This window comes from Streptomyces sp. NPDC101234 (assembly GCF_044767525.1).
GTDB lineage: Bacteria > Actinomycetota > Actinomycetes > Streptomycetales > Streptomycetaceae > Streptomyces > Streptomyces sasae.
The window spans coordinates 54,616-111,368 of record NZ_JBIWOA010000001.1 but is presented as its reverse complement, the minus strand read 5'-3'; the positions used below and the strand labels follow the sequence as shown (position 1 = coordinate 111,368).

48 protein-coding genes (1 of these 48 running past the window's edge) are annotated in these 56,753 nt (G+C 71.2%); 15 read left to right on the top strand and 33 right to left on the bottom strand.

The genetic code is table 11. The features are described from left to right. Positions 1-259 precede the first annotated feature (259 nt). Positions 260-1,318 carry an NlpC/P60 family protein gene (locus tag ACIRR9_RS00550; RefSeq protein ID WP_403746990.1) on the top strand — a complete coding sequence of 353 codons (1,059 nt, stop codon included), beginning with the start codon at positions 260-262 and terminating at the stop codon, positions 1,316-1,318. 76 nt (positions 1,319-1,394) lie between these two features. Here ACIRR9_RS00550 and ACIRR9_RS00545 read toward each other — a convergent pair whose 3' ends face one another. Both ACIRR9_RS00545 and ACIRR9_RS00540 read right to left on the bottom strand, forming a co-directional pair. After that, a complete protein-coding gene (locus tag ACIRR9_RS00545; protein WP_365336700.1) occupies positions 1,395-2,108 on the bottom strand; it encodes a response regulator transcription factor in 714 nt (237 codons plus the stop codon). After that, on the bottom strand, positions 2,105-3,433 hold the full coding sequence (locus tag ACIRR9_RS00540; RefSeq protein ID WP_403746045.1) for a PspC domain-containing protein: 1,329 nt from the start codon (positions 3,431-3,433) through the stop codon (positions 2,105-2,107). Before ACIRR9_RS00540 ends, ACIRR9_RS00545 begins: the two co-directional genes overlap by 4 nt. 394 nt (positions 3,434-3,827) lie before the next feature. Here ACIRR9_RS00540 and ACIRR9_RS00535 point away from each other — a divergent pair, with 394 nt between their 5' ends. Then, on the top strand, positions 3,828-5,255 hold the full coding sequence (locus ACIRR9_RS00535; protein ID WP_403746043.1) for a PspC domain-containing protein: 1,428 nt from the start codon (positions 3,828-3,830) through the stop codon (positions 5,253-5,255). Continuing rightward, the gene (locus tag ACIRR9_RS00530; RefSeq protein ID WP_365336703.1) at positions 5,242-5,451 is read left to right on the top strand and encodes a hypothetical protein; all 210 of its coding nucleotides are present in this window, start codon (positions 5,242-5,244) and stop codon (positions 5,449-5,451) included. Before ACIRR9_RS00535 ends, ACIRR9_RS00530 begins: the two co-directional genes overlap by 14 nt. Here ACIRR9_RS00530 and ACIRR9_RS00525 read toward each other — a convergent pair. After that, positions 5,448-5,987 carry a DoxX family protein gene (locus ACIRR9_RS00525; RefSeq protein WP_403746041.1) on the bottom strand — a complete coding sequence of 180 codons (540 nt, stop codon included), beginning with the start codon at positions 5,985-5,987 and terminating at the stop codon, positions 5,448-5,450. The genes ACIRR9_RS00530 and ACIRR9_RS00525 overlap by 4 nt on opposite strands. A gap of 252 nt (positions 5,988-6,239) precedes the next feature. Next, positions 6,240-7,517 carry a hypothetical protein gene (locus tag ACIRR9_RS00520; RefSeq protein WP_403746039.1) on the bottom strand — a complete coding sequence of 426 codons (1,278 nt, stop codon included), beginning with the start codon at positions 7,515-7,517 and terminating at the stop codon, positions 6,240-6,242. A gap of 191 nt (positions 7,518-7,708) precedes the next feature. Here ACIRR9_RS00520 and ACIRR9_RS00515 point away from each other — a divergent pair, with 191 nt between their 5' ends. Beyond that, positions 7,709-8,596, top strand: a complete 888-nt coding sequence (locus ACIRR9_RS00515) for a DUF4429 domain-containing protein (protein WP_403746037.1) — start codon at positions 7,709-7,711, stop codon at positions 8,594-8,596. Here ACIRR9_RS00515 and ACIRR9_RS00510 read toward each other — a convergent pair. Beyond that, positions 8,593-9,387: a class II aldolase/adducin family protein gene (locus tag ACIRR9_RS00510; RefSeq protein ID WP_365336707.1), complete on the bottom strand. Its 795-nt coding sequence runs from the start codon at positions 9,385-9,387 to the stop codon at positions 8,593-8,595. The genes ACIRR9_RS00515 and ACIRR9_RS00510 overlap by 4 nt on opposite strands. Before the next feature lie 139 nt (positions 9,388-9,526). On the opposite strand from ACIRR9_RS00510, the gene ACIRR9_RS00505 reads away from it, so the two are divergent. Continuing rightward, positions 9,527-10,033, top strand: coding sequence for a pyridoxamine 5'-phosphate oxidase family protein (locus tag ACIRR9_RS00505; RefSeq protein WP_365336708.1), 507 nt, complete (start codon positions 9,527-9,529; stop codon positions 10,031-10,033). A gap of 27 nt (positions 10,034-10,060) precedes the next feature. Here the strand turns inward: ACIRR9_RS00505 and guaA are convergent, their stop codons facing one another. Then, on the bottom strand, positions 10,061-11,641 hold the full coding sequence (gene guaA, locus ACIRR9_RS00500; RefSeq protein ID WP_403746034.1) for a glutamine-hydrolyzing GMP synthase: 1,581 nt from the start codon (positions 11,639-11,641) through the stop codon (positions 10,061-10,063). Positions 11,642-11,925: 284 nt separating this feature from the next. Here guaA and ACIRR9_RS00495 point away from each other — a divergent pair, with 284 nt between their 5' ends. Beyond that, entirely contained in the window at positions 11,926-12,207 is a 282-nt protein-coding gene (locus ACIRR9_RS00495; protein WP_123974733.1) for a chorismate mutase, read from the top strand. Between the two features lie 658 nt (positions 12,208-12,865). On the opposite strand, the gene ACIRR9_RS00490 is transcribed toward ACIRR9_RS00495, so the two are convergent. Further along, a complete protein-coding gene (locus ACIRR9_RS00490) occupies positions 12,866-14,035 on the bottom strand; it encodes a hypothetical protein (RefSeq protein WP_403746032.1) in 1,170 nt (389 codons plus the stop codon). 228 nt (positions 14,036-14,263) lie between these two features. On the opposite strand from ACIRR9_RS00490, the gene ACIRR9_RS00485 reads away from it, so the two are divergent. Continuing rightward, on the top strand, positions 14,264-15,289 hold the full coding sequence (locus ACIRR9_RS00485) for an LAETG motif-containing sortase-dependent surface protein (protein ID WP_403746030.1): 1,026 nt from the start codon (positions 14,264-14,266) through the stop codon (positions 15,287-15,289). Between the two features lie 121 nt (positions 15,290-15,410). On the opposite strand, the gene ACIRR9_RS00480 is transcribed toward ACIRR9_RS00485, so the two are convergent. The 8 genes from ACIRR9_RS00480 to ACIRR9_RS00445 form a co-directional block, all read right to left on the bottom strand. Next, complete coding sequence (locus ACIRR9_RS00480) at positions 15,411-17,195, bottom strand: GMC family oxidoreductase N-terminal domain-containing protein (RefSeq protein WP_403746027.1); 1,785 nt, start codon at positions 17,193-17,195, stop codon at positions 15,411-15,413. An 82-nt stretch (positions 17,196-17,277) separates the two neighbouring features. Then, complete coding sequence (locus ACIRR9_RS00475; RefSeq protein ID WP_365336713.1) at positions 17,278-18,906, bottom strand: succinic semialdehyde dehydrogenase; 1,629 nt, start codon at positions 18,904-18,906, stop codon at positions 17,278-17,280. A 126-nt stretch (positions 18,907-19,032) separates the two neighbouring features. Continuing rightward, entirely contained in the window at positions 19,033-19,914 is an 882-nt protein-coding gene (locus tag ACIRR9_RS00470) for a serine/threonine-protein kinase (RefSeq protein WP_403746024.1), read from the bottom strand. Positions 19,915-20,052: 138 nt separating this feature from the next. Continuing rightward, a complete protein-coding gene (locus tag ACIRR9_RS00465) occupies positions 20,053-20,610 on the bottom strand; it encodes a hypothetical protein (protein WP_403746021.1) in 558 nt (185 codons plus the stop codon). A gap of 6 nt (positions 20,611-20,616) precedes the next feature. Next, positions 20,617-21,543, bottom strand: a complete 927-nt coding sequence (locus tag ACIRR9_RS00460; protein WP_403746018.1) for a DNRLRE domain-containing protein — start codon at positions 21,541-21,543, stop codon at positions 20,617-20,619. Continuing rightward, positions 21,519-22,376 (bottom strand): hypothetical protein, encoded by an 858-nt coding sequence (locus ACIRR9_RS00455; RefSeq protein ID WP_403746015.1) that lies wholly within the window; start codon positions 22,374-22,376, stop codon positions 21,519-21,521. The genes ACIRR9_RS00460 and ACIRR9_RS00455 overlap by 25 nt, the downstream gene beginning before the upstream one ends. A gap of 32 nt (positions 22,377-22,408) precedes the next feature. Then, positions 22,409-22,900 (bottom strand): hypothetical protein, encoded by a 492-nt coding sequence (locus ACIRR9_RS00450; protein WP_403746013.1) that lies wholly within the window; start codon positions 22,898-22,900, stop codon positions 22,409-22,411. Positions 22,901-22,929: 29 nt separating this feature from the next. Then, positions 22,930-23,532, bottom strand: a complete 603-nt coding sequence (locus tag ACIRR9_RS00445; protein WP_403746011.1) for an FG-GAP and VCBS repeat-containing protein — start codon at positions 23,530-23,532, stop codon at positions 22,930-22,932. 463 nt (positions 23,533-23,995) lie between these two features. Between ACIRR9_RS00445 and ACIRR9_RS00440 the strand changes: the two genes are divergently transcribed. Continuing rightward, positions 23,996-25,894 carry a glycosyltransferase family 2 protein gene (locus tag ACIRR9_RS00440; RefSeq protein ID WP_403746010.1) on the top strand — a complete coding sequence of 633 codons (1,899 nt, stop codon included), beginning with the start codon at positions 23,996-23,998 and terminating at the stop codon, positions 25,892-25,894. A gap of 28 nt (positions 25,895-25,922) precedes the next feature. Here ACIRR9_RS00440 and ACIRR9_RS00435 read toward each other — a convergent pair whose 3' ends face one another. The 4 genes from ACIRR9_RS00435 to ACIRR9_RS00420 form a co-directional block, all read right to left on the bottom strand. Next, a complete protein-coding gene (locus ACIRR9_RS00435; protein ID WP_403746008.1) occupies positions 25,923-27,539 on the bottom strand; it encodes a serine/threonine-protein kinase in 1,617 nt (538 codons plus the stop codon). Positions 27,540-27,698: 159 nt separating this feature from the next. Beyond that, positions 27,699-29,462, bottom strand: a complete 1,764-nt coding sequence (locus tag ACIRR9_RS00430) for a serine/threonine-protein kinase (protein ID WP_403746007.1) — start codon at positions 29,460-29,462, stop codon at positions 27,699-27,701. Positions 29,463-29,700: 238 nt separating this feature from the next. Further along, positions 29,701-32,313: a protein kinase gene (locus tag ACIRR9_RS00425; RefSeq protein ID WP_403746005.1), complete on the bottom strand. Its 2,613-nt coding sequence runs from the start codon at positions 32,311-32,313 to the stop codon at positions 29,701-29,703. Between the two features lie 137 nt (positions 32,314-32,450). After that, entirely contained in the window at positions 32,451-34,538 is a 2,088-nt protein-coding gene (locus ACIRR9_RS00420; RefSeq protein WP_403746002.1) for a serine/threonine-protein kinase, read from the bottom strand. A 169-nt stretch (positions 34,539-34,707) separates the two neighbouring features. On the opposite strand from ACIRR9_RS00420, the gene ACIRR9_RS00415 reads away from it, so the two are divergent. Further along, entirely contained in the window at positions 34,708-35,757 is a 1,050-nt protein-coding gene (locus tag ACIRR9_RS00415; protein ID WP_403745999.1) for a serine hydrolase domain-containing protein, read from the top strand. A gap of 100 nt (positions 35,758-35,857) precedes the next feature. Here the strand turns inward: ACIRR9_RS00415 and ACIRR9_RS00410 are convergent, their stop codons facing one another. Beyond that, entirely contained in the window at positions 35,858-37,564 is a 1,707-nt protein-coding gene (locus tag ACIRR9_RS00410) for a glycerol-3-phosphate dehydrogenase/oxidase (RefSeq protein WP_403745996.1), read from the bottom strand. A gap of 289 nt (positions 37,565-37,853) precedes the next feature. Between ACIRR9_RS00410 and ACIRR9_RS00405 the strand changes: the two genes are divergently transcribed. Further along, positions 37,854-39,062, top strand: a complete 1,209-nt coding sequence (locus ACIRR9_RS00405; RefSeq protein ID WP_403745993.1) for a nucleotide sugar dehydrogenase — start codon at positions 37,854-37,856, stop codon at positions 39,060-39,062. Between the two features lie 96 nt (positions 39,063-39,158). Here the strand turns inward: ACIRR9_RS00405 and ACIRR9_RS00400 are convergent, their stop codons facing one another. The 4 genes from ACIRR9_RS00400 to ACIRR9_RS00385 form a co-directional block, all read right to left on the bottom strand. Beyond that, positions 39,159-40,283: a GuaB3 family IMP dehydrogenase-related protein gene (locus ACIRR9_RS00400; RefSeq protein ID WP_123974749.1), complete on the bottom strand. Its 1,125-nt coding sequence runs from the start codon at positions 40,281-40,283 to the stop codon at positions 39,159-39,161. A 115-nt stretch (positions 40,284-40,398) separates the two neighbouring features. Then, a complete protein-coding gene (gene guaB, locus ACIRR9_RS00395) occupies positions 40,399-41,904 on the bottom strand; it encodes an IMP dehydrogenase (RefSeq protein ID WP_403745990.1) in 1,506 nt (501 codons plus the stop codon). A gap of 211 nt (positions 41,905-42,115) precedes the next feature. Then, positions 42,116-42,703: a sigma-70 family RNA polymerase sigma factor gene (locus ACIRR9_RS00390; protein WP_123974751.1), complete on the bottom strand. Its 588-nt coding sequence runs from the start codon at positions 42,701-42,703 to the stop codon at positions 42,116-42,118. 277 nt (positions 42,704-42,980) lie between these two features. Beyond that, positions 42,981-43,592 carry a response regulator transcription factor gene (locus tag ACIRR9_RS00385; RefSeq protein WP_003948568.1) on the bottom strand — a complete coding sequence of 204 codons (612 nt, stop codon included), beginning with the start codon at positions 43,590-43,592 and terminating at the stop codon, positions 42,981-42,983. A 381-nt stretch (positions 43,593-43,973) separates the two neighbouring features. Between ACIRR9_RS00385 and ACIRR9_RS00380 the strand changes: the two genes are divergently transcribed. Next, complete coding sequence (locus tag ACIRR9_RS00380) at positions 43,974-44,303, top strand: WhiB family transcriptional regulator (protein ID WP_123974752.1); 330 nt, start codon at positions 43,974-43,976, stop codon at positions 44,301-44,303. Positions 44,304-44,414: 111 nt separating this feature from the next. Here the strand turns inward: ACIRR9_RS00380 and ACIRR9_RS00375 are convergent, their stop codons facing one another. Continuing rightward, positions 44,415-45,314 (bottom strand): LysR family transcriptional regulator, encoded by a 900-nt coding sequence (locus tag ACIRR9_RS00375; protein WP_365341422.1) that lies wholly within the window; start codon positions 45,312-45,314, stop codon positions 44,415-44,417. A 79-nt stretch (positions 45,315-45,393) separates the two neighbouring features. Between ACIRR9_RS00375 and ACIRR9_RS00370 the strand changes: the two genes are divergently transcribed. From ACIRR9_RS00370 to ACIRR9_RS00360, 3 genes are all read left to right on the top strand, one after another. Beyond that, complete coding sequence (locus ACIRR9_RS00370; protein WP_403745985.1) at positions 45,394-46,062, top strand: MOSC domain-containing protein; 669 nt, start codon at positions 45,394-45,396, stop codon at positions 46,060-46,062. A gap of 97 nt (positions 46,063-46,159) precedes the next feature. Continuing rightward, positions 46,160-46,933, top strand: coding sequence for an SDR family oxidoreductase (locus tag ACIRR9_RS00365; RefSeq protein ID WP_365341426.1), 774 nt, complete (start codon positions 46,160-46,162; stop codon positions 46,931-46,933). Positions 46,934-47,018: 85 nt separating this feature from the next. Further along, the gene (locus ACIRR9_RS00360) at positions 47,019-47,726 is read left to right on the top strand and encodes an ester cyclase (protein WP_403745982.1); all 708 of its coding nucleotides are present in this window, start codon (positions 47,019-47,021) and stop codon (positions 47,724-47,726) included. Positions 47,727-47,874: 148 nt separating this feature from the next. On the opposite strand, the gene groL is transcribed toward ACIRR9_RS00360, so the two are convergent. The 5 genes from groL to ACIRR9_RS00335 all read right to left on the bottom strand — a co-directional run bounded on the left by groL (position 47,875) and on the right by ACIRR9_RS00335 (position 52,600). After that, entirely contained in the window at positions 47,875-49,500 is a 1,626-nt protein-coding gene (gene groL, locus ACIRR9_RS00355; RefSeq protein WP_365341430.1) for a chaperonin GroEL, read from the bottom strand. 118 nt (positions 49,501-49,618) lie between these two features. Beyond that, on the bottom strand, positions 49,619-49,927 hold the full coding sequence (groES, locus tag ACIRR9_RS00350) for a co-chaperone GroES (RefSeq protein WP_066995800.1): 309 nt from the start codon (positions 49,925-49,927) through the stop codon (positions 49,619-49,621). A 213-nt stretch (positions 49,928-50,140) separates the two neighbouring features. Further along, positions 50,141-50,758: a pirin family protein gene (locus ACIRR9_RS00345; RefSeq protein ID WP_403745979.1), complete on the bottom strand. Its 618-nt coding sequence runs from the start codon at positions 50,756-50,758 to the stop codon at positions 50,141-50,143. A 145-nt stretch (positions 50,759-50,903) separates the two neighbouring features. Continuing rightward, a complete protein-coding gene (locus ACIRR9_RS00340) occupies positions 50,904-51,710 on the bottom strand; it encodes a polysaccharide deacetylase family protein (RefSeq protein WP_403745976.1) in 807 nt (268 codons plus the stop codon). Beyond that, positions 51,707-52,600 (bottom strand): polysaccharide deacetylase family protein, encoded by an 894-nt coding sequence (locus ACIRR9_RS00335; protein WP_403745973.1) that lies wholly within the window; start codon positions 52,598-52,600, stop codon positions 51,707-51,709. The genes ACIRR9_RS00340 and ACIRR9_RS00335 overlap by 4 nt, the downstream gene beginning before the upstream one ends. Between ACIRR9_RS00335 and ACIRR9_RS00330 the strand changes: the two genes are divergently transcribed. Continuing rightward, a complete protein-coding gene (locus ACIRR9_RS00330; RefSeq protein WP_403745971.1) occupies positions 52,583-53,887 on the top strand; it encodes a methyltransferase domain-containing protein in 1,305 nt (434 codons plus the stop codon). The two genes, ACIRR9_RS00335 and ACIRR9_RS00330, sit on opposite strands and share 18 nt — an antisense overlap. Positions 53,888-53,893: 6 nt before the next feature. Here the strand turns inward: ACIRR9_RS00330 and ACIRR9_RS00325 are convergent, their stop codons facing one another. The 3 genes from ACIRR9_RS00325 to ACIRR9_RS00315 all read right to left on the bottom strand — a co-directional run. Then, positions 53,894-55,156 (bottom strand): RNA polymerase sigma factor, encoded by a 1,263-nt coding sequence (locus ACIRR9_RS00325; protein WP_403745968.1) that lies wholly within the window; start codon positions 55,154-55,156, stop codon positions 53,894-53,896. A gap of 43 nt (positions 55,157-55,199) precedes the next feature. Further along, positions 55,200-55,556 carry a YciI family protein gene (locus tag ACIRR9_RS00320; RefSeq protein ID WP_123974762.1) on the bottom strand — a complete coding sequence of 119 codons (357 nt, stop codon included), beginning with the start codon at positions 55,554-55,556 and terminating at the stop codon, positions 55,200-55,202. 144 nt (positions 55,557-55,700) lie between these two features. Further along, on the bottom strand, positions 55,701-56,753 hold the 3' portion of the coding sequence (locus ACIRR9_RS00315; RefSeq protein WP_403745966.1) for an LCP family protein. Its footprint extends 3 nt past the window's final position; the window shows 1,053 of its 1,056 coding nt (coding positions 4-1,056); the start codon falls outside the window, past its right edge; it ends in the stop codon at positions 55,701-55,703.

Here is a 56,753-nt window from a genome sequence, read left to right as displayed (position 1 = left end):
GTCACACCAATTCCGTGCATCGCGTTACCAAACCGACGCAGCCGGGCCTAGCGTCCTCCCCCAGGTGACCGACTCCCCACCGCCGCCCGGACCAGGGGCGGCAGTCGGACACCACCGCCGAGAAAGTCCGGCGGCGGTCCGCTCCCCCTGTGCGGGCCGCCGCCGGACGCGCAATCCGCTCCCCCGCGGCCGTACGTGTGCTCCCCCTGGCGTTCGTACGCACGACACGGCGGTCGTACGAAAGGACGTGACGGTCCAGGTGGCAGCGCACCGCAAGCCTCGACAGCGCTCGCTCGGCGGCAATACGGCCCGCACGGCCGCGACCCTCGCCCTGGCGGGCGCGGCCACCGCGACGGCCTTCGAAGGGACCGGCCAGGCCGAACCGCAGCTGACGCCGGCACAGGTGAAGGCCAAGGTGGACCAGCTCTACCAGGAGGCCGAGACGGCCACCCAGAAGTACGACGGCGCCAAGGACAAGGCCGACGCGGCCCAGCGGCAGCTGAAGTCGCTGCAGGACGAGGCCGCCCGGAAGCAGGAGAAGCTCAACTCCGCTCGGGACGCCCTCGGGGCGACAGCGGCCGCGCAGTACCGGGACGGCGGTATCGATCCGGCGTGGCAGCTGGCGCTGTCCAGCGATCCCGACCAGTACCTGGACGGCGCGGCGTTCGCCGAGCGGGTCGGTGACCGGCAGGCCGGCGCGGTGATGCGGGTGCGCGGACAGCTGCGGGAGATCGAGCGGTTGCGCGGTGCGGCGCATGTCGAGCTGGCCTCGCTGCGGTCCCGGCAGGCCGAGCTGAACCGGCAGAAGAACACCATCAACGGCAAGCTGGGCGAGGCCCGGCGGCTGCTGGACCGGTTGTCGCCGCAGCAGCAGGCGGCGGTCACGGCGGACGCCGTCTCCTCCCGTGCCTCCCGTTCGGGCTCGGACGGCCGCGACATCCTGAGCCCGGGCAGCGTCGCCGCGCCCGACTCCCGTGCCGCGGACGCCGTCTCCTACGCCTACTCGAAGCTCGGCAGCCCTTACATCTGGGGCGCGACAGGCCCGAACGCCTTCGACTGCTCGGGCCTGGCCCAGGCCGCCTACCGCTCCGCCGGTGTGTCCATCCCCCGCACCACCTATGCCCAGATCAACGCCGGCCACCGCGTCTCCCGCTCCGAACTCCAGCCGGGCGACCTGGTGTTCTTCTACTCGGGCATCAGCCACGTCGGCATCTACATCGGCAACGGCCAGATGATCCACGCCCCGAACCCCTCGGCCCCGGTACGGATCGCGCCCATCGACGAGATGCCGTTCGCGGGGGCGACCCGGGTGGTGTGAGCCCCCGGCCGACCCCTCTCGCGCCCGCCGGGCCCTGCCGTCCCCCGTCCCCCGTTTCCCCTCCCCCTCCCCCTTCTCAGACCAGGCGGCGGGCGGTCGCCCAGCGGGTCAGCTCGTGGCGGTTGGACAGCTGCAGCTTCCGCAGCACCGCCGACACATGGGACTCGACCGTCTTCACGGAGATGAAGAGCTGCTTGGCGATCTCCTTGTAGGCGTAGCCGCGCGCGATGAGACGCAGGACCTCGCGCTCGCGCTGGGTGAGGCGGTCCAGGTCCTCGTCGACCGGCGGGGCGTCGGTGGAGGCGAAGGCGTCCAGGACGAACCCGGCGAGCCTCGGGGAGAAGACCGCGTCGCCCTCCTGGACCCGGAAGATCGAGTCGACCAGGTCGGTGCCGGTGATCGTCTTGGTGACGTAGCCGCGTGCGCCGCCGCGGATCACACCGATCACGTCCTCCGCCGCGTCCGACACGGACAGCGCGAGGAAGCGCACCGGCTGTTCGGCGTCCGACATCAACGGGGCGCACCGGCGCAGCACCTCGACCCCGCCGCCGCCCGGCAGGTGCACATCGAGGAGGACCACCTCGGGCCGGGTCGCGGTGATCACCGTGACCGCCTGGTCGACATCGGCGGCCTCGCCGACCACCTCGACGCCGGTCTGCTCGGTCTGGCCGATCTCGGCCTGGACGCCCGTACGGAACATCCGGTGGTCGTCGACGAGGACCACCCGCACCCGACGTCCGGCCTTCTCCACGCCCTCCGCCGGGCCGTTCGCCTCGGTCGCGTCGCTCATGACGTCTTCTCCGCCCTCTCCATCTCCAGCTCGACCTCCGTGCCGCCGCCCGGTACGGACCGCAGCCGTGCCGTGCCGCCGTTGCGCTCCATGCGCCCGATGATCGATTCTCTGACGCCCATGCGGTCGGCGGGTATCGAGTCGAGGTCGAAGCCGGGACCGCGGTCGCGCACGGACACGAAGACCGTCCTGCCCTCGACTTCGGCGTAGACCTGGACCGCGCCGCCCTCGCCACCGTACTTGGCGGCGTTGACCATCGCCTCGCGCGCGGCCTGCATCTGCGCGCCCGTCCCCTCGTCGAGCGGGCAGTCGCCGACCACCACGACCTCGATGGGGACACCGTGCTTGTCCTCCACCTCGGCGGCGTTGCGCCGGACCGCCTCGGCGAGGGTGGTGGGCTCGTCGGCCTCGTCCTTGCCGGTGCCCTCGGGTTTGTAGAGCCAGGTGCGCAGGTCGCGCTCCTGGGCGCGGGCCAGGCGCCGCACCTCGTTCGCGTTCTCCGCGTTGCGCTGGATCAGGGTCAGGGTGTGCAGCACGGAGTCGTGGACATGGGCGGCGACCTCGGCGCGCTCCTGGGCCCGGATGCGCATCAGCCGCTCCTCGGAGAGGTCCTGGGTCATCCGGACCAGGTACGGCCCGGCGAGCAGCGTGATGCCGACGACGACGGCGAGCGCGGCCTGCAGCACCGCGCCGATGTGCGCGGCGGAGCCCTGCATGACGAAGACGCCCGAGACGCCCGCGGTGACGAGCAGCACGCCGAAGCCGGCGCGCAGCAGGGTGAGGGTACGGCGCCGGCTGCCCACCTCGACCCAGCGGGCCCGGCGGGCGTTGTCCGCCTGGCGCCAGACGAGGGCGACACCGGCCGCGACCAGGACCGCGGGAAGAAGGTAGGCCTTGGCACCGCTGGTCAGGTTGACGCTGCCCACGAACACCATGGACACGACGACCATGAGGAGCAGCGCGACGATCTGCCCCCGGTCCGGTTTCCGGGCGACGAGTCTGCGGCGGCCGTCCGCCGAGGTCTCGGTGGCGACCAGGGAGGGCGGCTTCTGGCCGCCGACCCCACCGACGCCGAGGGGCACGAAGAACCAGAACGCGGCGTACAGCAGCGCTCCGAGCCCGTTGGCCATGAACAGGCCGACGAAGACGAGCCGCACCCAGACCACGGGCAGGCCGAGATGCCCGGCGAGGCCCCGCGCCACTCCGCCGAGCCAGCGGCCGTCGCTGCTGCGGTAGAGCTTGCGCGGCGGCCGCGGGTCGTCGAGGGGCACTGCTGCGGCTTCCGGCATGCCATCGATGTTCACACGCCCGAAGTCCCAGGGCATCAGGGTCGGCCCCCGAGACTCCCCTGATCTTCGGATTTCCCCGCGGCACACGCCCCTTCGCCCCGCGGCACAGACCCCTTCGCCCCGCGACGCGTACGTCCCTTCGCCCCGCGACGTACCCGTCTCGCTTCACCCTCGGTACGCCCGTCGGCTTCACCCGCGGCGCATCCGCCCCCTCCTCCACCCGCAGCACGCCCGCACCGCTTCACCCGCGGCGCATCCGCCCCGCTTCACCCGCGGCACGCCTCGTCCCCTCCACCCGCCGCGGGGTCCTCGGTTTTCGTCGTCGAGGTCCGGTTCGAACGCTTCCCGGCTCGGGCTCGGGGCCGATTTCAGGGTTCGGCCAGGGTCATCCCGACTGCCGCTGCGACGGCGCGGCCGTCACCATTGACTCATGACTGATCACGAGCACGCCGCGACGGGTCCGGGACCCGGCACCGGCCCGCGGCCCGCCCCGGGCACCGGGCCGTCGGATGCCGCGCCCGCCGCGGCGGAGGCGACCGCGGGGGCCGAAGCCACCGGCGCCGCCGCGGGCGCGGGCGCGGTCGACGAGGCGCCCCCGCGGTTCCGGCGCGACCGCCGGCACAAGATGATCGCGGGCGTGTGCGCGGGACTCGGCCGCCACACCGACCTGGACCCCGTGATCTTCCGGATCACCCTGGCCGTGCTGGCCGCGACCGGCGGCATCGGCCTCCTCTTCTACGGCTTCGCCTGGCTCTTCGTGCCGTACGAGGACAGAGAGGAGAACGAGGTCCGCAAGCTGCTGACCGGCCGGGTCGACGGGCAGGCCCTGGCGGCCGTGCTGTTCGCGCTGGTCGGCTGCGGGGTACTGCTGACGATGATCAGGAACGGCCAGGTGCTGGCGTTCGCCGTCGTCCTCTCCCTCCTGCTGGCCGGTGCGGGGTACTGGTCGCGGCATCGCGGCGCCCCCGACCCCGATCCGCTGGCCGCCCAGGCCGTCGCCGACGCCCCGCCCGAGGCCCAGGCACCACCGGTCCCGGTCTCCTTCCCCTCCTGGTGGCGCGACCCGATCGTCAAGGACGGCACGCATGTCGGGGGCACCGGCTATCTCTGGGGCCCCTCCGGCACCCGCGGCCCGGATGCTCCCGGACTCGACTTCCGGCTGAGCACCCCGTGGGTCCACGGTCAGGACATGCGCGCCCGGCGCAGCGCGCCCCCGAAGCCGCGCGGACCGCGCTGGACCGGCGGCTGGATCTTCCTGCTGGCTCTGCTGGCAGGCGGCCTGGGCACGGGCCTGACATGGGACACACACCCGCTGGGCACCAGCCTGCAGACAGGTCTGGCCTGCGCGCTGGTCGTGTTCGGCCTGGGTGTGGCGATCAGCTCGTTCCTGGGACGCACCGGGGCCGGCTCGCTGTTCCTGGCGCTGGTCACGGCGGCGCTGCTCGCGGGGGCGTCGGCGATGCCGTCCGACATCACCACCCACTGGACGCGCACGTCCTGGACACCGGCCACGGCGGCGGAGGTGTCGCCGGCGTACGACCTCGGGACGGGCGTGGCCACGCTGGACCTGACGCACATACGTGTCGCCGCCGGGCAGACGGTGTCGACGGCGGCCGAGGTGGGCGCGGGCCGGCTGAAGATCGTGGTGCCGGCGGACGTGACCGTGCGGCTGAGCATCGACGTGGGGGTGGGCGACATCCAGTTGCCCGGTGACGACAGGAAGGACGTGGACGTGGAGCCGGGCAGGCACAAGGACGTGACACTGTCGCCGACGAGTGGCCCGAAGAACGCGGGCACGCTCGACCTGGATCTCCAGGTCGGCGCGGGACAGGTGGAGGTGACCCGTGCTGCGGCATGAGTTCCAGCCCGGCCGGCTGGTCGTCGGCGTCTTCCTGACGGCGACGGGCATCGCCTACGCCGGTGACGCGGCCGGCTGGTGGCACATCGAGTCGTTCGCGGCCGCCCCCGTGATGGTGGCCGGCCTTTTCCTGGCAGGCGTGACCGCGGCCCTGGCCCGGGCGATACGCAGGCGCGGCCGCGCCCCGAAAAGCTAGAGACCCAGTGAAGCCCGCGCGGACCGGTGTCGGCGTCGGGCGCGGAGCATCGCGTCCAGGGAGAGGTAGGGAGCGCCGGCGAGGACCAGGGGCAGCCAGGCCATCAGGTAGGCGAGGTCGTTGCCGTAGTAGTACGGGGAATTGGCCCAGCTCACCGTCAGCCAGAGGCTGAGCGAGATCAGCGCGCCGCCGAGCGCGGCCAGGCGGGCCAGCAGGCCGAAGAGGGTGCCGAGGCCGACGGCGAGCTCTCCGATGGCGATCGCGGTGCCGAAGCCGACGGGGTTCTTCAGGGCCAGGTCGACCAGAGCCGGGATGGCCGAGGAATCACGGACCGCGCGCATGGTGTCGCCGATGGATCCGGAGCCGCCGGATTTCAGGAAGGCGCTGTCGGTGAGTTTGTCCAGGCCGGCGTAGATGAAGGTGACGCCGAGGAAGATCCGCAAGGGTAGGAGGGCGTATCGGGTGGCGGTTTCCCGCAGACCGCGGTCGCCGTCGAGATAAGGGGATTGCGTGTCCGTACGAATGCCGTGAGTCATCGCCAGTAGCCGCCTCTCGCCGCTGTACCCAGGCCCCTCAACAGACCATACGTACGACAACCGGCCTCTGCTCAACCCTCTCCCGGACGTTTTTCCGAATTTCGGCCGGTCCTCGCCACCCGGGACGGCTGGGGAAGGAGGGTGGGGAGGGTCGGATGTGAGCCCGGTCCGGTCGGCGGTGGTCCGCAAGCCCCTCCGCAGAGATGCGGGCGGAAGCGGACGACCCGTCACTTCGGTCGCCCAGCGGTCCGCTCACTCCGTCACCTCGATCGCGCACCGGTTGGTGGCCACTCCGGCGGCCGTCACCAGCTGGATCTCCACCCAGCCGGGCTCCACGTCGGCCGGTACGGGGACGGTGAGGACGCTGTCCGTAGGGTTGCTGAACCCGCCGGTGACGGGGACCAGGGGGACGTGGACGTTGACCGCGCCGACGCGGACGACCATGCGGGAGAGGCGGTCGGCGGTCTGGGCGCCGGGCGGGACGAAGCCGGTGCCGCGGATCTCGATGTCGTCGCCGGTGCGGATCGGGGCGTCCAGGTCACCGGCCTCGCGGGCACGGACGACGGAGAGGATCACCGGGCGGCCGCCGTCGGCGTACTTGCCGGCGAGGTAGGTCGCGGCGGAGATCAGCACCACCGTCGCGAGCCCCCAGGGCAGGTCGGGGAGCTGGTCGGGGCGGCGGGCGAGGCGGACGGCGGCGAAGACGAGGGCGACGGCGCTGATCACGACGTACTGGATGTCGGCGAAGGTGCCCCGGCCGGAGTCGTCGGTGAGCAGGTCGGACGCGCGAGGGCGGTGGGCGCGCACCTTCTGCAGACGCTGGCCGAGGATGCGCAGCCCGACCACCCGGCGCACCAGGACGGCGATGCCGCAGACCACGGCGAGGACGGTCACCACACCGGCGCCGCGGGCGAGGTCGAGGCCGGAGATGAGGGAGTCGCGTTCGGCGGGAGAGGAGGCGGCGGCCAGGCGGCCGGCCAGGACGAGAACGGCGTAGGCGACGAAGAGGACCCAGGAGGCGGCGACGGTGCGCGAGGTGGACATGCGGTTGTCCTCGCCGATGACCGGGGCGAGCACCCCGCCGCGCGAGCGGTGGAACCAGGAGGCGGCGGTGAGCGCGAGGGCCATGAGCAGCGCGGCGAGCAGTCCGGCGGTGCGGGCGCTGGTCCAGCCCGCGCCGATCGCGGTGAGGGACTGGGTGAGAAGCATGATCACGACGGTTGCCCAGACGGTGTACGCGGTGCGCAGCCAGAGGCGGGCGAGCCAGGCCTCGCCCTCGACGCGGCCGCGTTCGGCGACGACCTCGGCGGACTGGGTCAGTTCCTCGGAGATCCACTGGCGGGAGGCGGAGGGCGAGTGGGCCACCGCCGCGGGCAGCCCCTGCCCGGCCGCGAACTCGTCGCGTTTGAGGAGGAATTCGGCGACCGCCCGCCGGTGCCCCTCGCGTGCCCCGTGCGGGCAGTCCCCGCATGCGCACCCGCCCCCGTGGACACCCGAACCGGCGCCCTGCCTCGCCTCCTGCACCGCCACGCCCGACGCCCGCCTTCCCCACGCCCCGAGGCACGGCCGCGGACCGGTTCTCTCCGGGCCCGACGATGCCGTGCAACTCCCCTGTGTCGACAGCGAATTGTGCCCTACGCCACGCCGTTCGCGTTCGGCAGGTTGGTCAGGACGGGTGAAGGCTGCGGCCACCGTGTTGACCCGGCTGCGAGAATTTCTCCATGGCCGAGATCATCCAGCGGGACGGGACCTGGGCCTTCGACGGCAGCACGGTCCGGATCACGCCGGGACGCCATCGCTCCGTACCGCTGTTCCGGCAGACGTACGGGGAGATCACGGTGCCGCTGGAGGCCGTGTCGGGGGTGGTGTACGAGCCGGAGCGCAAGCGGGGGCGGCTCAGGATGCGGCTGCGCGAGGGCGCGGACCCCTTGCTGCAGGCGACGGGCGGGCGGCTGCCGGAGGGGGCGGATCCGTATCGGCTGACGGTGGACACGGACCGGTCCGGGGTGGCCGAGTACGTCGTGGCGGAGATCCGGCAGTCGCTGCTGCTGGAGCAGATCCCGAAGGAGCCGACGAAGGGGTATCTGCTGCCGGGGCCGCCGGTGCCGGTGTCGGTGCGGTCCTCGGACGGCACGGTGTCCTTCGACGGTACGCAGGTGCGCATCGACTGGGCCGACACCTCGGACCGGGTCAAGCGGGCGACCGGGCCGCGGATCATCGGCGTCGGCGATCTGGTGCAGGTGGAGTGGCTGCCCAACTCCGGCTACGAGGACGGTTTCCTGCGGTTCGTGACCCGGGAGGCGGTGTTCTCGAAGGTACCGGCCGAGCGCGATCCGTACGCCCTCGACCTGTGGGGCAGCGTCCGCCGCGACCTGCTGACGGCGTTGGTCGCGACGGCGGTCACGGCGCGGCTGCCGCATCCGTCGGCCCGGCCGGGCGCGGAGTACGCCGGCCGGGACCGGGCAGCGGCGACCGTGCCCCGTCAGCCGGCCGACCATCACGACGTGCTGCTGCGCAGGCTGCGGGAGCTGGGCGAGCTGCACCGGGGCGGGGTGCTCACGGACGAGGAGTTCGCGCTGACGAAGGCGGCCGTGCTGCGGAGCTTCTAGCTCAGCAGATCAGGTTCGCTGCGGCTGATGTCCTGCCACAGGGGCTGGTAGTTGATCCAGGCCACCAGGTCGCCGCCGAGTTGTTCACGGGTGGCGACGGCCATCTTGTGGTCGATGAGCAGCGGCCGGCCGGCCGCCTTCGCGGTCAGCTGGACCTGTGCGGACCGTTCCATCGACAGGAACCACCAGGCGGCCGCGTCCACCGAGTCGCCGACGGTGAGCAGCCCGTGGTTGCGCAGCACCAGCGCCTTGCGGGTGCCGAGGGCGGTCGCGATACGGCGGCCCTCCTCGGCATCGACGGCGACGCCGCTGTAGGTGTCGTAGAGGGCGTGGTCCTCGTAGAAGGCGCAGCTCTCCTGGCTGATCGGGTCGAGGAGGTCGCCGAGGGCGGACAGGGCGCGGCCGTGCACGGAGTGGCAGTGCGCGACGGCGACGACGTCCGGGCGGGCCGCGTGGACCTGGGCGTGGACGGTGAAGGCGGCCTGGTTGACGTGGTAGCGGCCCTCGATCACCTGGCCGTCCTGGTTGGCCAGGACGAGGTCGCTGACGGTGACGTGCTTGAACGGCATACCGAACGGGTTGACCCAGAAACAGTTCGAGTATTCGGGGTCGCGCGCGGTGATGTGTCCGGACACCCCGTCCTCGAGTCCGGCCCGGCCGAAGATCCGCAGCGCGCCCGCGAGCCGCTCCTTGCGATGCCGGCGCTCGTCGTCGAGCGAGTCGTACATCGGCGGCATCGCGAACTGGAGCTGGTCGGTGGGCAGCGGCAGGGGCGGAGTCGGCCCGTGCATAGGTCCTCCTGCACTGGGTGTGTGTTACGGGCGGAAGTTACCGCCGGTCAGTGCAGGAAAACAGAGCTGTTCTATAAAGATGACGCCTGCGAGCAAATCACGACAGAAGATGTCGGGTATCAACACCAGACTGGCTCGTATGACTCGCACAACCCGTACGACCGGAACAGCCCGTGCCAACTGGGCGGCCTTCGCCGCCGCCGCGCCCGGCTTCGCGAAGACCGTCGAGGCACGCTTCGCCACCCAGCCCCACCACATCCTGGCCACGCTCCGCAGAGACGGCTCCCCTCGCACCTCGGGCCTGGAGGTCCAGTTCCTGAACGGCGAGCTCCGGTTCGGCATGATGCCGGACTCGATGAAGGCGCTGGACCTGCTGAGGGACCCCCGGTTCGCGCTCCAGGTCAATCCCGGGGACGGCACCGGCATGGGCGGCGGGGACGTGAGGATCTCGGGACGGGCGTACGAGGTCGTGGACGCGGCGGTGAAGGGGGCGTACGCGGAAGAGGTGGAACCGCCCGAGGGGCCGTTCCACCTCTTCCGCACCGAGCTGACGGAGGTCGTACGGACCTACGTCGAGGACGACACCTACCTGGTCGTCGAGGCCTGGCGGCCCGGTGAGCCGGTGCGCACGGTCAAGCGCACCTGAGCCCCGGAGGCCGCCGCGGCCAGGGGCCTACTCCCACTCGATGGTGCCCGGCGGCTTCGAGGTGACGTCGAGGACGACGCGGTTGACGTCACGGACCTCGTTGGTGATCCGGGTGGAGATCTTCGCGAGGACGTCGTACGGCAGCCGGGACCAGTCGGCCGTCATGGCGTCCTCGGAGGAGACCGGGCGCAGCACGATCGGGTGGCCGTAGGTACGGCCGTCGCCCTGGACGCCGACGCTGCGGACGTCCGCGAGCAGAACCACCGGGCACTGCCAGATGGAGCGGTCGAGGCCGGCCGCGGTGAGCTCCTCGCGGGCGATGGCGTCGGCGTCGCGGAGGAGGTCGAGACGCTCCTTCGTCACCTCGCCGACGATCCGGATACCCAGGCCCGGACCGGGGAACGGCTGGCGCTGGACGATCTCCTCCGGCAGGCCCAGTTCCTGGCCGACCATCCGGACCTCGTCCTTGAACAGCTTGCGGAGCGGCTCGATCAGCTTGAATTCGAGGTCTTCCGGCAGGCCGCCGACGTTGTGGTGCGACTTGATGTTCGCGGTGCCGGTGCCGCCGCCGGACTCGACGACGTCCGGGTAGAGGGTGCCCTGGACCAGGAACTCCACGGCCGGGCCCGCGTCGGCGATGATCTCGGCCTGGGCCTGCTCGAAGACCCGGATGAACTCGCGACCGATGATCTTCCGCTTCTGCTCCGGGTCGGAGACGCCGGCCAGCGCGTCGAGGAAGCGGGCCTCGGCGTCGACCACGACAAGCTTGACGCCGGTCGCGGCCACGAAGTCCTTCTCGACCTGCTCGGTCTCGCCCTTGCGCATCAGACCGTGGTCGACGTACACGCAGGTCAGCTGGTCGCCGATGGCGCGTGCGACGAGGGCCGCGGCCACCGCCGAATCGACGCCGCCGGACAGACCGCAGATCGCGCGCCTGTCGCCGACCTGCTCGCGGATCGCCGCGACCTGCTCCTCGATGACGTTGCCGGTCGTCCAGGACGGGGTGAGGCCCGCGCCCCGGTAGAGGAAGTGCTCCAGGACCTGCTGGCCGTGCGTGGAGTGCATGACCTCGGGGTGGTACTGGACGCCGTAGAGCTTCTTCTCGTCGTTCTCGAAGGCGGCGACCGGGACGACGTCCGTGGACGCGGTGACGGCGAAGCCCTCCGGGGCGGCGGAGCAGGCGTCGCCGTGCGACATCCACACATGCTGCTCGGCGGGGGTGCCCTCGAAGAGGGTGGAGGCCGCCTTGGCGACGTGCAGGTCGGTACGGCCGTACTCGCGGGAGCCGGTGTTGTCGACGGTGCCGCCGAGGACCTGCGCCATCAGCTGGAAGCCGTAGCACATGCCGAAGACGGGGACGCCGGCCTCGAAGAGCTCGCGGTCCAGGCGGGGGGCACCCTCCTCGTACACGGACGAGGGGCCGCCGGAGAGGATGATCGCCGCCGGGTTCTTGGCGAGCATCTCGGCGACCGGCATGGTGCTGGGCACGATCTCGCTGTAGACCCGGGCCTCGCGGACGCGGCGGGCGATGAGCTGGGCGTACTGCGCGCCGAAGTCGACGACCAGGACGGTGTCGGGGGTGGCGGCAGCGGGAGTCGCTGATGACACGGGGTGCCTTCCGGCGGTTTGGGCGGGGGTCTCTGATTACCGATTCTAACGGGGCGGACGCGGGGTACCTCCGTGACGGGGTGTGGCATACTCGGCGCCATGCTCACGCACGCCGCCTTCCTCTTTACCTATGGCAACCGGCCCACCGGCTGCCATGGTCGTGCTGCTTGAGCAACTGACAAGCGACTTCCCCAGGCGCCCCGGGCCGACAAGGTCCGGGGCGCCTGGTGTTTCTCCGGATCGTGCCGGTCCGGGGCCTGCCTCCCTTCCGACGAGGAGACCCCATGAACGCGATCGACGTGACCGGTGCCCGTACCCCCGAGGCCGCCGATGTGATCACCGGTGCGCGGGAGCGCATCGACGCGCTCGACGACCGGATCATCGGTCTGATCCAGGAGCGGGTCGCCGTCTCCGCCGTCGTCCAGGAGGCCCGGATCGCCTCCGGCGGCCGGCGTGTGAACCTGTCCCGCGAGATGGAGATCCTCGGCCACTACAGCGAGGCCCTCGGCAAGCCCGGCACCGCCCTCGCGATGACCCTCCTGGAGCTGTCCCGGGGTCGTATCTGAGTCGGGCGGATCTGAGTTCGGCCCGGCTCTCACCCGTACGGCGCGTGACCGGCACGCGAACCGCTTCGTTGGTGGGGTGTCCGTGTCAGCCAGGGGCGGGCCCGAAGAACCACGCGTGGCTCACTGGGGCGATGAGACGTACGGAACGTGCCGTACGTCGTGGGACCTCGCCCCAGTCAAGTGACCGGACGGCAGGGGACAGCAGCCCGGTCACCCAAGAGACGGCCGGCTCCGGGGACGCCCGGGGCCGACCGGCGGAAAATTGCAAAAATGCACAAGGGCTGGGTCAAACGGTTGCGGAGGCCGCGTACATCCAGCACGATGCATAGAAGGCCCCCAAGGCCTTCACAGCTCCCAAGTCCCAGTTCAGGCAACGGTATTGCCGTATACCGACCGTCCGCCAAAGGTCGAGACCTGCCGTACGCCCCGAGTGCGCCGGGGCGCCGACCCGGGGCACGGACGGTGGTACGCGGCACAGAAACCAGCGGCGCAACCCCCCGGCGCCGCTTCCAGGCACCGGCGCTGCCCTGACGTCGGTGCTGACGAAAAAAGGGCCCCGCGGCTCCGTCCCGCGGGGCCCTTCGTCTGTCCGCGCGCATGACGCGGAGTTACGTCCGCGCACCTGACACAGGGTTACATCTGCGTGCGTGACACGGAGTTACGTGCGGCTCACCGTGCCGCATCCCTGCGGCCCCTTGCCGAGCTGGTGGCTGCGGTCGTACGGGTCGATCGAGGGACCGGTCGGGGCGGCGCTGCCCGTCGGCGCCTGGGACGGGAACTGCGGGTGCAGATAGCCGTCGTCGATGTCGCAGGCCGAGTTGCCGGCGTCCTCGTCGTAGCGCAGCAGGGTCAGACGGCCGGGGGTGACCTGGTAGCGCGTGGCGTCGGGGAGTTCCACGTCGATGACGCGGCGCACGATGGTGCGGGTCACCTCGGTGGAGCCGTCGGCGCGCACCACCGGGTAGACGAAGGTGTAGTCGGCGTGCACGGCCACCCCCTCGAACTTGCCCTTCGCGAAGGTGATCCGGCCCCGGGTCTTGATGACCTTCCCCGCGAGCTTCACGTCCTTCGGGTCGAAGCGGCTGAAGAGGAACAGCGGGTCGCGGGTCTTGCTGGGGCTGCGCAGCGAGGAGTCGAGATCGTCGAGCACGTGGGGCTGCTTGGGGTCGAGCACCGAGAGGGCGGCCTCCGGCCGGGCGCCGGCCACGACGTCGGGGTTCAGGTTGGCGTCGACGAGCAGTTTCTTCGTCTGCTGGAGGGCCAGTTCGACGCGGTCCTTCGGGATCGCACCGAGCGCGGTGGCCTTCGGCAGCACGATGCCGGCCGCACCGTCGGCCCAGCGCAGCGCCGGAGAGCCCGCGAACGGGTGGGCGAGGGTGGGGGTGTCGGCGGCGACCGCCGAGGGCGGGGCGGTCGGGGCGGCGGTCTCGTCGGGGAGGGGCGAGGTGGCGCTGTCCGTGCCGGAGGACGCGCCGGAGGACGAACCGGCGGACGAGCCGAAGGGATCGCCGGGGATCAGCGACGGCCGCATCGCCACGACGGCGACGGCGATCGCCAGCGGGACGCCGATGACCGCCCATGCCTTGCGCCGGCGGGCCGCCCGCCCGTTCATCTCCTGCCAGGCGGGCCCGGTCCGCCATCCCTCGGGCTCCCCCTTCTGCTTCTTCAGCCGCTGGGTGACCTCACGGGCCCGCGCGGAGGGCTCCTTGGGGGCGGACTTGCGGATGTCCCGCTCACTGTCACTGAGGAACTGCTGCCACACCTCGTCGGATATGGAGGACGACGACGGTTCGTCCCCCGACGACTGCTCGGACCGTCTGTCAGACATGACACTCTCTCGTTCGGCCGTTCGACGGGGCGAGAATAGCCTTGGAATCAGCTGTGGCCGCACCCGAATTCCGCAATCGACCCGCTTCCGACACCCCCCGCCGACCGAGTGACCCAGCTCACATAAGAATTCTGTGAATACGGAGGCAACCATTCACAGGATTCACCGGTCACATCAGCGGAACCAGCGGTTACATCCGCCTGCCGCGCCTGATCCACGGGGGTCCTCATGAAGCTTCGTCGCGCCATGGCCGCGGCGGCCGTATCGGCCGTCATCGCGCCGGTCGCCCTGCTGTCCGCACCGGCCGCGTTCGCCGAGGACCCGGCGTCGCCGTCGGCCTCCGAGACCGCGCCGAGCGAGATACCGAGCGATACGGCGTCGGCCTCCCCGTCGGACTCCGCCTCCGCCTCCGACTCCGCCTCGCCCAGCGACAGCACGTCGGCGTCCGCGTCGTCCTCCGCGTCGCCCAGCGACAGCGCGAGCGCCAGCGCGTCCGCCTCGGCCGAGCCGTCCGAGTCGGCGGAGCCCAGTGAGGACCCGTCCGACCCGGACGTCCCCTACTGCGAGGACCTCGACGAGGACTTCGGCAACGCCAAGGTGTCCGCCGACATCAAGGGGCTGCCCGGCAAGATCGTCGCGGGCGACGGTTTCCACGGCTTCAAGCTGGTCGTGACGAACGAGTCGAAGGCCGACGTCGACGGCGTCGCCTTCTACGCCGAGATCGAGAACTACCAGCTCGACGAGTCGAAGTACCTCAGCCCGTATGTCGACCTGGAGTTCAAGAACCCCGACACCGGGTCCTGGGACCGGATCGGCAGCGACGACTGGGCCGGCGACTACTTCTTCTACGTGCCGAAGCTGAAGTCGGGCGCGAGCAAGTCGGTCGACCTGCGCGTCTCCATCGACGCCAAGGCGCCCGCCGGTGACGCCTACTCCTTCGGTTCCGGCGCCTACCTCGACAAGGTCGACGGCCAGGACTGCATCGCCGAGGGCTGGTCCCAGTACGGCTTCGCGGTCCTCAAGGCCGGCTCGTCCAACCCGGACCCGGGTACCGCCACGCCGAGCGACAACGGCGGCAAGGACTCCGTGAAGAAGCCGCAGGGCAACGTCTCCGACCTGCCGACCGGCAACCTCGCGGAGACCGGCTCCAGCTCGGCGCTCCCGGTCATCGGCCTCGTCGGCGGGGTCGCCGTGGTGGCCGGTGCGGCCGCGGTGTTCGTCGTCCGCCGCCGGAAGGCCGGCGCGGACTCATAGGCAAGGTCGCGTCGGCCGTCGCAGGACGGCGGCCGCGCACCGATGAAGAGGGACCTGGGCTCGGAGGGGGGCTCAGGTCCCTTTTCGCTGCGCGGCTGTTTCTTCGGCTTTCGCTGCGCGGCTACTTCTTCGGCGGTACGGCCGGGATGCCCAGGAACGGCAGCCGCAGCGCGCCGAAGGCGTCCGCCGGGACCGCCGGGCTGTGCGGCTCGACCGGCGCGAGCCTCCGGTACGCCTCACCCTGCTGCGGACGCGGGTCCGGCTCGCCCTTGTTGGGCCAGTACGACATCGCGCGCTCGGCCTGTGCCGTGATGGTGAGCGACGGGTTCACACCGAGGTTCGCCGAGACGGCGGCGCCGTCGACGACCGAGATCCCCGGGTGGCCGTACAGCCGGTGGTACGGGTCGATGACCCCGCTCTCCCGGGAGTCGCCGATCGGGCAGCCGCCGAGGAAGTGGGCGGTGAGCGGGGTGCCCATCAGCTCCCCGACGTTGCTGCCGGCGAAGCCGTTGATCTCGGCGGCGAGCACGGTGGCCGCCTCCGAAGCCGCCTTGATCTGCTTGGGGTTGGGGGCGCCGTGGCCCTGCCGGGCGGTGAGCAGCCCCTTGCCGACGCCGTCCGGTTTCAGGTACGTCGTCAGGGAGTTGTCCAGCGACTGCATCACCAGGCCGATGATGGTCCGCTCCGACCAGCGCCGGTTGGAGAGCGAGCGCAGCACGAGGAGCGGGTGCCGGGCCGCGTTCGCCAGCCAGCCGAGGACACGGGAGGAGCCCTCCGCGTACGGCACCTGGAGGATCGACAGCCCGCCCATCGCGTTGGATCCCTTGCCGTAGCGGACCGGCTCGATGTGCGTGTTCTCGTCCGGGTGGATCGAGGACGTGATCGCGACGCCCTTGGTGAAGTCGGCCTTCGGGGTGCCGTGCGCCCTGCGGTAGCGGCGGTCGTCGGTCTGGGCGCCGACCAGGGCCTCGGAGTTGGTACGGGTGAGGTCGCCCAGCCGGTCCGAGAGGTACGGCAGTTGGCCGCCCGCCTTCATCCGGTGCAGGAGGGTCTGGGTGCCGTACGTGCCGGCGGCGATGACGACCCGGCGCGCCTTGAAGGTCCGGCCCTTCGCCTTCTTCCTGTCGTCGGTGGGAAGGGTCGCGACCGCGTAGCCGCCCTGGGAGTCGTCGGTGACGGACACGACCGTCGTCATCGGGTGCACCTCCGCGCCGGCCTGCTCGGCGAGGTGGAGGTAGTTCTCGTTGAGGGTGTTCTTCGCGCCGTGCCGGCAGCCGGTCATGCACTCGCCGCACTCGGTGCAGGCGTTGCGGGCGGGGCCGGCACCGCCGAAGTAGGGGTCGTCGACCTGGTCGCCGGGCGCCGCCTTCGACCCGCCGTCCGCGTCGGCGTCCTTGCCGTCGCCGAAGAAGACGCCGACCGGGGCGAGGTGGAAGGTGTCGCCGACGCCGAGCTTCTCCGCCGCCGCCTTCAGATGGACGTCGGAGGGAGTCATCGTCGGGTTGAGCCGTACACCGAGCATGCGCTGCGCCTGGTCGTAGTACGGCTTCAGCTCCTCCTGCCAGTCCGTGATGTCACGCCACTGGGGGTCTTCGAAGAACGGCTTCGGCGGGACGTAGAGGGTGTTCGCGTAGTTCAGCGAGCCACCGCCCACGCCCGCGCCGGCCAGGACCATGACATTGCCGAGGAGGTGGATGCGCTGGATGCCGTAGCAGCCGAGCTGCGGGGCCCAGAGGTAGTTCTTGATGTCCCAGGAGTTCTTGGGGAGGGACGCGCGGGTGAAACGGCGGCCGGCTTCCAGGACACCGACGCGGTAGCCCTTCTCCGTCAGGCGCAGGGCGGTGACAGAACCGCCGAATCCTGAGCCGACGACGATGACGTCGTAGTCGTAGGTGTCCTGGGGCACGGCTGCTCCTCGTCGAGTTTCGCGTGCGGGTGGTTCGTGGTTGCTCGCGCAGGTCCTCCCCCAGCGCCCCTGAAGGGGCGCCTCAGCGCAGCCTCAGTGCCTTCATCACCTTCAGGCTCGTGCTCATGAACTGGGCGTACTTCTCGTCGTCCATGCCCAGCGAGGGGGCCATCGGCAGCAGCCGCTGCTGGGCGACCGTCTGCGCCTCGGTGTACTTGAGGATGCCCTCCGAGCCGTGGCGGCGGCCCAGACCCGAGTCCTTCATGCCGCCCATCGGGGACTGGACGCTGCCGTAGGCGGGGGCGTAGCCCTCGTTGACGTTGACCGTGCCGGTGCGCAGGCGGGCGGCGACGGCGCGGCCGCGGCTGCCGTTCTTCGTCCAGACGGACGAGTTGAGGCCGTACGGCGTGCCGTTGGCGTGCTCGATGGCCTCCTCCTCCGTCTTGAAGCGGTAGAGGGAGACGACCGGGCCGAAGGTCTCCTCCGTGCAGACGGCCATCGCGTCCTCGACCCCGTCGAGGATCGTGGGCTCGTAGAAGTAGGGGCCGATGTCGGGGCGGGCGGTGCCGCCGGCGACGACGGTCGCGCCCTTCTCGACGGCCTCCGCCACATGCCGGGTCACGGTCTCCAGCTGCCGTTCGCCGACCAGGGATCCCATGTCGGCGCCGTAGGCGAGGGACTTGCCGAGGCGCATGGCCTTGGTGCGGGCGGCGAACCGCTCGACGAAGGCGTCGGCGATCGACTCGTGGACGTACAGCCGCTCGATGGAGATGCAGAGCTGTCCGGCCGAGGAGAAGCAGGCGCGGACCGCGCCGGCGGCCGCCTTCTCTATGTCGGCGTCGTCCAGGACCAGCATGGCGTTCTTGCCGCCGAGTTCGAGGGAGACGCCGACCAGGCGGGCGGCCGCGCCCTGCGCGACCTCGCGACCGGTGCGGGTGGAGCCGGTGAAGGAGACGTAGTCGGCGTGCCGGACGACCTCGGGCCCGACGACCGGACCGTCCCCGATGACGACCTGGAAGACATCGGCGGGGAGCCCCGCCTCGATCAGCAGGTCACGCGCCCACAGGGCGGTCAGGCAGGTCTCCGTGTCCGGCTTCATGACGACCGCGTTGCCCGCGACGAAGGCGGGGAGCGCGTCGCCGACGGAGAGTTCGAGGGGGTAGTTCCAGGGGGCGATCTGGCCGACGACCCCGCGCGGGTGGCGCAGTTCGGTGACCTTGGTGAGGGTCGGCATGGCGCCCGCGTGCCGCTTGGGGCGAAGGTAGGCGGGGGCCTTGCGGCCGTAGTGGCGGGAGGCCACGGCGACGGCCTGCACCTCTTCGTGGGCGTGCAGACGGGCCTTGCCGGTCTCCAGCTGGATGAGGTCGAGGACCTCGGCCTGGCGGGCCAGGATCAGGTCGTGGAAGCGGAGCAGTACGGCGGCGCGCTGCCGTACCGGCACCTTCGCCCACACGGCCTGGGCGGCGCGGGCCGCGTCATAGGCCTTGGCCACGTCCTCGGGGGTGGACTCGGGCAGGTCCGCCAGCTTCTCGCCGGTGAAGGGCGTGTGGTTGGCCGTACGTCCGGAGCCGACGACGCCCTTGGTGAGCTGGGCGACCAGCTCGGGCGTGACCACGTCGGCGGCCGTTCGTGCCCCGGCGGGGGCGGGGGCGAGGGGGTTGGTGCCGGTCGTGTCCGTACCGGTCTTCTCCGGGGCCTGCGAGTCCGTCATGAGCCGCAGGGTATTCGGGAGCGGGGCCTTTGGGTACCCGTGGGTAACCCGGTTTCACGGAGTGCGCACACACCGCCAGTGATCACTGGCAGAGAATGCGCTGATCAGCGCCTCGGGTGAGGACGATCAGCCGCGTTCCGGTTTTTTGGCGAGGAGCAGGCCGAGGGCGGTGAGGGGAGTGAGGCGGCGGGCTTCCGGAGCCGGCGGGGGTGGCGGGACCGGAGCGTGGACGGGAGCCGGTGCCGGGGGCTCGGCCACCCACGCCGGAAGCCCGGCTCCGGCGGCCTCGGCCAGCGCCTCGGCGACGTCGGCGGCGGTCGGCCGTGCCTCGGGATCGGGGGCGAGGAGTTGTGCGAGCAGCGGCCCGAGGCCGCCCTCCGTACCGCCGGTGGCCACGCGGAGCAGGGCACCGAGGGACCACAGATCGGAGGCGGGTCCGGCACAGCGCCCCGCGGCGCACTCGGGAGCGACGAAGTCGCTGTCGCTCCGGCCCTGCAGCCCCCCGCCGATACCGACGTCGGTGACGACGACGCGTTCGCCGTCCGCCTCGATGAGGACGTTGGACGGCTTGAGGTCACGGTGCACGATCCCGACGCGGTGGGCGGCGTGCAGGGCCCCGAGGACGGCGAGCCCGACCCGGGCGGCCTCGGGAGCCGGCAACGGCCCACGGGCGGCGAGAGCGGAGTGCAGCGACTCCCCCTCCACCCACTCCATCACGATCCAGGGCAGTTCGTCGTCCAGGAGTACGTCGTGGATGGCGACGGCGGCCGGGTGGTCGACGCGGGCCGCGGCTCGGGCCTCGTGCAGCAACCGGTGTGCGGCGCGCTGCCGTTCCTCGTCGTCCGCGGCACCGGACAGCCGGGGCTCCTTGACGGCGACGTCCCGTCCGTCCTGTTCGTCGCGGGCGCGCCACACGGTGCCGGTCGGCCCGGAGCCGATGCGCTGGGCGAGCCGGTAACGCCCGCCGATCAGACGTCCCTCGACCGGCTGTTCGCCGTCTTCGCTCATGCCACATGAGTACCGCGCGCACCATGCCCTTGTCGAAGCGGCGCGGTCAGAGGCGCACGGGTCGGGGCCCCTCCTCGCGGAAGGGGCCCCGACCGTCGCACGAACACGCCTCCCAGGCGCGGTAGGACAGTCAGGGAGTTACGGCATATGCCCGTCCCGTACGACCTCTTCGGCCTCTTCGAGCGCCTCACGGCAGAGTGCCTGCCGCTCACCGCCGGTGCGGTCCGCCGAGCGCCTGAGGTAGTCGACGACCTCGGCGGAAGAGTCGGCCAGTTGCGGCACGAGGAAACAGAACTCCTTGAACCAGTTGAGGCTTTCGTCCTCCGCATGGCGGATCAGCGTCGGCACACCGTCCAGGATTCGCCGACGCGCATACTGGGCGACATCCGTGTCCGCCCCGTCCAGCATCACGGAGAGCCCGACCGCGCGACCGTTCAGGACTGCCTCCAGAAGGCTCACCGCCTCAGCGGGGAGACGTTCACGCCTCTCCAGACGCTCGACCAGTACATCGACGCAGGCTGCCGCCGCGGAGTACAACTGTCCCTGGTTCGCGACCTCGCAGTACAGAACCCCGTAGGCGCGCTGCCGCTCACCGCTGTCCTCGTCCAGCAACAGCTCCAGGTATCCGGGAATCCGCTCTCCCGGAAGGGTCTGGCAGGTGAGCGCCGACCAGTCCCATCGGCCGCTTCCTTTCACTGAAGATCACTCTCCCGCGTCGCGCCCGGGGCGAACTGCCCGCGCGGAGTGCGGCTCCCACAGCGAGGACACACCGGTGCGGTCGCCCGGGCCGGCGTGTACGTGGTCGTGGCAGCGCTGTTCGAGCCGCTGCTGTCCCGGGTGTCGACCGCGCCGCGGTGGGTGGACGGGCCGGGGCCGCACTCGTTCCAGCCGCCGACGCAGTCGGCGAGGCGGAGACTGCTCGGTGGCGGCGCCGTACTCGCAGGTGCCGCCCGGCTTCATCTGCAGGTCGTCCTGGACGGGCTCCAACGGGGGCCGGTTGTAGGTCACTTCGAGGTGCGCGTTGCAGCAGAAACGCTTCCAGTACGAGGTGTCGGACTCGCTGCCCGCCTTCAGCCGGAACGTGGTGGTGTCCCAGGCCTTGTCGGACGCGGTCTGGATGGTGCTCTGCACGTCGAAGCGGACGTTCTGGTTGGTCGAGGTGCACGAACCGGCGTTGTCGGTGGGCGACTTGGTGCCGATCGTGGTCTTCGAGGACGGCTGGTTCGCCCAGTCGGTGTTCGAGCTGATCGCGCTCGCGCCGGTGCTGTTGACCCGGGCGAGCTGCACCTCACGGGCGCTGGAGCCATAGGTGAACACCTGCGTCACCGCGAACTCGGCGCTGACGATGTCCCTGCCCGCGAAGCTCCCGGTCGGGATCGCGAAGAACTGCCGCTTGACGTCCGTGAAGCTGCTGCACCGGACCGACACGTCGGAGGGGCACAGGCCCACGCCTTCGTCGTCGTCGAACTTCCAGAACGAGGTGCTGGAGTAGTGCGAGGAGACCATCGTCCAGCCGGTGCGGGTGGCGGTCTTGACGACCGGGTCGATGTAGACCGGGTAGACCGTGTCGGCGTCGGTGAGCAGGCCCGCGTCGGGGCTGAGCGTCATCGAGTCCGCGGTGACGTCCACGCCGACGCCGGCCACCTGGGCGCCCTCGGGGGCGTCTGGGTGTCCTCGTCGCCGGAGCCGGCGGCGGGTGCGTCGGCCTCCTTCGCGTGGCTGGAGTCCCACATCACCGGCTGCGGCGCCTCGAAGACCGCGCCGCCCGAGCCGGTGTCGGTGGCGGTGAGCCCGCCGTCCCCGGTCTCCGTCAGCTGCACCGAGGTGGTGTCGAGCGGCAGGCGCAGCTTCGCCAGCTCCGGGTCGGCCGCGGCTTTCGCGTTCTTGACGACCAGCACGTGCGAGAAGCCCTCGGCGCTGGCGGTGACCTTGAGGTCCACGCCGTCCAGGACGTTCGGGTAGGTGGCGGTCGAACCGTCCAGCTTCGGCTTCGGCAGCCTCCCGGGCCAGTCGAGGGCGAGCGAGCGGCCGTCCTTCTCGATCGTGGCGAAGGCCGAGTCACCGCCGCCTGAGAAGGACATGGCCGTCAGCGCCGCCTTCGGGACGAGGGTGCCGTTCTTCCGCCGGACCAGGGTGGTGTCGATGTCCGTCCACTTCCCGTCGACGCGGGTGCGGACGGGCTGGACGTACTCGCTGGTGGTGAACGTGCCGTCCGGGTTGGCGACGGTGGTGCTGCGTTCGTCGCGCAGGCTCTGGATCTCGACCGGCCTGCCGGACTTCTTCGCCTTGGTCCGGGCGGCGTTCGGGGAGAGCGACGTGCCGCTGCCCGCGGACGTGTTCTTGCCGGCCGACGTCTGTTCGGCGGCCGGTGCGGGGACGACGCTCAGACCGGTCGTCAGCAGCGCCGCCACGGCGGCTGCCGCGACGAGGGGACGGCGTCCGGGTCTCCTGCGGATCTCCATGGCGCTGCGCCTTCTGCTCCTCTGCCCGCCGCTCATCCCATCGCTCCGAACGTCGAGCCCGCGTCGGGCAGGCCGGCTGCGCCAGGCTGATAGGTGGTGGTTCCCGTGCTGGTGGAGCCGTCGGCGTTGGTCCACGAGGTCACGTAGAGAACGCCCTTCGATGTGGCCGACTCCTTGCTGTAGGGCACGCCGGCGTAGAGGTAGGTGCTGCCGCCCATGAGCGCGATCCCCGTGTAGTCACGTGCCGTCGCGGTGCCGGGCAGGCCGGAGCCCCGGGTGAGTTCCCTGTCGTTCGTGACGATGGCGGCGTCTACCGGCCGGAAGATGTGCACGGAGCCCGCGTCCTTGACCGTGGCGGTGTCCTTGCCGGGCTCGCCGACGGCCAGCAGCACATCGGAGTTGTACGTCTGGTCACTGGACCGGTAGCCGGTCATGGAGATCGAGGCTCCGAAGCGGTCCCCCGCCTCCGGCGCACCGCCGATTCCGGCACTGTCCTGTGTCAGCCCTACGAGCGGCCTGGGCATGCCACCGGAGAGGGTGTGGCTGAAGACCGTCACTCCGCCGGCGAACGCCGCGTCACCGACGGCCTCACCCGGCGTGCTGACGGCGAAGTAGCGGTTGCTAACCCGAACCAGTCGTACGCCTCTGTCGTGCTGGCCGAGTCGAACTCGCCCTGTGTGTAGCCCTGAATCGCAGAACCCGCGCCGATCCCCGTGGGTGTGCCATGGATGATGTAGATCGCTCCGGCGTCCACGAGCTGCCCGCCGTTCTTGGCCACGTCCTCGTACGGTGTGCCCACGGCCAGGTCGGTGCAGCCGTCCCCGTCGGCGTCGTACGCGGCATAGGAGGTGCCGAAGCCGTCGCCGGCTTCCGGAACCGCAGGCATCCCCGTGGTGGCCTGCGAAATCTCGGACACCCCCTTGCCTCCGCCGAGCACCACGCGCACCAGCCCGGCCTTCTTGGCTCCGTTCACTGTGGCGCCCGGGTCCGCGATGACCACATCGCCCACGCCGTCGCCGTTGAAGTCGTTCGCCGTCCCAGCCGTGCACGTTGCGGCCGCCGCCTCCGGCGATGCCAACGTCACGACCCCCGTAGCGGCCAGGAAAAGCCCCGCCAATGCGGCTAGCCCCCTGGCCAGATGTGTACGCGTGCGCACACCCCACCCCTCATTTTCCGGGCACACCAGGTAAGTCCACCCTATGAATGACGTAAGAGCAGACCAAATACGACCCAAATAAAAACCGTCAAGGCCGACGGCAAAACCGGATGCACACAGCAAGCACACAGAGCGTGACCATCTTTCCCTCATGCGCCGCAACGAACGAGAAGAGGGCTCCAGGCGTCAAATAGGGACGAAAAGCCCGCCACTCGCGACCCGAGGCGAGGCGACGGCCCGACACTTCACTGGATTTTCACATGACGGGTCCAGGGCAGTCGTGATATGTTCATGACCGTAAGATGCTTCTTACCTGACTTACCTGCGAATAGCCTCCACCTCGGTTATCAGGGCACCGGAATATCCGAATCCATTTCCTTCGGTCACCGAATTCCGCACCGCACGCCCCATCCGATCCGTAAACGGTTCGCCAAGACCTGGCAATTCAGATAAATTCCTGAGAATGCCGAGAATAAAGGTCAGCGTCATCGTTCCCGTCTACAACACCGGGACGTACGTCGACGAGTGCGCGCCGTCGCTGCTGGAGCAGAGCCTGCCGTCGGACGAGTACGAGGTGATCTACGTCGACGACGGCTCGACGGACGACACTCTGCCCCGGTTGGAAAGGATTGCCGCCGCGCACGCCAACGTCCGGGTCCACACCCGGCCGAACTCGGGCTGGCCGGGTGCGCCACGCAACCTCGGCATGCGGCATGCCGAGGGCGAGTACGTGCAGTTCGTCGACCATGACGACATGCTCGGACCCGAGGCTCTGGAACGGCTGTACGAGCACGCGAAACGGAACGACGCCGACGTCGTACTCGGCAAGATGTCCAGCACGATGGTGCGGCCCCGACGGGTGTTCCGGCACACGGTGGACGCCTGCACGATCGAGAACGACGAGCTGATGCAGACACTGACGCCGCACAAGATGTTCCGGCGGGCCTTCGTCGAGCAGCACGGGCTGCGCTTCCCGGAGGGGCCGTGGTTCCTCGAGGACATGCTCTTCGTCACCGCCGCCTATCTGAAGGCGCAGCGCATAGCCGTCCTCGCCGACTACCCCTGCTACTACTGGATGAAGCGGGACGACGGAGGCAACAACACCCAGCACCGGTTCGACCCCCGGTACGGGTTCTGGCCCAACATCCGCACCATCGTCCGCCAGATCAAGGACGGCACGACACCCTCCGACGACCCCGACGCCCTGCAGAACCGGCTGCTGCACCGCCTCTACCAGGTGGAGATCCTCGCCCGCGCCCGTGAGCCCGAAGTCCTGCGTGAGGTCCCGGCCGATCAGCGCCCGCGTTTCGAGACAGCCCGCCGGCTGGCCCTGGAGGAGTTCCCGCCAGCCGTACGGAAGGGACTGCCCGCGGTGTCACAGCTGCGGGCCGAACTCCTCGAACGCGGCGACTTCGAAGGCGCGGTCGCGTTCGCGGAGCACGTCCGCGGGGTGCAGGCGCACGGCGAGACGGGTGAACCCCGTTGGGAGGACGGCCGCCTGGTCGCCGACGTCGGACTGAGCCTGGTGCGAGGGGACGGCGAGCCCCTGGTACTCGAGCAGCGGGACGGGAAGCACTGGCTCGACCCTGAGTTGCTGGGTGGAGTGCCGGGGACCGAGGACGGCTGGGAGGTCCGTGATCCGTCCCGGCTCGCCTATGCCGAACTGGTCGTCAAGGACCGGGACCGGGAGGACTGGTGGTACCCGGAAGGTGACCTGGAGGTACGGCTGGAACCACTCGGGGAAGGCCGGTCCCGGCTCGTCGCGTCCGGGCGGCTGAGACTGGATCCGGAGCGGCTGGCGGGCGGCCGTCCACTGGAGCGCGGGCCGCACGAGGTGTGGGCGTACGTCCAGTTCCTGGGCATCGACCGGTTGATCCGCATGACCGGCGACGCCACTGCGAACACCCCGGCCGCCACGGGGCCGGGGCTGACCGGCGGGCGGCTCGCCCTCCCGTACTGGACGGCGGGCAGGGCTCAGCTCACCCTCGATGTGGGCCCCCGCCTGCGCAGGCTCGGCCCTGACACGGCCGACGCCGCCGCCGCGAACTCCGCCCGCGGCAGGCACATGCTCCCGTTGCCGTATGTGGCGGCGGCCGGGTCCACCGCCCCGGCGCCCGTCAAGGTCACCGTGGCCGCGCTGACGGTGAACGCCGAGCTGGTCCCGGAGGGCGGAGTGGCGCACCTGCGCCTCCCGGCCCGCCTTGAGCTGCCGTCGGGACGGCACCCGGTCACCCTCCCGAAGGCGCCGGCGCCGGTGGCCTACGCGGTCGTTCGCAAGGGTGCCGTGGTAGGGCTGGAGGGCCCCGCTCATCGCCCTGGCACCGGCCGTCGTCTGCTGGACGCGGTGAAACGCGTCCCGTGAGGCCGCGGGCCGTATCCGTCCCTGGCCCTCACCCCGCCGTGAACGTGTCCACCGCGACGTCGAAGTACTCCCGGGCCTCGCGCACCTTCCCCACCGGAGCCGACACCCACACGTCGTACATCCGGCCGCCCTCCTCCCAGCAGAGGTCGTAGGTGTGCCGGGGTCCCTCGGACGCGCTGAAGCCGTTCCAGGTGAACTCCCAGTAGGCCGCGGGGTGTCCGGCGTGGGTGGTGTCGGTGACCCGGCCGTCGTGATAGCCGGGGTTGGTGCTCGGCCCCTCGGCCGCCGCCCGGCGCATCACCGTCCCCGGTCCGCCGACCTGCGACTCGGCGACCTTGATGCCGAGCCGGAAGGTCTGCCCCGGCGACATGTAGAAGACGCGCTCGCCCTGCGGGTCGCGGGTGAAGTCCTCCGGTACGGCGAGGGAGAAGCCGGCCGGGTCCTGCGCGAGGCGGTAACCGGAGGGCACGGTGTGGGAGTTGGTCGCCGGGGGTGAGGGCGAGGAGGTCAGGGCGGTGGACTGCGCGGAGGGCGGCGGGGTCGAGGCCGTGGCCGCCGTATGTGATGCCGAGACCGCCGTCGTACCGCCGGGGCCCGGCGTTCCCCCGCCCCCGCCCCCGTTGAACAGCAGCGCCGCCGCCGACACCCCCGCCCCGGCCATCGCGGCGACCAGCAGCGCGGCGACCAGCATTCCGCGGGGCGAGTACCGGGGCGGCGCGGGCGGCTCCGGAGCGGGGGGCCGCGGCACGTCCCGCTGGGTGGGCGTGTACGACGCGACGCCCACGCTCCCCATCGAAGTGGCGACCGCCACGGCCCCCGTCTCCAGGAACGCGCGCAGCATCCGCTCGGCCTCCGCCGCGCCCAGCCGCCGTTCGGGATCCCGCTCCAGCAGCCCCCGTACGACGGGCAGCAGCGGCTCCGCCTGGGCCGGTGGCCGGATCTCGTCGGAGACCACGGCGTGCAGGATCCCGCCGAACGAGTCGCGCCGGAACGGCGACTCGCCGCTGAGCGCCGCGCACAGCAGAGCGCCCAGCGACCACAGATCGGACGCCGGACCGGAACGGGAGCCGGACATCCGCTCCGGCGCGGTGTACTCGGGTGAGCCGACGAAGGAGCCGGTCTCGGTGAGCGTGGTGGCGCCGGCGACCTGGGCGATACCGAAGTCGGTGAGCACGACCCGCCCGGTGCCGGCCTCGACGAGCACGTTCGCCGGCTTGATGTCCCGGTGCAGCACGCCCGCCTCGTGCGCCGTCCGCAGCGCGCTCAGCAGATCGATCCCGATCCGCGCGGCCTCGCCGACGTCCACGGGCCCGCCTCGCGAGATCCGGTCGGCGAGCGAACCGCCGTCGATCAACTCCATGACGATATAGGGCCGTTCACCGTCCTCCACGACGTCATGGACGACGATGATGTGCGGGTGGTGAAGCTGTGCGACCGCCTGTGCCTCACGCAGGGTGCGGTCGCGGCGCAGCCGGGCCTCGTCGTCCGAGCGGGAGTCGTCGAGGGCGAGCTCCTTGACGGCGACCTGCCGCCCCAGCAACTGGTCGGTCGCCCGCCATACGACACCCATCCCGCCTCGCCCGAGCCGCGTTTCCAGGCGATAACGCCCCGCGACCAGCCGTACGGCGTCCCCGTCGGTCCCCATGGCCCCATGATGCCGCACCGGACCGACCCCTTCCGGCGCGGTGACCGGCCAAGTGCGCACGACAGTCCGTTCTCGCACGGACCACGCCCGGGCCTCCGCGGGGAACGGCCGAGTGCGCCGCCGTCCCGGGAAGGACGGCGGCGCGCTGTTCCACTCGGGTCAGCCCTCCTGGAAGCCCCGCAGGATCACGTCGAACTGCTTGCTGGTGGTGTCCCAGTCGTCGGCCGGCGAGGCCTCGTAGACGGCGTACTCGGTGCCGGCGCTGTTCATGTACCCGACGTCGATCGCGTGGTAGGGCCCCGGGAAGTAGTGGGGCGCGTCCTGGGCCCGCGCGTTCCAGGTGTACTCCCAGCGGACGCCCGGCTGGTCGCGGAAGAGCTCCTGCTTGAGGCTCAGCTCCTGGTAGCTGATCAGCCGCTTCGAGACCTGCTGCTGCAGGTTCTTCATGTGCGCGTACGAGGTGCTGAAGTCCGGCGCGGTGTCGACGGCGACCCGCACGAGGTGCTTGCCCTTGTCGGGCGTGAAGTCGACCTGCTGGAGGCCGTCCTGGTCGATGGAGACGGACCGCTTCCACCCCTTGGGCAGGGAGATGCTGAAGCCCACCGGGTCCTTGCGCCGCTCCCAGCCGGCGGGAGTCGTGCCGGTCAGGGCCGTGGTCGCGCCCTGGGAGGAAGAGCCGGACGTGGCCGGTGAGACCACGCTGCCGGTGTCGTCCTGCTGCTTCCTGGAGTCCCACTTCTGCAGGGCGACGGCCCCACCGCCACCGAGCAGCGCGGCCACGGCGACGACGAGCACGAGCGTGCGCAGCCGGCGCCGCTTCGGCTGGACGGGGGTGGACGACGGGCCGATCGTCGTCGACGCGGACATGGAGCCGGCGCCCGAGGGCCGCTGCCCCCCGTACGAGCCGGCGTAACCCCCGGTCCGCGAGCTGCCGTACGTCTCCGCCTGCGAGCCGCCGTGCGCGCCGCTCTGCGAGCTGCCGTACCCGCCGGCCAGCGCGGTGCCGTACGTGCTCCCGGACGGCCTCTCCTGCGAGCCCGCGGAGTCCAGCCAGGTCTCGCCGCCGGTCTGTGACTGCGTCGGCACATACGCCTGCGCCCCGCTCGGCCGCCGTCCCTCCGCCGCCTCGGCGAGCATCTGCTCGAGTTCCTCGGGCCCGGGCCGCTCGGCCGGTTCCTTGCGCAGCAGCCCGGTGATGACCGGTTCCAGCGGGCCCGCGTTGAGCGGCACGCCGGCCTCTTCCTCCACGACCGCCTGCATGGTGGTCAGCGGTGAGGTGCGGCGGAACGGCGAGCGCCCCTCCACCGCCGTGTACAGCGTGGCGCCCAGCGCCCACAGGTCGGAGGAGGGACCCGGATCGTGCCCGCGCACGCGCTCCGGCGCGAGATAGTCGACGGATCCCACGACCTCCCCGGTACGGGTGATGGTCGTGTCGCCCTCGATCTGCGCGATGCCGAAGTCGGTCAGGAGGACCCGGCCGTCGTTGCCGAGCAGCACGTTGCCCGGCTTGACGTCCCGGTGCAGCACACCGGCGCTGTGCGCGGCGCGCAGCGCGCGCAGCACCCACAGCCCGATCCGCGCGGCCTCCCGCGGCTCGATGCGCCCCTGCTCCTTGACCGCGTCGGCCAGAGAACGGCCCTCGACCAGCTCCATGACGATCCACGGACGGCCGTCGTGTTCGAGTACGTCGTGGACGGTGACGACCGCGGAGTGGTTGATACGCGCCGCGGCCCGCGCCTCGGCCCGGGTGCGGGCCAGCAGAACGGCCTGCTCGCTCTCGGATACGTAGAGCGCCGCCGTCAACTCCTTGATGGCGACCGCCCGGTGCAGCACTTCGTCATGGGCACGCCACACCCGGCCCATGCCGCCGCTGCCGATGGTGTCGGCGATCCGGTAGCGGCCCGCGATGAGCAGGCCCTGCATCTGATTCACGTTGCCCCGCAATGCTCTTGTCAGGGTCAGACTAAGGACCGGCCTGCGGTCAGGGAACCAGCGGGGTCCCATGGAGACAGCACTGTGACGGTTCTCGCTTCTCATACGGGATGTGAACGAAATCCCCTCATGGGGACGGGAACCAACCACCCCGGCAACGCGTTGACCGCACCTCGGCCCGGGTACGTGTACAACCACCGCTCAGCCCGGGTACGTGTACGACCGCCGCTCAGCCCGTGTACTTGTAGGTCGCCGACGCCTGCTCGTACAGCCTGGTGACCTCGTCCCGCTCCGACTCCGGGCCGCGCACCTGCACGATGTGGTACCGCCCGTCGATCAGGAAGACCATGTTGCGCACGAACAGGTCGCCCTCCTGGCTGTCCGTCCACGTGAACTGCCCCTCGGCCGACACCTGCTGGCCCACCGTGATGGTCCGCAGCCCGCCCGCCGTGGCCCAGCTGGAGTCGCGGTACGGCTGCAGCTCCGGCTCCTTGTCCCGCTGGTACGTCATCGGGTCGTTCCCGTACGTCGCCGCGCTGTCCCGCCCGGCCACCACGATCAGCTCGAACTTCCCGTGCGAGTAGATCACCTGGCCGCTGCCGTTCCTCGGGGTGCGGCTCCAGCCCTTGGCGACGGCGACCTGGAAGCCGTCCGGGTCGTTGCGCAGGGTGAACCCGTCGCCGACGGAGGCGCCGCCGGTCGAACCGGAGGTGGTCTGCGTCTCCGTGGACGGAGTCGAGGTCGGCGTCGGGGTGGGCCTGGAACTCGGGCTCGGCGCGGTACTGACCTCGCCGGCCGCGCCCGTCCGGTCGCCGGTCCCCGCGCCGCTGTCGTCCGCGCTGCCCTTCTTGGGCAGGAACAGCATGGCGTACGCGACCGCCGCGGCCAGCAGGAGCAGGACCAGCAGAAGCAGCGTACGGCCCAGTCTGCGCGGGGACCCGGCCTCCTGCCGGGCCCGCTTGTGCCGGCCGTGGGTCGCCGGGAGCCCGGCCTTGCGCCTGCGGACCAGCTCCCCGCGGCGCCGGACGATCGGCAGCCGCTTGGGGTCGGCGGGCGGAGCGGCGACGACATACGTACCGGCGTCGGGCTCGGGCGCGGACCGCACCAGCGAACGCAGCCAGCCGCGCAGCTCCTCGAAGTCCAGCCGCTCGGTGGGGTCCTGACGCAGCAACGACTCCACGACCGGCCTGAGCGACCCGCACTCCTCCGCGAAGGCGGGCGGCTCCGAGCACACCAACTGGACCAGTTCGGCCGTCGACTCCTCCGGATACGGCGCGTGTCCCTGCACCGCGCGGAACAGCAGCGCGCCGAGCGCCCACAGATCGGTGGCCGGTCCGATGGGCGCCGCCAACTGCCAGTTCTCGTGCACCGGCCCGGCCTGCTCCGGCGCCCACCGCTCGGTCACCGGTCCGACCACGGTCATCCGCACCTGCCGCGCCCGCTCGGCGGCCAGCGCGGTGGCGGGCCCGCGCCGCCCGGGGACGGGAGCGGCCGGCTCGGCCCAGCGGACCGCGCCCTGCGCGGGCAGCACCGCCGGCTGCTGGTTCGGACGGGGGACGGGCACCTCGGCGCCGGGCGCCGGGAGCGCGGTGCGCTCCTGACCGGCCGCCACCGCCGGGCTCGCACCAGGCTGGGGGCGCGGCACGGCTCCGTGCCAGGGCGAGGGCGCGCCCCGCACACCGTACGGATCGGCGATCTGCCCGGGCGGCCCGCCCGGCCCCTGCGTCTGCGTCTGCGCCTGCGCCTGCGCCTGCCCGTTGGCGTACGGCGGTTGCGTCGCGCCGTTGGCCTGTCCCGGAAGGTACGGCGGTTGCGTCGCGCCGGTGTCGGCGTCGGCCGGCGGCCGGGCGCCGGGCAGCGCGGCCCGTCCGTTCTGCTGGGCCTCCTGGACCCGGGCCGCGGCCCTGGCCCCCGCCCGGTACGCGGCGATCGCCCCGGCCCGGGCGGCCCGGATGTCCGCGCCGGTCTCCAGCGCCCGCCGCTCCACCGCGCCCGTACCGCTCTCGCCCGAACCCTCGTCCGGACCGGCCGACGGCAGGCCACCGGCAGCCCGCGCCTGAATGGCGGCGCGCCTCGCGGCCTCGGGATCCACCTCCGGGACACCGGGCACACCGCCTTGCCCGCCGGCACCACCTTGTCCGCCGGCTCCCGCGACTGCGGAGGAACCTTCCGCCTGGCCGACCGGACGGGGACCGCCGGCCTCGCCGCCGCTGTCTCCTTCCGGAACCGGCACCGGGTCGTACCCGCACAGCGCCTCTTCCGCCGCCCCGACCGCGAGGCCGGTCAGCATCACCCGGCCGTCGTCGCAGACGAGGACCGTGCGGGCGGTGATGTTGCGGTGCACCCAGCCGTGCGCGTGCAGCACCCGCAGTGCCATCAGCACGTCGGAGGCGACCTCGGCCGCCCGGTACGGGGTCAGGGGCTGCTCGGCGAGCACCGCCGCCAGCGACCGCGCGGCGACCGCCTCGCTGACGATCCACAGCGAACCGCCCTCGGCGAACACGTCGAAGACCTGGTCGAGCCGGGGATGGTCGGGGATCCGGGCGGCGGCCTGCGCGGCCTCTACGGCGCGGCGCACCGCGGGATCGCTCGGCCGGCGTGTCGCGGTGCGGGCCGCCGGCGGTCGGCGCGTGCCGCGGTCACGGGCTGTGAACCCGTCGGGCAGCCCCTCCGCGTCGAGCACCTCCGCCTCGACCACCTCGGGCAACGGCACCTGCCGGACGAACACTTCCTGCCCGCTGTAGGTGTCGAAGGCCCGGGTCTCGGTGTGTTCGTACTCGTCGGAGGGGGGCAGCGGCAGGCGGTAGCGGTCGGCGAGCACCCGACCCGCATAGTCGTCCACGTTGCCTCCCCCGGCCGCCCGGCTGGTCAAATCCGTTCGTTTCGCGGCCCGTTCCGTATCCATACCTGGATGTGTACGGTCCGCAACCACTCACGATACGTGCCGGAGGCAATTCGCATTGTGGGGATGCGAATTTGTCACTTCGGGTCGAAGGACGCCGTCAGTGTCTTCCAGGTGTCCTTGCGCAGCTCACTGCTCCAGCCGGCGGCCGTCGCGGTGTACATCAGCGCGTACCCCTGGTCCGAGCTGACGACGAACCCCCGGTCGATCGTGTGGTACTTGGTACCGCCGTCGACGTAAGTGAACTCCCAGTCGGCCGTGTTCCAGCTCCGATAGCTCACCTGGGCTATGCGGATCTTCTGGTACTGGGAGCGCACCATGTAACGCTCCTGGTTCTCCCAGTCCGCCACCGGGTCGTCCTTGGGCGTGCTCGTCCATGCGACCAGCAGCTTCTGTCCGTCCGGCCCGGTGAACCGGTCTCCGGCGGAGCTGCCGGTCTGGAACTTCCACCCCTTGGGCAGCCCGATCGAGTACCCCTGGCCCCCCTTGTACGTCTGCACCGCCGACCCGCTGTCGCTGCCACTGGAGTTCGACGCCGAGGTGCTGTCGTCGCTCGACGCGTCCGAGCCGCTCCCGGAGGTCGAGGCGGCAGAGGTGTCCCCGTCCGTCTTGGTGCCGCCGCTGGTGTCCTCCTTGGTGGAGTCACCGCCGCCGGACCCCGAACCGGAACCGGCGCTCGCGCTCGTATCCGAGCTCGCCACCGCCTTGGAACCGCCGCTCTTGCCGCTCCCCTTGCTGTCGCTGTCGCCACCGCCCCAGGTGAGGGCGAGCACCGTACCGAGCACCGCCAGCACCACCACCACGGCGATGATCACCAGGGTCCGCTTCGGCACCACGTCGGTCAGCGGTGCCCGGGGCACGGGCCTGGGCGCCAGGTCCAGATCCGGCGGCGGCATCTGCGGCCACCCCGAACTCGCCTTCCCGGCAGTGGGCTTGCCCCCGGCCGGCGAACCGGTCGACCCGGCCGCGCCACCGGCGGCCGCACCCCCGGCACCGACGGAACCCGAACGCGCGCTCCCGGCCGAGCCCGCTCCCGAGCCGGAACCGGTGCCGCCGCCCACGCCGGTACCGGCCGAGCCGGCCGTGCTGCCCGCGTCGGCACCCGCGTCGCCGGTCTTCGTCCTGGCCGCGGCCGCGGCGCTCGCCGCCCCGGCGGCCTTCCGCACGGACCGCAGCTTCCCGCGCAGCTTCTCCCCGGCCTCCTCGCCCCGCTTGGCCCCGGCGCTCTTCTCCTCGGCCGGCGCGTCGGGCTGCGGAGGCAGCGGTACGACCCGGGTGGCGTCCGCCGGCACCTCCTCCGGCGCGTTGATCACCGAGTTGAGCATCGCCCGTGCGCCCGCGTCGTCGAGCCGCTGGGCCGGGTCCTTGGTGAGCAGCCCGTAGATGACGTCCTTGAGCGGCCCGGCGTTCTTGGGCTCCTCCAGCGGCTCGGTCATCACCGCGGTCAGCGTGGCGATCGCCGACCCCTTGTCATAGGGCGGGGCGCCCTCGACCGATGCGTACAACAGGCCGCCGAGCGACCACAGGTCGGCCGCCGGGCCGGGCTTGTGACCGCGGGCCCGCTCCGGGGAGATGTAGGAGGGGGCACCGACGAGCATGCCGGTGGAGGTGATGGACGGGTCGCCCTCCACCTGGGCGATACCGAAGTCGGTGAGCACGACCCGGCCGTCGGCCTCGGAGATCAGCACGTTGGACGGCTTCACGTCCCGGTGCAGGATGCCCTCGCGGTGTGCCGACCGCAACACGTCCAGGACCGCCAGGCCGACCTCGGCCGCGCGCCTGGGCTTCAGCAGGCCGTCCTCCCGGATGACCTCGGCCAGCGACTTGCCCTCGACCAGCTCCATCACGATCCAGGGCCGGTCGTCCTCCTCGACCACGTCGAAGACCGTCACCGCGCTGTTGTTGCGGATCCGGGCGATCGCCTTGGCCTCGCGCAGGGTGCGCGTGATCAGGCGCCGCTTCTCCTCCTCGTCGATGTTCGACGGGAACCGCAGCTCCTTGACGGCCACCGTCCGGCCGAGGGTCTCGTCCTCGGCCCGCCACACCGTGCCCATGCCGCCGCGGCCGAGCACTCCTCCCAGCCGGTACCGCCCGGCGAGAAGACGCTCGCTGTTGTCCTGACGAGTCCCCTGGCGAGAAGTACCCGCCCGCTCCGCCTCCGACATGCGTCCCCTCATGCAACCCGCCCTGACAGAGCCTCCATTGTCCCTCACCCGACAAGTGCCCAACGCCCAGGGGGCCCCTGACCGCACATCGGGGCCGGCCGATCGAAACCCCCGGTGACGAGGGCGTCACTCGGGCCGGGATGATGGGCCGCGACAAGGGAGGACCCGGATGCCGTCGCTTCGGACACTGGTGGCCATACCGGTCTCTCTTGCCCTGCTGCTCACCCCCGTGATCGCCGGTTCCGCGTCCTCGACGGAGGCCACGAACCCGTTCCTGTCACAGTTCGTCACCAAAGGCGGAGCACCCGCCGCCGCTCTCCTGGTCCACGACGGCGACGACGTCCGCTACGCGGCCGCCGGCCGGGGCATCTCCCGCGCCGACCACTTCCGCGCCGGCAGCATCACCAAGACCTTCATCGCCACCGTCGTACTGCAACTGGCCTCGGAACACCGGCTGTCCCTGTCCGACCGGGTGGACCGGTATCTGCCCGGGCTGCTGCGCGGGCGCGGCACCGACGGACGGCGGATCACCCTGCGCGCGCTGCTCAGTCACACCAGCGGGCTCGCCGACTTCACCACGGTCACCCGGGGGCTCGTCCCTCTCACCCCGCTTCAAGCCGTACGCGTCTCGCTCGCCCTCCCTTCGACCCGGCCGGGCCGCTACTCGTACTCCAGCACCAACTACGTCGTGCTCGGCATGGTCATCCGGCAGGTCACCGGTCACTCCTACGCCGTCGAGGCCCGGCGTCGCATCATCACCCCCCTCCGTCTCACGGGCACGTCCTTCCCGGGCACCCGCACCTCACTGCCCTCCCCGCACGGCCGCGCCTACGCGGCGGACGGTTCCGACGTCACCGAGCTCGACCCGCGCGTGGCCGGCGCGGCGGGTGAGCTGGTGACCACGCTCGACGACCTGGACCGCTTCTACTTCTACGCGGCGCTGCTGGACGGCGAGCTGCTGCCCCCGCGCCGGCTGCGGGAGATGCTCGACACCCGTGCCGCACATGGCGTGTACGGCCTGGGGATCTTTCCTGTGAAGCTGCCGTGCGGGACCACGGTGTGGGGGCACAACGGCCGGATCGAGGGCAGCTATGTGCGGAGCGCTGCGTCGATCGGCGGCCGTCGTGTCCTCACGTTCCGTGTGAACACGACGGCGGTGGCGGACCCGGACCTCGAACCCGCACTGCTCGCGGCCGAGTTCTGCCCTCGCAGTTGGTAGAACGGCCGGGGTCCGGATGAAGATCCCGGCCCCGGGTCGCTCGTTCGGGTGAGGTTCGATGCCTCCGGGTGGAACCGAGCGGGCCGCCGTGGGCGGAGGCCTACAGCGGGACGATGTCCGGTGCCCCCAGCCTCGCCGCGTCCGCCGTCTGGTCGTCCGGCTGGAGCTGGGACTCGCGTTCCGCCTCCACCCGCTTCTCGTAGTGCTCGACCTCGCGTTCGATCTGGTCCTTGTCCCAGCCGAGGACCGGTGCCATCAGTTCGGCGGCCTCGCGGGCGCTGCGGGTGCCGCGGTCGAAGGTCTCGATGGAGATGCGGGTGCGGCGGGTGAGGACGTCGTCGAGGTGGCGGGCGCCCTCGTGGGAGGCCGCGTAGACCACCTCGGCGCGCAGATAGTCCTCGGCGGCCGACAGCGGCTCGCCCAGGCCGGGGTCGGCGGCGACGAGGTCGAGGATCTCGTCCGCCAGCGAGCCGTACCGGTTCAGCAGGTGTTCGACGCGCACCACATGGAGGCCGGTGCGGGCGGCGATCCGGGCCCGCGCGTTCCACATCGCCCGGTAGCCCTCCGCGCCGAGCAGCGGGATGTCCTCGGTGACGCACTCCGCGACCCGCGTGTCGAGCCCGTGCACCGCCTCGTCGACGGCGTCCTTGGCCATCACCCGGTACGTCGTGTACTTGCCGCCGGCGACCACCACGAGCCCCGGCACCGGATGCGCGACCGTGTGCTCGCGGGACAGTTTGCTGGTGGCGTCGGACTCGCCGGCCAGCAGGGGCCGCAGCCCCGCGTACACGCCCTGGACGTCGTCGCGGGACAGCGGCACCGCGAGCACCGAGTTGACGTGGTTGAGCAGGTAGTCGATGTCGGCGCTGGAGGCGGCCGGGTGGGCCTTGTCGAGGTCCCAGTCGGTGTCGGTGGTGCCGATGATCCAGTGCCGGCCCCAGGGGATGACGAACAGGACCGACTTCTCGGTGCGCAGGATCAGGCCGGTCGTGGAGTGGATGCGGTCCTTCGGGACGACCAGGTGGATGCCCTTGGACGCGCGGACGTGAAACTGGCCGCGCTCGCCGATCAGCCCCTGCGTGTCGTCGGTCCAGACCCCGGTCGCGTTGACGACCTGCCGGGCCCGGATCTCGTACTCCCCGCCGCCCTCCACGTCCTGCACCCGGGCCCCGACGACCCGCTCGCCCTCGCGCAGGAACCCGGTGACGCGCGCGCGGTTGGCGGCTTTCGCACCGTAGGACACCGCCGTGCGCACGAGGGTGGCCACATAGCGGGCGTCGTCCATCTGCGCGTCGTAGTACTGGATGGCGCCGACCAGGGCGTCCTTGCGCAGCGCGGGCGCGACACGCAGGGCGTGACGGCGGGTCAGGTGCCGGTGCACGGGCAGGCCCCGGCCGTGGCCGCTGGCCATGGACATCGCGTCGTAGAGCGCGACGCCCGAGCCGGCGTACAGGCGCTCCCAGCCCTGGTGCTGGAGCGGGTAGAGGAACGGCACCGGCTTGACCAGGTGCGGGGCGAGCCGTTCCAGGAGCAGGCCGCGCTCCTTGAGTGCCTCGCGGACGAGGGCGAAGTCGAGCATCTCCAGATAGCGCAGGCCGCCGTGGATCAGTTTGCTGGACCTGCTGGAGGTGCCGGAGGCCCAGTCGCGGGCCTCGACGATGCCGGTGTTCAGGCCCCGGGTGGCCGCGTCCAGCGCGGTGCCCGCACCGACCACTCCGCCGCCCACCACCAGCACGTCCAGCTCGCGCTCGGCCATGGCCGCCAGGGACTCCGCACGCTGCTTTGGCCCCAGTGTCGCTGTCCTCACCGCTGCCTCCCGCTCTGCCGCCATCGGTCATCGCTCGTCGTCGGTCATCGGTCGGGCCGGCCGCACCGGGCAGCCGGGGCCCACCCCAAATTCTGACCGGCTTGCCCGACTTCAGCCACCACTCGCCCCCAGCCTGTGGACAACGGTCCCCGAACCCCCGGAAGACACATGAACACAATCCCGCATAACGTTCATATTTACTCCTAGTCTGACATTGCGCTTCGCTCATCCTGTCCACCGGGCTTGCGCACCTGTCCCGCTTCGGTTACTGGGAAGGACCGCCCACGCCATGCCCGCAGACCTCGCCGTCATCGGACTCGGTCCCTACGGACTGCCCCTCGCGCAGGCCGCCGTGACCGCCGGCGTCTCCACGATCGGGTACGCCACCGGTCCGGAGGCGGGTTCGCTCAGCCCCGCCGAGCTGCGCCGGATGCTCTCGGGGGGCTTCCGGGCGGCCAAGGACCCGGCCGAGCTGGGGCGGGTGCGGACGGCCGTGATCTGCGCGCCGACCTCGCGCGGCGCCGACGGTGGCCTCGACCTGAGCCAGGTGGAGGCCGCCGCCCGCACCCTGGCCGAGCGGCTTCGCCCGTACACGACGGTGATCCTGGAGTCGCCGGTCCACCCGGGCACGACGGAGGACTTCCTGCGCCCCCTGCTGGAGAACGGCTCCGGGCTCCGGGCGGGCCGCGACTTCCACCTCGCCTACTCCCCCAGCCGGGTGGACCCCGGCAACCGCGACTTCACCCCTGCCAACACCCCCAAGGTCATCGGCGGTCTCACGCCCGCGTGCACCGAGTCGGCCGCCGCGTTCTACGGCCGGCTCACCGACAAGGTGGTACGCGCGCGCGGCCCGCGCGAGGCCGAGACCGTGCAGCTCCTGGAGACCAACTTCCGGCACGTCAACATCGCCCTCGTCAACGAGATGGCCGTGCTCTGCCACGAACTGGGCGTCGACCTGTGGGACGTCATCCGCTGCGCGGAGACCAAGCCGTTCGGCTTCCAGGCCTTCCGCCCCGGTCCCGGTGTCGGCGGCCACGGCGTCTCCCAGGACCTGTCCGGCCTCGCAGGCCGCGGCCTGCGGATGGTGGAACTGGCCCAGCAGGTCAACACCCGGATGCCGGGTTATGTCGTCCAGCGCGCCGCCGCACTCCTCAACGAGCACGGCAAGTCGGCGCGCGGCGCGCGCGTGCTGCTGCTCGGCGTCACCTACAAGCCCGACCTCGCCGACCAGCAGAGCACCCCCGCGCGGGAGATCGCGATCCGGCTGATGGAGCTGGGCGCCTCGGTCAGCTACCACGACCCGCACATCTCGTCCTGGAGCGTCCTGGACCGCCCGGTCCCGCGCGCGGACTCCCTGTACGAGGCGGCCGCCGACGCCGACCTGACGATCCTGGTCCAGCAGCACCGGACGTACGACCTCCAGGGACTGTCGGTGAAGGCGCAGCTGCTGCTGGACACGCGCGGGGCGACGCCGACGGGGGCGGCACACCGGCTCTGAGCGCCGCCCGCGCCCTTCCTCCTCGCACGCCTCCTCCTCGCACGCAGAAGGCCGGTCACCCACCCGGGGTGACCGGCCTTACGGCTGCCGTGAGGCCTACCGCTTGTGCTGCGAGTCCGCCACCGTCACCTCGACGCGCTGGAACTCCTTCAGCTCGCTGTAGCCGGTGGTGGCCATCGCGCGACGCAGGGCGCCGAAGAGGTTCATGGAGCCGTCGGGGGTGTGGGACGGGCCGGTGAGGATCTCCTCGATGGTGCCGACCGTGCCGAGGTCGACCTTCTTGCCGCGCGGCAGCTCCTCGTTGACGGCCTCCATGCCCCAGTGGTGGCCCTTGCCCGGCGCGTCGGTCGCGCGGGCCAGCGGGGAGCCCATCATCACCGAGTCGGCGCCGCAGGCGATCGCCTTGGGGAGGTCGCCGGACCAGCCGACACCGCCGTCCGCGATCACGTGCACATAGCGGCCGCCGGACTCGTCCATGTAGTCGCGGCGGGCGGCGGCCACGTCGGCGACCGCGGTGGCCATCGGGACCTGGATGCCGAGCACGTTGCGCGTGGTGTGCGCGGCGCCGCCGCCGAAGCCGACGAGCACGCCCGCCGCGCCGGTGCGCATCAGGTGCAGGGCCGCCGTGTAGGTGGCGCAGCCGCCGACGATCACCGGGACGTCGAGCTCGTAGATGAACTGCTTCAGGTTCAGCGGCTCGTGCGAGGACGAGACATGCTCCGCGGAGACCGTCGTACCGCGGATGACGAAGATGTCCACGCCCGCGTCCACGACCGCCTTGGAGAACTGCGCGGTGCGCTGCGGGGAGAGCGCGGCCGCCGTGACCACGCCGGAGTCGCGCACCTCCTTGATGCGCGCGCCGATCAGCTCCTCCTTGATGGGGGCGGAGTAGATCTCCTGGAGGCGGCGGGTGGCGGTGTCGGCGTCCAGCCCGATGATCTCGTCGAGCAGCGGCTGCGGGTCCTCGTGCCGCGTCCAGAGGCCTTCGAGGTTGAGGACGCCGAGGCCGCCGAGCTCGCCGATGCGGATCGCGGTGGCCGGGGAGACGACCGAGTCCATGGGGGCGGCCAGGAACGGCAGCTCGAAGCGGTAGGCGTCGATCTGCCAGGCGATCGAGACCTCCTTCGGGTCCCGCGTACGGCGGCTGGGGACGACGGCGATGTCGTCGAAGGCGTACGCCCGGCGGCCGCGCTTGCCGCGCCCGATCTCGATCTCAGTCACGTCTGTGGCCTTTCCCTCTGCGTTTCAGCGTCTTCCAGTATCGCCGACGGGTACGGCAAGGGCGGCCCCGGTGTGTCCGGGACCGCCCTGGAAAGGCTCTGCCGACCAGTTGTGACTACTTGCTGCGGCTGTAGTTCGGCGCCTCGACCGTCATCTGGATGTCGTGCGGGTGGCTCTCCTTGAGGCCCGCGGCGGTGATCCGCACGAAGCGGCCCTTGGACTCCATCTCGTCGACGGTGGCCGCGCCCACGTAGCCCATGGTCTGGCGCAGACCGCCGACCAGCTGGTGCAGCACGTTGGCGAGCGGGCCGCGGTAGGGCACCTGGCCCTCGACGCCCTCGGGGACGAGCTTGTCGTCGGAGGAGACCTCGGCCTGGAAGTAGCGGTCCTTGGAGTAGGACTTGCCCTGGCCGCGCGACTGCATGGCGCCGAGCGAGCCCATGCCGCGGTACGACTTGAACTGCTTGCCGTTGATGAAGAGCAGCTCGCCGGGCGACTCCTCGCAGCCGGCGAGGAGGCTGCCGAGCATCACGGTGTCGGCGCCGGCCGCGAGGGCCTTGCCGATGTCGCCGGAGTACTGCAGGCCGCCGTCGCCGATGAGCGGGATACCGGCCGGGCGGGCGGCGAGGGAGGCCTCGTAGATGGCGGTGACCTGCGGGACGCCGATGCCGGCGACCACGCGGGTGGTGCAGATGGATCCGGGGCCCACGCCGACCTTGATGCCGTCGACACCGGCGTCGATCAGCGCCTGCGCGCCGTCGCGGGTGGCGACGTTGCCGCCGATCACGTCGACGTCCACGCTCGACTTGATCTTGGCCATCCAGCTGAGGGCGTTGCTGTTGTGACCGTGCGAGGTGTCGACGACCAGGAAGTCCACGCCGGCCGCGGCGAGCGCCTGGGCCCGCTCCAGGGCCTCGGGGCTGGCACCCACGGCGGCGCCGACGAGCAGGCGGCCCTCGGAGTCCTTCGCGGCGTTCGGGTACTTCTCGGCCTTGACGAAGTCCTTGACGGTGATCAGGCCCTTGAGGACGCCTTCGCCGTCGACCAGCGGCAGCTTCTCGATCTTGTGCTTGCGCAGCAGCTGGATGGCCTCGCTGCCGGAGATGCCGACGTTGCCGGTGACCAGCGGCATCGGGGTCATGACCTCGCGCACCTGGCGGCTGCGGTCGGACTCGAAGGCCATGTCACGGTTGGTGACGATGCCCAGCAGCTTGCCGTCCGGGTCGGTGACGGGCACACCGCTGATGCGGAACTTGGCGCACAGCGCGTCGGCCTCGGCGAGGGTCGCCTCCGGGTGCACCGTGATCGGGTCGGTGACCATGCCGGACTCGGACCGCTTGACCAGGTCGACCTGGTTGACCTGGTCCTCGACGGACAGGTTGCGGTGCAGCACGCCGACACCGCCGAGGCGGGCCATCGCGATCGCCATGCGGGACTCGGTCACCTTGTCCATCGCCGCGGAGAGCAGCGGGATGTTGACCCGGACGTTGCGGGAGATACGGGACGAGGTGTCGACCGCGTTGGGGAGCACTTCGGATGCGCCCGGCAGCAGCAGCACGTCGTCGTAGGTCAGCCCGAGTGTCGCGAATTTTCCGGGCACTCCGTCGACGTTGGCAGTCATGACACCTTCCCCAAATGGCCTTGAACGGTGCGGATGTCCATGCTAACGGGAAGCACGGGTCCCAAATTCCACGGTACGACTCAGCTTCGGGCTTCGTATGTTCGTACGGAAACGGGCGTACGCCTGTTCATCGGGGGCGGTTGAACCCGTTCGGCCAGGGGTGATGGAACCCGTTCGGCCAGGGGGGTTGAACCGGTTCGGCCACTGCCGGCTACTGCTCGGCCAGCGCCCGCAGCCGGCTCAGCGCCCGGTGCTGGGCCACCCGCACCGCGCCCGGTGACATTCCCAACATCTGGCCGGTCTCCTCGGCGGTGAGGCCCACCGCGATACGGAGCAGCAGCAGCTCGCGCTGGTTCTCGGGGAGGTTGGCCAGGAGTTTCTTGGCCCATTCGGCGTCGCTGCTGAGCAGCGCCCGCTCCTCGGGACCGAGGGAGTCGTCGGGGCGTTCCGGCATCTCGTCCGAGGGGACGGCCGTGGAGCCCGGGTGGCGCATCGCGGCCCTTTGCAGGTCGGCGACCTTGTGGGAGGCGATCGCGAAGACGAAGGCCTCGAAGGGACGGCCGGTGTCGCGATAGCGGGGCAGGGCCAGGAGGACCGCCACGCAGACCTCCTGGGCGAGGTCCTCGACGAAGTGCCGGGCGTCGCCCGGCAGACGGGACAGGCGCGTACGGCAGTAGCGCAGCGCGAGTGGGTGGACATGGGCGAGCAGGTCGTGCGTGGCCTGCTCGTCCCCGTCTACGGCGCGGTGGACGAGAGCACCGATCGTCCCTATGGCAGTGACCGCCTCGTCCTCGCGCATCGGTCCATGGTGCCCTGCCGCCGTCGGCTGCGTGGCACCGCGTCCGTCGTTGTGCACCGAAGCGTTATGAGCAGGTGCGCCGGCACTCATCCCCTGCGCCCTCCCCTTCCGCTCGAACGACTCGTCCCCGAGAGACTCCACACCTCAAGGATGCGGCATCCGCGCCGAAACGAGCAGCGGCCCTGTGGCGATCCGCCTTGCGGGCCCCGCCCACCAAGGGGTAGGCGGGGGCTTCCGGTCGGTCCGCATTCCCGCTGCGGCGCAGCTCACCGCCGTACTAACGGACCAGTCCCCAGCGGAAGCCGAGGGCCACCGCGTGGGCGCGGTCGGAGGCGCCGAGCTTCTTGAAGAGGCGCCGGGCGTGGGTCTTCACGGTGTCCTCGGAGAGGAACAGTTCGCGGCCGATCTCGGCATTGGAGCGGCCGTGGCTCATGCCCTCCAGGACCTGGATCTCGCGCGCGGTGAGGGTGGGCGCGGCGCCCATCTCGGCCGAGCGGAGGCGGCGCGGAGCCAGCCGCCAGGTCGGGTCGGCGAGGGCCTGGGTCACCGTGGCCCGCAGTTCGGCGCGCGAGGCGTCCTTGTGCAGATAGCCGCGGGCGCCGGCGGCGACGGCCAGGGCCACGCCGTCCAGGTCCTCGGCGACCGTGAGCATGATGATGCGCGCGCCGGGGTCGGCGGACAGCAGCCGGCGCACGGTCTCGACGCCGCCCAGTCCGGGCATGCGCACGTCCATCAGGATCAGGTCGGAGCGGTCGGCGCCCCAGCGGCGGAGGACTTCCTCGCCGTTGGCCGCCGTCGTCACGCGCTCGACGCCGGGCACGGTCGCGACCGCGCGGCGCAGCGCCTCTCGGGCAAGCGGGGAGTCGTCGCAGACGAGGACGGATGTCATGACCGCCCTCCGCAGCTGATGCGCGTCACCTTGAGCCTCCAGGCTGGTACGGAATCGTCACCTGTGCGGTCGAACGTCTCGGACGCCTGCCCGAGCGCTTGTTGCTTCAACCGCCACCGCACTCTCAACGACGGTCACTCGAAAGAGTTACGGGGCTGCATGCCGTCTTCGGCACTCTACGTGAGGGGGCGGACACGGTGGAGACATGGACGTCAGACCCTCAACTTTTCATCACATCCAATGCCCCATTTAGCCCTTTTTCTTCCCGTTTCACGGTGTCTGGGGCTAGATTGCCAATGAGTCATATTTTCATCTCTCTAGACCGGAGATGTACGGTCGTTGGCACCGTATCCGCCCAGAACGGCTACAAGGGGTCACGTAATGGCAGATTTCTCCCGCCTTCCCGGACCGAACGCGGACCTGTGGGACTGGCAGCTCCTGGCCGCCTGCCGCGGGGTCGACAGCTCGCTCTTCTTCCATCCCGAGGGCGAGCGCGGGGCGGCTCGGAGTGCCCGTGAGAACTCGGCCAAGGAGGTCTGCATGAGGTGCCCGGTCCGCGCGGAGTGCGCGGCGCACGCGCTGGCGGTACGCGAGCCGTACGGCGTATGGGGTGGCCTGACCGAGGACGAGCGCGAAGAGCTCATGGGGCGGGCGCGCAACAGGCTGGTGTCGGCATCGACAACCAGCGGCGGCTCCGCCTCGGACACCTGAAAGAACGTTTCTTCAATCTCTTGACAACCTGTTGACGATCCGACCGGCGATCGGGCACGCGTGCGTGCCCGGCACCTTCGCCGGGCACACGCGCGTGCCCGCCGCCTTTCGTCACGGCCGCCGGGCCGCCCGGCCCAGTTGCTCCAGCGTCGCCGCCACGGCCGGCACCTGCGCCAGGTCGGGCAGAGTGAGCGCGACGATCTCCCGCCGTACCGCGGGTTCCAGCGCCACCGTGCGCACCCCCCTGGGGCGCACCGACTCGACGGCCAGCTGGGGCAGGACCGCGACGCCCAGACCCGCGCCGACCAGGCCGACCACGGCCGGGTAGTCGTCGGTGGCGAAGTCGATACGGGGGGTGAAGCCCGCGCTCTCGCACACCTCGACGAGCTGTCCCCGGCAGCGCGGGCAGCCCGCGATCCAGGGTTCGCCGGCGAGTTCCCCGATGGCGACGGACTCCGCGCGGGCGAGCCGGTGCCGTTCGGGCACCAGGCCGACGAGACGGTCGGTGAGCAGCGGTCGTACGACCAGGTCCGCCCACTCCTCCGCGCCGGGCGCGCCCTCGTAGCGGAAGGCCAGCGCGATGTCGCAGTCGCCCTCGCGCAGCAGTTCGACCGACTTCGGGGGCTCGGCCTCCTCCAGGGAGACGCGGGTGCCGGGGTGGGCCGCGCGCAGGGCGGCGAGGGCCGTCGGGACCAGGGTGGAGCTGCCGCTCGGGAAGGAGACCAGCCGGACGCGGCCGGCGCGCAGGCCGGCGATGGCGGCGACCTCCTCCTCGGCCGCGGTGAGTCCGGCGAGGATGCCGGAGGCGTGCCGGACCAGGGCCTCGCCGGCCTGGGTCAGACGCATCTCGCGGCCGTTGCGGACCAGCAGCGGGGTGCCGACGGAGGCCTCCAGGGCCTTCATCTGCTGGCTGACGGCGGGCTGGGTGCAGCCCAGTTCGCGCCCCGCCGCCGAGAAGGAACCGGTGGTGGCGACGGCGCGCAGGACGCGGAGATGACGTGCCTCGATCACTCCCTGAGCATAAGGCGCACTTGGACAGGGCACCCGATATTGCGTCGACGCTTTGAGAGAGGTCCCGTACCGTCGAACCATGGAGCTTCTCTCGGTGAACCTGGGACGCGCGCGTGCGGTGGCGTACACGGACCAGAAGGACGGCGTGACCGGCATCGACAAGCGCCCGGTGGACGGGCCGGTGCGGGTGGCGGCGCCCGGGCCGAAGGGGACCACGGGCAGCGGTCTCGCCGGGGACGCGGTCTGCGACCTGCGTCATCACGGCGGTGACGACCAGGCCGTGTACGCGTACGCGCGCGAGGACCTCGACACCTGGGGCGAGGAGCTCGGCCGGCCGCTGCCGAACGGCTGTTTCGGTGAGAACCTCACGACAAACGGGCTGAACGTGTCGGATGCGCTGATCGGCGAGCGCTGGCGGATCGGTTCCGAGGTCGTACTCGAGGTCACCTCCGGGCGCATCCCCTGCCGTACTTTTCAGGGCCATCTGGGCGAGCGGGGATGGGTGAAGAGGTTCACGCGGAAGGGTGCGTCCGGTGCCTACCTCCGGGTGATCGAACCGGGTGAGATCAGAGCCGGCGACCCGATCGAGATCGTGCACCGTCCGGAGCACGGGGTGACGGCGGCGATGGAGTTCCGCGCGGTCACCACGGAGCGGGAGTTGCTGCCGCGGCTCCTTGCGGCGGGCGAGGCGCTGCACCCGGAGGCGCTGGCGCAGGCCCGGAAGTACATGGCGGCGCAGGGCGGCTGAACAGCCGTCACACATACGCCGTTCACCGGCGCTTCATCCTTCGGGAGAGCCGGTGCGCACTGCGGACGCCGTCAGTCCGGGTAACTACCCTTGGGCCATGACAACGGCTCTGATTACGGGATCGACCGCGGGGATCGGTGCCGCGTTCGCGCGGCGGCTGGCGGCTGACGGGCACAACCTGGTCCTGGTGGCACGAGACACCAGACGACTGCGCGAACAGGCGACCGAGCTGCACGACCGGCACGGCATCGAGGCGGAGGTGCTCACCGCCGACCTCGCCGAGGACGCCGGTATCGAGGCGGTGGCGGCCCGCCTGGAGGACCGCAGGAACCCGGTCGACCTGCTGGTCAACAATGCGGGCTTCGGCAACAAGGGCCGTTTCCTCGATGTGCCGATGGCCGACGAGCTGCGCATGCTCAAGGTGCACTGCGAGGCGGTGCTGCGGCTGACGGCGGCGGCGGCCGAGGGGATGCGGGAGCGCGGGCGAGGCGGTGTCGTCAACGTGGCGTCGGTGGCGGCCTTCGTGCCGCGCGGTACGTACGGCGCCTCCAAGTCATGGGTCGTCCAGTTCACCCAGGGTGCGGCGCGCGATCTCGCGGGCAGCGGGGTGCGGCTGATGGCGCTGGCGCCCGGGTTCGTCCGTACGGAGTTCCATGAGCGGGCCGGGATGGGCACGGACAACATCCCCGGCTGGATGTGGCTGGACGCGGACAAGCTGGTCGCGGCGGCGCTGGCCGATCTCGCGCGCGGGAAGACGCTGTCGGTCCCCGACCCGCGGTACAAGGTGCTGACGGGCCTGGCGAGGGTGGCACCGCGCGGCCTGGTGGGCGGGATCAGCTCGAAGACGGGGCGCAAGTACGGGCCGCAGTAGGAGCCGCGGTCGCACAGGAACCGTGGCCGGGCCGGTGGGAGGATGGGCGTGAGGGACCGGACCCAGGGGGGCCGGAGGCGGTGTCATGACGTTCGTGCAGCTCATCGAGTGCAGAACCAGCCGGCTGGACGAGATGAACCGGCTGGTCGGCAGGTGGGTCGAGCAGACCAAGGGGAAGCGGACGGCGACGCACGCGGTGGTCGGCAAGGACCGCTCCGACGCGTCGCACGTCGTCGAGATCGTGGAGTTCCCGTCGTACGAGGACGCGATGCGCAACTCGAACCTCCCGGAGACCGACAAGGTCTTCCACGAGTTGCTGGCGCTGTGCGACGAGATGCCGACGTTCACGGATCTGGACGTGGTGCGCGACGAACGGTTGTACGCCGACACCGTGCGGCGGTTCTTCGAGACGATCGCCGCGGCCGGCCCGCTGGCTCCGCTGGACGGTCTGCTCGCCGAGGACTACCACGACCACGATCCGGGGAACGAGCAGCCCACCATCGGCATGGACGCGGTCCGGCGCGAGATCGGGATGTGGCGGGGCGCCTTCGACTTCACGTTCCATGTCGAGGACCAGTTCACCCAGGACGACCGGGTGTGCACCAGATGGATCTGGAAGGGGCGGCAGAAGGCGGAGTTCCTGGGGCTGCCTAACACGCGACAGCTGGTCAAGATGACCGGGACGACGATCCACCGCTTCGACGACAGCGGGAAGATCGCCGAGGGCTGGTGGGAGTACGACCGGCTCGGGCTGATGGGTCAGCTCGGAGCACTGGACGAGCTGGAGAACTGAGACGACAGTGCCCGCAGAGCGGTACGACAATGAGTAGAGCCCGCGAGGGGCGAAGCCCCCGTTCCCGGCGGATGACCGGGAACGGGGGCTTCCTCAAGCGGTGTCGCGCACTGGGCGCGGTGTCACGCGCTGAGCGCTGTGGCGGCGCTCAGTGGGCGTGGCCGTGGGAGTGACCCGCGGCAGCCGGCTCTTCCTCTTCCTTCTTCTCGACGACCAGGGTCTCGGTCGTCAGGAGCAGGGAGGCGATGGAGGCGGCGTTCTCCAGGGCGGAGCGGGTGACCTTGACCGGGTCGATGACGCCGGCCTTGACCAGGTCGCCGTACTCGCCGGTGGCGGCGTTGAAGCCCTGGCCCTTGTCGAGCTCGGCGACCTTGGAGGTGATGACGTAGCCCTCCAGGCCGGCGTTCTCGGCGATCCAGCGCAGCGGCTCGACGACGGCGCGGCGGACGACGGCCACACCGGTCGCCTCGTCGCCGGTCTTGCCGAGGCCGTCCTCCAGGACCTTCGCGGCGTGGACCAGCGCGGAGCCACCACCGGAGACGATGCCCTCCTCGACCGCGGCGCGGGTCGCGGAGATGGCGTCCTCCAGACGGTGCTTCTTCTCCTTCAGCTCCACCTCGGTGGCGGCGCCGACCTTGATCACGCACACGCCGCCGGCCAGCTTCGCGAGGCGCTCCTGGAGCTTCTCGCGGTCCCAGTCGGAGTCGGTGTTCTCGATCTCGGCCTTGATCTGGGCGACGCGGCCGACGACGGCCTCGGAGTCACCGGCACCGTCGACGACGGTGGTGTCGTCCTTGGTGACGGTGACGCGGCGGGCGGAGCCCAGCACGTCGGTGCCGACCTGGTCGAGCTTGAGGCCGACCTCCTCGGAGATGACCGTGGCACCGGTGAGGATCGCCAGGTCCTGCAGCATCGCCTTGCGGCGGTCACCGAAGCCGGGGGCCTTGACCGCGACCGCGTTGAAGGTGCCGCGGATCTTGTTCACCACGAGGGTGGACAGGGCCTCGCCGTCCACGTCCTCGGCGATGATCAGCAGCGGCTTCGAGGCGTTGGACTGGATGATCTTCTCCAGCAGCGGCAGCAGGTCCGCGATGGAGGAGATCTTGCCCTGGTTGATGAGGATGTAGGGGTCCTCCAGGACCGCCTCCATGCGCTCCTGGTCCGTCACGAAGTACGGCGACAGGTAGCCCTTGTCGAAGGCCATGCCCTCGGTGAAGTCCAGCTCCAGACCGAAGGTGTTGGACTCCTCGACGGTGATGACACCGTCCTTGCCGACCTTGTCCATCGCCTCGGCGATGAGCTCGCCGACCTGCTGGTCCTGGGCGGACAGCGCGGCGACGGCGGCGATGTCGGACTTCTCCTCGATCGGGCGGGCCGTCGCGAGCAGGTCGTCGGAGATGGCGGCGACGGCGGCGTCGATGCCCTTCTTCAGGGCGGCCGGGGAGGCACCCGCGGCGACGTTCTTCAGGCCCTCGCGGACCAGCGCCTGGGCCAGCACGGTGGCGGTGGTCGTACCGTCACCCGCGATGTCGTTGGTCTTGGTCGCCACCTCCTTCACCAGCTGGGCGCCGAGGTTCTCGTACGGGTCGTCGATCTCGACCTCACGGGCGATCGTGACACCGTCGTTGGTGATGGTGGGCGCACCGAACTTCTTGTCGATGACGACGTTGCGGCCCTTGGGGCCGATCGTCACCTTCACCGTGTCGGCAAGCTTGTTGACGCCGCGCTCAAGGGCGCGACGGGCGTCCTCGTCGAACTTCAGGATCTTCGCCATGGGAGCGGTTCAGCCCTCTCGGAAAACGTGAGTGAAACGAGCCGCGCCCCCGACGCCCGGCTTCATGAGATCGCGGGGGCCAGGGGCGCAGTTCAAAGCAGAATGTGCTTCGGGTGAACTACTTCTCGATGATCGCGAGCACGTCGCGAGCCGAGAGGACGAGGTACTCGTCGCCGTTGTACTTCACCTCGGTGCCGCCGTACTTGCTGTAGAGCACGACATCGCCGACCTTGACGTCGAGCGGCAGGCGCTCGCCGTTCTCGAAACGGCCCGGACCCACGGCGAGGACGGCGCCCTCCTGGGGCTTCTCCTTCGCGGTGTCCGGGATGACCAGGCCGGAGGCCGTGGTCTGCTCGGCGTCGAGCGGCTGGACCACGATGCGGTCCTCAAGCGGCTTGATGGCAACCTTGGAGCTGGTGGTCGTCACGATCCGACCTCCCCCTTCGGAGATCTCACGGGGTTAACTGTCTGAGGTGGCGACCAGGTGGATCCGTCGTCGCGGGTGCCGGACCTGCCCGTCGCGTTGTTGGCACTCTCATCTGCCGAGTGCCAGAGCCGAGACTATGACCGCGATTAGCACTCGGTCAAGCGGAGTGCCAATTGCGAGCGGCGCGGCGCGGGAACGGGTGGCATCCGAAGGTCACAGGGTGACGGTGGCGTGCATCTCCCACACGAGGATCTCGGCGGGCCCGGAGGCGCGGACCCGGTGTCCGCCGGTGGCGGTGAAGCGGGCCGCGTCACCCTCGCGGAGCACCGCCGCGCCCTCCAGGTCCACCGAGCCGCGGGCGACGAACAGGTGCAGATACGGCGCCTCGGGAAGGGGCACATGCTGTCCGGGCCCCAGCCGGGCCGCGTACAGCGCGGCGTGCCGGTTGCGGATCCGGATGGCGCTCGCACCCCTGTGCCGGTCCATGCCGGACGCCACCGTGACCAGCCCGCCGGACAGCAGCTCGGCGTCGATCTCCAGCTGTTCGTAGCCCGGGGTGACGCCGGCCTCGTCCGGGACGACCCACACCTGGACGAAGTGCACGGGGTCGGCGGGGGGCCGGTCCGCGGACCGGTAGGTGTCGTTCTTCCCGGAGTGCAGGATGCCGGTGCCGGCGCTCATCCGCTGGGCCAGGCCCGGGTAGATCACGCCGGAACGGCCGCCGGAGTCGAGGGAGAACGAGTGCTTCGAGTCGAGCCAGGACAACCGGCTCGACTGCCTTCCGTCCGCGCGCCGCACCTCCATGCCGGGTGCGAGCAGTGCGCTGCCCATACCGTGCCTCCTTCCGGATTCCGGTATCGACGCCAATCCCCATGGCATGAATGTTAAAGTCATTGACTGGACAGACACCACGCGCTGGAGCCAGTGAGCTCACCTATCGCCCTCACCACGACTTGATAACTCAAGCCATGACACTCTAGAGATAGTCCTCCAGCCGCCCCACCGTCAGCCCGCTCCCCTGGATGCGCCGCAGCAGGCGCGTCGTGCGTTCCCGCAGTGTCGGGCCCGTGGCCTCGTCCGGGCCCACCAGGATGATGTCGCCGGGGAGGAGCCGCTTCTCCCCGCTGCGGTACACGACGGTGTCGGCGGTCATCGCCGCCCGCCACAGGACCACCGCCGCCACTCCGCAGTCGGCCGCCGCACGCAGGGTGGTGGTGTCGTACGTGCCGTAGGGCGGGCGGAAGAAGCGGGGGCGGATGCCGAAGCGGGACTTCAGCTTCTCCTGCTGGCCGCAGATCTCGGCGCGCTGGCCGGCGTACGGCAGTCCGGGCATGGCCGGGTGGTCGAGGGTGTGGTTCTGGACGCTCGCGCCGACCGACTGGAGCCGGGCGAAGTGGCCGTAGCCGGGGCCGACCACGCTGTCGGTGAGGAACATGCTCACCGGCAGGCGCAGTTCGCGGACCATGTCCACGAAGCGGGGGTCCTTCTCGGCGCCGTCGTCGTAGGTCAGGAAGACCACCCGGTCGGAGGTGGGGACGTGGTCGACGACCGGGGGCAGGGCGGAGTGGGCGGAGAGCGGGTGGGCCGGCGGGTGCGGGGCCGCGGGCAGGGGCGCGGTCAGGCCCCAGTGGCGGTACGGCTGTTCACCCGTCGAACTGTGCGGCCGTACCCCCTCCGCGGCCTTCTTGCCCAGCCGTTCGATGGGATCCACGGACTGGGCACAGCCCGCGAGGAGGAGGGCGGCGGCGGTCAGGAGCGCCGCCACCGCCCTCGGGCGGCTCACAGGTAGTCCTCCAGGCGCGCCACCGCGTACCCCTCGCGTGTGACCTTGTTCAGGAAGCGCCGCATGTCGTCGACCATCGTGCCGTTCCACTCGTTCAGGCCCCGGAAGTGCGTGAGCACGATGTCACCGGGGTGCAGGCTGCGGTCGTCCTCGCGGTACTCCCAGTGGTCGACGTACACCTCCTCGTCCCAGATCGGCGCGTACTTGATGCCGCAGGTCTTGGCGGCGCGCAGGGTGTCACCGTTGTAGTTGCCGTAGGGCGGGCGGAAGACGGTCGGGGCCTTGCCGAACTCCCTCTTCATGATCGTCTGCATGTCACAGATCTCGTGCTTCTGCTCCTCGTAGGTCAGACCCGGCAGATAGGGGTGGGTCAGGGTGTGGTTGTTCAGGGTGTGACCCTCGGCCTGCATCTTGCGGAAGTAGCCGTAGTCGTCCTTGACCAGGTAGTTGCTGAGGAACGCGGTGTACGGGATCCGCAGGTCGCTCATCATTTCGAGGAACCGCGGGTCCTTCTCCGCGCCGTCGTCGATGGTGAGGAAGACGACCTTCCGCTTGGTCGGGACGGTGGTGAAGACCGGGGGCAGGTCGTCCTCCACCTGCCCGTCCACCTCGAAACCGTTGCGCGCGGCGATCCTCGGCTTGTACGTCGGCGGGGCCGGGGGCCGGAGCGGGACCGCGTCCAGGTCCCACTTCCTGGCGGCGGCGACCAGGGCGGCGTGGGAGTCGGGAGCGGCGGCATGGTGCGGCTGCTGACCGGCGGCGGGGCGCACGGCGGAGTCGCCGCCCGGTCCCGCGCAGCCGGACAGCAGGGCGGCGACGGAGGCGACGGACAGGAGTCCCACCACGCCCGCCCTCAACCCATTTTTGTCATTTTGTACGACTGCTTGCATGAAGCCGGATCCTTCCAGGCCCCCGCCCGGAACCCGGGCAGACACCGCCGCCCGAGGCGGACCATCCACCGACTGGCCGACAATGAACCGGTGAACGAACCGGTGAACCTGGCGAACGACCACCTCGCCCCCCTCCTCACCCCCGAGGGCCGCGCCCTCCTCGACGAGGTGCGTGGCACCGCACCCGCCGACGAACTCGCCGTGGCCACCCGGCTGCGCCGTGAGCACCCCGCCGAGCTGGTGTCGGCGGCACTCGCCCAGGCCCGGCTGCGGCAGCGGGCGGCGGCGAAGTTCGGGGACGCGGACGCGGACCGCATGTTCTTCACACCGAACGGGGTCGAGCAGTCGACGCGGGCGAGCGTCGCCGCGTACCGGGCCGAACGGCTGACGGCGCTCGGGGTGACCTCGGTCGCCGACCTGTGCTGCGGGATCGGGGGCGACGCGATCGCCCTCGCGCGGGCCGGGATCAGGGTGCTGGCCGTGGACCGGGATCCGGTGACGGCGGCCACCGCCCGGGCGAACGCCGAGGCGCTCGGGCTCGCCGGCCTGATCGAGGTCCGCGAGGCGGACGTCACGGAGATCGACACGGCCGGCTACGACGCCGTCTTCGTCGACCCCGCCCGGCGCGGCGGCCGGGGCCGCATCTTCGACCCGGAGGCCTACTCACCACCCCTGTCCTGGGCGGTCGGAGCCGCGTCGACGGCCCGGGTGGCCGCGCTGAAGATCGCCCCCGGCATCCCGCACGAGGCGATCCTGGCGGACGCCGAGGCGGAGTGGATCTCGGACGCGGGCGATGTGAAGGAGGCGGTCCTCTGGTTCGGGACGGCACCGGGGGCGATGCGGGCCACCCTGCTCCCCGGCCCGCGCACCCTGCTCGGCAGGGGCCTGCCCGATCCGCACGTCCGGCCCGTCGGCCGCTACCTCTACGAGCCGGACGGCGCCGTCATCCGCGCCCACCTGGTCGCCGAGGTCGCCGAACAGCTCGACGGCGGCCTGATCGACCCGACGATCGCGTACATCACGGCCGACGGACTCCACGCCACCGACTACGCGTCGGCGTACGAGATCACCGACCGACTCCCCTTCAACGTGAAGAAGCTGAAGGCCCTGCTGCGGGAGCGCGAGGTCGGAAGCCTGACCGTGAAGAAGCGGGGTTCGGCCGTGGAGCCGGAGGAGCTGCGCAGGAAGGCCCTTCCGAAGCCGCAGGGGCGGAACTCGGCGACCGTGATCCTGACCCGGGTGGCGGGGGCGCCGACGATGCTGCTGGGCCACCCGGCTCGCCCCTAGAGGTCCCTACACCTCCCCCGCCCGCCGTCGCAGCAGCTCCCGCTCCCGCTCGTTGCGTGCCAGCCCCGCCGCCCGCTCGAACTCCGCGCGGGCCTCCTCCGTACGGCCCAGGCGGGCGAGCAGGTCGCCCCGCACGCTGGGCAGCAGGTGGTAGTCGCGGAGGGTGGGTTCGTCCGTCAGCCGGTCCACGATCTCCAGACCGGCCGCCGGCCCCCGAGCCATCGACACGGCGACGGCCCGGTTCAGCTCGACGACAGGGGACGGGGACCGGACGGCCAGCAGTGCGTACAGGGTGGCGATGGCCGTCCAGTCGGTCTCCTCGTACGTGTAGGCGTGCGCGTGGCAGGCCGCGATGGCCGCCTGCAGGGCGTACGGCCCCGGGGCCCCGGTGGCCGTGGCGTCGGTGCGGGCCAGGGCCCTGATGCCGCGGGCGATGAGCATGCGGTTCCAGCGGCGGCGGTTCTGGTCCCTGAGGAGGACGGGCTCGCCGTCGGGACCGGTACGGGCGGCCGTGCGGGAGGACTGGAATTCGAGGAGCGAGGTGAGCGCGTGCACCTCCGGTTCCTTCGGCATCAGGGAGGACAGCACACGGGCCAGCCGCAGGGCGTCCTCGCAGAGCGAGGGGCGCAGCCAGTCGTCGCCCGCCGTGGCCGCGTAACCCTCGTTGTAGATCAGGTAGATGACGTCCAGGACCGAGCCCAGACGGGCGTCGCGGTCGGGGCCGTACGGCACCTCGAAGGCGATGTTCCTCGTCGCGAGGGTGCGCTTGGCGCGGACGATGCGCTGGGCGATCGTCGGCTCGGGGACGAGGAAGGCGCGGGCGATCTCGGCCGTGCTCAGACCGCCGAGGAGACGCAGGGTGAGCGCCGTGCGGGCCTCCGGGGACAGCACCGGATGACAGGCGGTGAAGACCAGCCGGAGCAGGTCGTCGTCGATGTCGTCCGGGTCGGCCGGCTCCTGCGGCGGGGCGGTGGTCTCCGTGCTGCGGCCGATCTCCGCGAGCTTGCGGGCGTAGTTCTCCCGGCGCCGGACCAGGTCGACGGCGCGGTGGCGGGCGGTGGCCATGAGCCAGGCGCCCGGGTTGTCGGGCACACCGTCGCGGGGCCACTGCTCCAGGGCGGCGACGAGGGCGTCCTGCGCGAGCTCCTCCGCGATGCCGACGTCCCGGACGATCCGGGCGACGCCGGCGATCACGCGGGGCGATTCGAGCCGGAAGACGGTCTCGATGGCGTGGCGGGGGTCGGCCTCGGCGGGGGGCTGTGTGCTCACAGCCCCCCATGCAACACCCACCGTCGGACCTGCGCCAGGAAGGTCAGCCCTCGGCGATCTCCCGCACCTCGCAGGTGACCGTCCAGAACTCCTCGTGCACCTTCAGGAACCGCTTGGTCCACTCCAGGGCCTCGGCCTTGTCCTTGCACTGCATGATCGCGTAACCGCCGACGACCTCCTTGGACTCGGTGAACGGGCCGTCGGTGACGGAGATCTTCCCGCCCTCCCAGTGCACCCGGGTGCCGTCGGCGGTGGGCGTCAGCCCGGCGGTGTCGAGCATCACGCCGGCCTTGGTGATCTCCTCGATCAGCTCCCCCATCCGCTGCATCAGCGCCTCGCTGGGGCCCTCGGCGGGGACGGAGCTCTCGTCGATACGCACGAGCGACAGGTAACGGGGCATGGTGACTCCTCGGGTTCCGCTGCTGCGGGGGCTCTCCCCGCATCTCACCCTTGCGTCGAACGGCCCCTCGCCGGATCGACACGCCCGCCGGAATTCCCCGAAGTTTTTTTCCGCCCCGCCTACGGCAACGAGTTTTCCGCCCCCCTACTGCAACGACTTCCACAACTCGCTCGCCGCCGGCTCCTTCGCGATCACCCGGTTGGGGTCGGAGGGGGCGGTCACCACGGGCATCATCACCGTCTTGACGTTGTGCGAGGTCAGACCCTTCAGGCTCTGGCCGAGGCGCATCAGTTCGCTGAGGGAGTCCAGGCCGGTGTCGGTGGTGAGGCTGGCGGTGACCGCGTCGGCGACCTCGTACAGCTTGGCCGGGTTGGTGAGCAGGCTGATGGAGGCCATCTGGTCGAGGAGGGCCTTCACCAGTTTCTGCTGGAGGCCTATCCGGCCGAGGTCGCTGCCGTCGCCGATGCCGTGCCGGGTACGGGCCAGAGCCAGGGCCGTGGTGCCGTCGAGGTGGTGGGTGCCCTTCTTCAGGTGCAGGTGGCTGTCGTCGTCGCTGATGTCCTGGTCGGTCGTCACGGTCACCCCGCCGAGCGCGTCGACCAGCTTGGCGAAGCCCGAGAAGTCGATCTCGAGGTAGTGGTCCATACGGACACCGGTGATCGACTCGACCGTCTTCACCGCGCACACCGCCCCGCCCACCGAATAGGCGCTGTTGAACATCGAGTTGTAGGCGACGGCCGTCGAACCGCCGGAGGACAGCGGGCAGGAGGGCCGGGTGACCAGGGTGTCCCGCGGGATGCTGACGACGGTGGCCGATGTCCGGCCCGCGTCGATGTGCACCACCATCGCGGTGTCGGAGCGGGCGCCCGAGCTGTTGCCGCCGCCGAGTTTCTTGTTCTCCTTGCCGCTGCGCGAGTCCGAGCCCAGCACCAGGATGTTCACGGAACCCGTGGGCAGCGGGGACGCGGAGGCGGACGCGGACGCCGTCGGTGTCGTCACCGCCTTCGCCGGACGGTCGTCCCCGAGCGCGCCGTTGATGTCGACGCTCTTGATGTTGTCGTTGAGGTGCACATAGGCCCACCCCGCGGCCGCGATGGAGAGCGTCATGACCCCCGCCAGGGTGAGGCCGACGATCTTCAGCGCTCTCGACCGCCGGCCCACCTGTCTGCCCGCTTCGCGTTGCTCCTCGAGTCCCGT

Excerpts from the sequence above, each read along its gene's own strand:
- ACIRR9_RS00545 (WP_365336700.1), bottom strand. The coding sequence starts at position 2,108 with ATGAGCGACGCGACCGAGGCGAACGGCCCGGCGGAGGGCGTGGAGAAG.
- ACIRR9_RS00540 (WP_403746045.1), bottom strand. The coding sequence starts at position 3,433 with ATGCCCTGGGACTTCGGGCGTGTGAACATCGATGGCATGCCGGAAGCC.
- ACIRR9_RS00535 (WP_403746043.1), top strand. The coding sequence starts at position 3,828 with ATGACTGATCACGAGCACGCCGCGACGGGTCCGGGACCCGGCACCGGC.
- ACIRR9_RS00525 (WP_403746041.1), bottom strand. The coding sequence starts at position 5,987 with ATGACTCACGGCATTCGTACGGACACGCAATCCCCTTATCTCGACGGC.
- ACIRR9_RS00515 (WP_403746037.1), top strand. The coding sequence starts at position 7,709 with ATGGCCGAGATCATCCAGCGGGACGGGACCTGGGCCTTCGACGGCAGC.
- ACIRR9_RS00510 (WP_365336707.1), bottom strand. The coding sequence starts at position 9,387 with ATGCACGGGCCGACTCCGCCCCTGCCGCTGCCCACCGACCAGCTCCAG.
- ACIRR9_RS00505 (WP_365336708.1), top strand. The coding sequence starts at position 9,527 with ATGACTCGCACAACCCGTACGACCGGAACAGCCCGTGCCAACTGGGCG.
- ACIRR9_RS00495 (WP_123974733.1), top strand. The coding sequence starts at position 11,926 with ATGAACGCGATCGACGTGACCGGTGCCCGTACCCCCGAGGCCGCCGAT.
- ACIRR9_RS00490 (WP_403746032.1), bottom strand. The coding sequence starts at position 14,035 with ATGTCTGACAGACGGTCCGAGCAGTCGTCGGGGGACGAACCGTCGTCG.
- ACIRR9_RS00485 (WP_403746030.1), top strand. The coding sequence starts at position 14,264 with ATGAAGCTTCGTCGCGCCATGGCCGCGGCGGCCGTATCGGCCGTCATC.
- ACIRR9_RS00475 (WP_365336713.1), bottom strand. The coding sequence starts at position 18,906 with ATGACGGACTCGCAGGCCCCGGAGAAGACCGGTACGGACACGACCGGC.
- ACIRR9_RS00470 (WP_403746024.1), bottom strand. The coding sequence starts at position 19,914 with ATGAGCGAAGACGGCGAACAGCCGGTCGAGGGACGTCTGATCGGCGGG.
- ACIRR9_RS00455 (WP_403746015.1), bottom strand. The coding sequence starts at position 22,376 with ATGGAGATCCGCAGGAGACCCGGACGCCGTCCCCTCGTCGCGGCAGCC.
- ACIRR9_RS00450 (WP_403746013.1), bottom strand. The coding sequence starts at position 22,900 with ATGCCCAGGCCGCTCGTAGGGCTGACACAGGACAGTGCCGGAATCGGC.
- ACIRR9_RS00440 (WP_403746010.1), top strand. The coding sequence starts at position 23,996 with ATGCCGAGAATAAAGGTCAGCGTCATCGTTCCCGTCTACAACACCGGG.
- ACIRR9_RS00435 (WP_403746008.1), bottom strand. The coding sequence starts at position 27,539 with ATGGGGACCGACGGGGACGCCGTACGGCTGGTCGCGGGGCGTTATCGC.
- ACIRR9_RS00430 (WP_403746007.1), bottom strand. The coding sequence starts at position 29,462 with ATGCAGGGCCTGCTCATCGCGGGCCGCTACCGGATCGCCGACACCATC.
- ACIRR9_RS00420 (WP_403746002.1), bottom strand. The coding sequence starts at position 34,538 with ATGTCGGAGGCGGAGCGGGCGGGTACTTCTCGCCAGGGGACTCGTCAG.
- ACIRR9_RS00415 (WP_403745999.1), top strand. The coding sequence starts at position 34,708 with ATGCCGTCGCTTCGGACACTGGTGGCCATACCGGTCTCTCTTGCCCTG.
- ACIRR9_RS00405 (WP_403745993.1), top strand. The coding sequence starts at position 37,854 with ATGCCCGCAGACCTCGCCGTCATCGGACTCGGTCCCTACGGACTGCCC.
- guaB (WP_403745990.1), bottom strand. The coding sequence starts at position 41,904 with ATGACTGCCAACGTCGACGGAGTGCCCGGAAAATTCGCGACACTCGGG.
- ACIRR9_RS00390 (WP_123974751.1), bottom strand. The coding sequence starts at position 42,703 with ATGCGCGAGGACGAGGCGGTCACTGCCATAGGGACGATCGGTGCTCTC.
- ACIRR9_RS00385 (WP_003948568.1), bottom strand. The coding sequence starts at position 43,592 with ATGACATCCGTCCTCGTCTGCGACGACTCCCCGCTTGCCCGAGAGGCG.
- ACIRR9_RS00380 (WP_123974752.1), top strand. The coding sequence starts at position 43,974 with ATGGCAGATTTCTCCCGCCTTCCCGGACCGAACGCGGACCTGTGGGAC.
- ACIRR9_RS00370 (WP_403745985.1), top strand. The coding sequence starts at position 45,394 with ATGGAGCTTCTCTCGGTGAACCTGGGACGCGCGCGTGCGGTGGCGTAC.
- ACIRR9_RS00365 (WP_365341426.1), top strand. The coding sequence starts at position 46,160 with ATGACAACGGCTCTGATTACGGGATCGACCGCGGGGATCGGTGCCGCG.
- ACIRR9_RS00360 (WP_403745982.1), top strand. The coding sequence starts at position 47,019 with ATGACGTTCGTGCAGCTCATCGAGTGCAGAACCAGCCGGCTGGACGAG.
- groL (WP_365341430.1), bottom strand. The coding sequence starts at position 49,500 with ATGGCGAAGATCCTGAAGTTCGACGAGGACGCCCGTCGCGCCCTTGAG.
- ACIRR9_RS00345 (WP_403745979.1), bottom strand. The coding sequence starts at position 50,758 with ATGGGCAGCGCACTGCTCGCACCCGGCATGGAGGTGCGGCGCGCGGAC.
- ACIRR9_RS00335 (WP_403745973.1), bottom strand. The coding sequence starts at position 52,600 with ATGCAAGCAGTCGTACAAAATGACAAAAATGGGTTGAGGGCGGGCGTG.
- ACIRR9_RS00320 (WP_123974762.1), bottom strand. The coding sequence starts at position 55,556 with ATGCCCCGTTACCTGTCGCTCGTGCGTATCGACGAGAGCTCCGTCCCC.